Source organism: Eisenbergiella tayi (assembly GCF_001881565.1).
Classification (GTDB): Bacteria; Bacillota; Clostridia; order Lachnospirales; family Lachnospiraceae; genus Eisenbergiella; species Eisenbergiella tayi.
The window spans coordinates 527,615-585,285 of the sequence record NZ_MPDJ01000004.1 but is presented as its reverse complement, the minus strand read 5'-3'; the positions used below and the strand labels follow the sequence as shown (position 1 = coordinate 585,285).

The 57,671-nt window shown below is 47.3% G+C and carries 45 protein-coding genes (2 of these 45 running past the window's edge); 28 read left to right on the top strand and 17 right to left on the bottom strand.

What is annotated here, in order from left to right:
• From BLA28_RS17215 to BLA28_RS17195, 4 genes are all read right to left on the bottom strand, one after another.
• Nucleotides 1–137, bottom strand: the 5' end (the start) of a protein-coding gene (locus BLA28_RS17215) for a hypothetical protein (RefSeq protein WP_069158297.1). It extends 682 nt beyond the left edge of the window; only the first 137 of its 819 coding nucleotides appear in the window; the start codon lies at nucleotides 135–137; its stop codon lies off the left edge, out of view.
• A 6-nt stretch (nucleotides 138–143) separates the two neighbouring features.
• Nucleotides 144–623 carry a hypothetical protein gene (locus BLA28_RS17210; protein ID WP_009252195.1) on the bottom strand — a complete coding sequence of 160 codons (480 nt, stop codon included), beginning with the start codon at nucleotides 621–623 and terminating at the stop codon, nucleotides 144–146.
• A gap of 531 nt (nucleotides 624–1,154) precedes the next feature.
• On the bottom strand, nucleotides 1,155–3,941 hold the full coding sequence (locus tag BLA28_RS17200) for a hypothetical protein (protein WP_069158295.1): 2,787 nt from the start codon (nucleotides 3,939–3,941) through the stop codon (nucleotides 1,155–1,157).
• 63 nt (nucleotides 3,942–4,004) lie between these two features.
• Nucleotides 4,005–4,250: a hypothetical protein gene (locus BLA28_RS17195; protein WP_069158294.1), complete on the bottom strand. Its 246-nt coding sequence runs from the start codon at nucleotides 4,248–4,250 to the stop codon at nucleotides 4,005–4,007.
• 716 nt (nucleotides 4,251–4,966) lie between these two features.
• On the opposite strand from BLA28_RS17195, the gene BLA28_RS17190 reads away from it, so the two are divergent.
• From BLA28_RS17190 to BLA28_RS17155, 8 genes are all read left to right on the top strand, one after another.
• Complete coding sequence (locus BLA28_RS17190; protein ID WP_069158293.1) at nucleotides 4,967–7,174, top strand: sigma-70 family RNA polymerase sigma factor; 2,208 nt, start codon at nucleotides 4,967–4,969, stop codon at nucleotides 7,172–7,174.
• Between the two features lie 104 nt (nucleotides 7,175–7,278).
• The gene (locus BLA28_RS17185; RefSeq protein WP_069158292.1) at nucleotides 7,279–7,950 is read left to right on the top strand and encodes a hypothetical protein; all 672 of its coding nucleotides are present in this window, start codon (nucleotides 7,279–7,281) and stop codon (nucleotides 7,948–7,950) included.
• 31 nt (nucleotides 7,951–7,981) lie between these two features.
• On the top strand, nucleotides 7,982–8,530 hold the full coding sequence (locus BLA28_RS17180; protein WP_069158291.1) for a hypothetical protein: 549 nt from the start codon (nucleotides 7,982–7,984) through the stop codon (nucleotides 8,528–8,530).
• A 19-nt stretch (nucleotides 8,531–8,549) separates the two neighbouring features.
• On the top strand, nucleotides 8,550–9,575 hold the full coding sequence (locus BLA28_RS17175) for a phosphotransferase enzyme family protein (RefSeq protein ID WP_069158290.1): 1,026 nt from the start codon (nucleotides 8,550–8,552) through the stop codon (nucleotides 9,573–9,575).
• 25 nt (nucleotides 9,576–9,600) lie between these two features.
• Nucleotides 9,601–10,188 carry a GNAT family N-acetyltransferase gene (locus BLA28_RS17170; RefSeq protein WP_169897263.1) on the top strand — a complete coding sequence of 196 codons (588 nt, stop codon included), beginning with the start codon at nucleotides 9,601–9,603 and terminating at the stop codon, nucleotides 10,186–10,188.
• Nucleotides 10,189–10,244: 56 nt separating this feature from the next.
• A complete protein-coding gene (locus tag BLA28_RS17165; RefSeq protein ID WP_069158289.1) occupies nucleotides 10,245–10,736 on the top strand; it encodes a DUF3795 domain-containing protein in 492 nt (163 codons plus the stop codon).
• A gap of 48 nt (nucleotides 10,737–10,784) precedes the next feature.
• The gene (locus BLA28_RS17160) at nucleotides 10,785–12,089 is read left to right on the top strand and encodes a type II restriction enzyme (protein ID WP_069158288.1); all 1,305 of its coding nucleotides are present in this window, start codon (nucleotides 10,785–10,787) and stop codon (nucleotides 12,087–12,089) included.
• A 27-nt stretch (nucleotides 12,090–12,116) separates the two neighbouring features.
• Nucleotides 12,117–12,536 (top strand): NUDIX hydrolase, encoded by a 420-nt coding sequence (locus tag BLA28_RS17155; protein ID WP_069158287.1) that lies wholly within the window; start codon nucleotides 12,117–12,119, stop codon nucleotides 12,534–12,536.
• 24 nt (nucleotides 12,537–12,560) lie between these two features.
• Here BLA28_RS17155 and BLA28_RS17150 read toward each other — a convergent pair whose 3' ends face one another.
• Complete coding sequence (locus BLA28_RS17150) at nucleotides 12,561–13,505, bottom strand: multicopper oxidase domain-containing protein (RefSeq protein WP_069158286.1); 945 nt, start codon at nucleotides 13,503–13,505, stop codon at nucleotides 12,561–12,563.
• Between the two features lie 180 nt (nucleotides 13,506–13,685).
• Here BLA28_RS17150 and BLA28_RS17145 point away from each other — a divergent pair, with 180 nt between their 5' ends.
• The 3 genes from BLA28_RS17145 to BLA28_RS17135 are packed head-to-tail and all read left to right on the top strand — an operon-like array spanning nucleotide 13,686 to nucleotide 16,094.
• The gene (locus tag BLA28_RS17145) at nucleotides 13,686–14,306 is read left to right on the top strand and encodes a hypothetical protein (RefSeq protein WP_069158285.1); all 621 of its coding nucleotides are present in this window, start codon (nucleotides 13,686–13,688) and stop codon (nucleotides 14,304–14,306) included.
• Nucleotides 14,307–14,333: 27 nt separating this feature from the next.
• On the top strand, nucleotides 14,334–15,245 hold the full coding sequence (locus BLA28_RS17140) for a phosphotransferase (protein WP_069158284.1): 912 nt from the start codon (nucleotides 14,334–14,336) through the stop codon (nucleotides 15,243–15,245).
• Nucleotides 15,246–15,266: 21 nt separating this feature from the next.
• Entirely contained in the window at nucleotides 15,267–16,094 is an 828-nt protein-coding gene (locus BLA28_RS17135) for a DUF4037 domain-containing protein (RefSeq protein WP_069158283.1), read from the top strand.
• A 110-nt stretch (nucleotides 16,095–16,204) separates the two neighbouring features.
• On the opposite strand, the gene BLA28_RS17130 is transcribed toward BLA28_RS17135, so the two are convergent.
• A complete protein-coding gene (locus tag BLA28_RS17130; RefSeq protein WP_069158282.1) occupies nucleotides 16,205–16,747 on the bottom strand; it encodes a Uma2 family endonuclease in 543 nt (180 codons plus the stop codon).
• Between the two features lie 311 nt (nucleotides 16,748–17,058).
• Between BLA28_RS17130 and BLA28_RS17125 the strand changes: the two genes are divergently transcribed.
• Nucleotides 17,059–22,851, top strand: coding sequence for a DUF3320 domain-containing protein (locus tag BLA28_RS17125; RefSeq protein WP_069158281.1), 5,793 nt, complete (start codon nucleotides 17,059–17,061; stop codon nucleotides 22,849–22,851).
• Between the two features lie 63 nt (nucleotides 22,852–22,914).
• On the opposite strand, the gene BLA28_RS17120 is transcribed toward BLA28_RS17125, so the two are convergent.
• On the bottom strand, nucleotides 22,915–23,814 hold the full coding sequence (locus BLA28_RS17120) for a MerR family transcriptional regulator (protein ID WP_069158280.1): 900 nt from the start codon (nucleotides 23,812–23,814) through the stop codon (nucleotides 22,915–22,917).
• A gap of 167 nt (nucleotides 23,815–23,981) precedes the next feature.
• On the opposite strand from BLA28_RS17120, the gene BLA28_RS17115 reads away from it, so the two are divergent.
• From BLA28_RS17115 to BLA28_RS17105, 3 genes are all read left to right on the top strand, one after another.
• Nucleotides 23,982–24,650 (top strand): TetR/AcrR family transcriptional regulator, encoded by a 669-nt coding sequence (locus BLA28_RS17115; protein WP_069158279.1) that lies wholly within the window; start codon nucleotides 23,982–23,984, stop codon nucleotides 24,648–24,650.
• 120 nt (nucleotides 24,651–24,770) lie between these two features.
• Nucleotides 24,771–25,691 carry a DUF4097 family beta strand repeat-containing protein gene (locus BLA28_RS17110; RefSeq protein WP_169897262.1) on the top strand — a complete coding sequence of 307 codons (921 nt, stop codon included), beginning with the start codon at nucleotides 24,771–24,773 and terminating at the stop codon, nucleotides 25,689–25,691.
• Nucleotides 25,604–26,905, top strand: coding sequence for a hypothetical protein (locus BLA28_RS17105; protein WP_069158277.1), 1,302 nt, complete (start codon nucleotides 25,604–25,606; stop codon nucleotides 26,903–26,905). The genes BLA28_RS17110 and BLA28_RS17105 overlap by 88 nt, the downstream gene beginning before the upstream one ends.
• A gap of 22 nt (nucleotides 26,906–26,927) precedes the next feature.
• Here BLA28_RS17105 and BLA28_RS17100 read toward each other — a convergent pair whose 3' ends face one another.
• Nucleotides 26,928–27,791, bottom strand: a complete 864-nt coding sequence (locus BLA28_RS17100) for an AraC family transcriptional regulator (protein ID WP_069158276.1) — start codon at nucleotides 27,789–27,791, stop codon at nucleotides 26,928–26,930.
• Between the two features lie 310 nt (nucleotides 27,792–28,101).
• On the opposite strand from BLA28_RS17100, the gene BLA28_RS17095 reads away from it, so the two are divergent.
• From BLA28_RS17095 to BLA28_RS17080, 4 genes are all read left to right on the top strand, one after another.
• On the top strand, nucleotides 28,102–28,536 hold the full coding sequence (locus BLA28_RS17095; protein WP_069158275.1) for a YjdF family protein: 435 nt from the start codon (nucleotides 28,102–28,104) through the stop codon (nucleotides 28,534–28,536).
• A 167-nt stretch (nucleotides 28,537–28,703) separates the two neighbouring features.
• Nucleotides 28,704–29,444, top strand: a complete 741-nt coding sequence (locus BLA28_RS17090) for an NUDIX hydrolase (protein WP_069158274.1) — start codon at nucleotides 28,704–28,706, stop codon at nucleotides 29,442–29,444.
• Nucleotides 29,404–30,105, top strand: coding sequence for a nicotinamide riboside transporter PnuC (pnuC, locus tag BLA28_RS17085; RefSeq protein WP_044969372.1), 702 nt, complete (start codon nucleotides 29,404–29,406; stop codon nucleotides 30,103–30,105). Before BLA28_RS17090 ends, pnuC begins: the two co-directional genes overlap by 41 nt.
• Complete coding sequence (locus tag BLA28_RS17080) at nucleotides 30,102–31,139, top strand: AAA family ATPase (RefSeq protein ID WP_069158273.1); 1,038 nt, start codon at nucleotides 30,102–30,104, stop codon at nucleotides 31,137–31,139. The genes pnuC and BLA28_RS17080 overlap by 4 nt, the downstream gene beginning before the upstream one ends.
• Nucleotide 31,140: 1 nt before the next feature.
• Here the strand turns inward: BLA28_RS17080 and BLA28_RS17075 are convergent, their stop codons facing one another.
• From BLA28_RS17075 to BLA28_RS17065, 3 genes are read right to left on the bottom strand one after another with little or no spacing between them, the layout of a single operon-like run.
• Complete coding sequence (locus BLA28_RS17075; protein WP_069158272.1) at nucleotides 31,141–31,827, bottom strand: DUF2461 domain-containing protein; 687 nt, start codon at nucleotides 31,825–31,827, stop codon at nucleotides 31,141–31,143.
• 16 nt (nucleotides 31,828–31,843) lie between these two features.
• On the bottom strand, nucleotides 31,844–32,689 hold the full coding sequence (locus BLA28_RS17070) for an RNA polymerase sigma factor (RefSeq protein ID WP_044969377.1): 846 nt from the start codon (nucleotides 32,687–32,689) through the stop codon (nucleotides 31,844–31,846).
• A gap of 60 nt (nucleotides 32,690–32,749) precedes the next feature.
• Entirely contained in the window at nucleotides 32,750–33,697 is a 948-nt protein-coding gene (locus tag BLA28_RS17065; protein WP_069158271.1) for a GNAT family N-acetyltransferase, read from the bottom strand.
• 400 nt (nucleotides 33,698–34,097) lie between these two features.
• Between BLA28_RS17065 and BLA28_RS17060 the strand changes: the two genes are divergently transcribed.
• Both BLA28_RS17060 and BLA28_RS17055 read left to right on the top strand, forming a co-directional pair.
• Nucleotides 34,098–36,293 carry a glycosyl hydrolase gene (locus BLA28_RS17060; protein WP_069158270.1) on the top strand — a complete coding sequence of 732 codons (2,196 nt, stop codon included), beginning with the start codon at nucleotides 34,098–34,100 and terminating at the stop codon, nucleotides 36,291–36,293.
• A 75-nt stretch (nucleotides 36,294–36,368) separates the two neighbouring features.
• Complete coding sequence (locus tag BLA28_RS17055; protein ID WP_069158269.1) at nucleotides 36,369–36,863, top strand: NUDIX hydrolase; 495 nt, start codon at nucleotides 36,369–36,371, stop codon at nucleotides 36,861–36,863.
• Nucleotides 36,864–37,082: 219 nt separating this feature from the next.
• Here the strand turns inward: BLA28_RS17055 and carB are convergent, their stop codons facing one another.
• The 4 genes from carB to BLA28_RS17035 form a co-directional block, all read right to left on the bottom strand.
• Complete coding sequence (carB, locus tag BLA28_RS17050; RefSeq protein ID WP_069158268.1) at nucleotides 37,083–40,307, bottom strand: carbamoyl-phosphate synthase large subunit; 3,225 nt, start codon at nucleotides 40,305–40,307, stop codon at nucleotides 37,083–37,085.
• Between the two features lie 192 nt (nucleotides 40,308–40,499).
• Nucleotides 40,500–41,318, bottom strand: coding sequence for a phosphorylase family protein (locus BLA28_RS17045; protein WP_009252227.1), 819 nt, complete (start codon nucleotides 41,316–41,318; stop codon nucleotides 40,500–40,502).
• A 76-nt stretch (nucleotides 41,319–41,394) separates the two neighbouring features.
• Nucleotides 41,395–42,750 carry a B12-binding domain-containing radical SAM protein gene (locus BLA28_RS17040; protein WP_069158649.1) on the bottom strand — a complete coding sequence of 452 codons (1,356 nt, stop codon included), beginning with the start codon at nucleotides 42,748–42,750 and terminating at the stop codon, nucleotides 41,395–41,397.
• A 192-nt stretch (nucleotides 42,751–42,942) separates the two neighbouring features.
• Nucleotides 42,943–44,337, bottom strand: a complete 1,395-nt coding sequence (locus BLA28_RS17035; protein ID WP_044967875.1) for an MATE family efflux transporter — start codon at nucleotides 44,335–44,337, stop codon at nucleotides 42,943–42,945.
• A gap of 117 nt (nucleotides 44,338–44,454) precedes the next feature.
• Here BLA28_RS17035 and BLA28_RS17030 point away from each other — a divergent pair, with 117 nt between their 5' ends.
• The 6 genes from BLA28_RS17030 to BLA28_RS17005 all read left to right on the top strand — a co-directional run bounded on the left by BLA28_RS17030 (nucleotide 44,455) and on the right by BLA28_RS17005 (nucleotide 52,963).
• The gene (locus BLA28_RS17030) at nucleotides 44,455–44,991 is read left to right on the top strand and encodes a PadR family transcriptional regulator (RefSeq protein WP_009252230.1); all 537 of its coding nucleotides are present in this window, start codon (nucleotides 44,455–44,457) and stop codon (nucleotides 44,989–44,991) included.
• A 248-nt stretch (nucleotides 44,992–45,239) separates the two neighbouring features.
• Nucleotides 45,240–45,506 carry a DUF3795 domain-containing protein gene (locus BLA28_RS17025; protein WP_044967877.1) on the top strand — a complete coding sequence of 89 codons (267 nt, stop codon included), beginning with the start codon at nucleotides 45,240–45,242 and terminating at the stop codon, nucleotides 45,504–45,506.
• Nucleotides 45,507–45,846: 340 nt separating this feature from the next.
• Nucleotides 45,847–47,232, top strand: a complete 1,386-nt coding sequence (locus tag BLA28_RS17020; protein ID WP_071699263.1) for a glycoside-pentoside-hexuronide (GPH):cation symporter — start codon at nucleotides 45,847–45,849, stop codon at nucleotides 47,230–47,232.
• A 3-nt stretch (nucleotides 47,233–47,235) separates the two neighbouring features.
• Nucleotides 47,236–49,080, top strand: coding sequence for an alpha-glucosidase (locus tag BLA28_RS17015; RefSeq protein ID WP_081330098.1), 1,845 nt, complete (start codon nucleotides 47,236–47,238; stop codon nucleotides 49,078–49,080).
• Between the two features lie 22 nt (nucleotides 49,081–49,102).
• Nucleotides 49,103–49,477: a hypothetical protein gene (locus BLA28_RS17010; protein WP_069158266.1), complete on the top strand. Its 375-nt coding sequence runs from the start codon at nucleotides 49,103–49,105 to the stop codon at nucleotides 49,475–49,477.
• A gap of 414 nt (nucleotides 49,478–49,891) precedes the next feature.
• Entirely contained in the window at nucleotides 49,892–52,963 is a 3,072-nt protein-coding gene (locus BLA28_RS17005) for a glycoside hydrolase family 2 TIM barrel-domain containing protein (RefSeq protein ID WP_069158647.1), read from the top strand.
• Between the two features lie 97 nt (nucleotides 52,964–53,060).
• On the opposite strand, the gene BLA28_RS17000 is transcribed toward BLA28_RS17005, so the two are convergent.
• Entirely contained in the window at nucleotides 53,061–53,948 is an 888-nt protein-coding gene (locus BLA28_RS17000; protein WP_069158646.1) for a fructose bisphosphate aldolase, read from the bottom strand.
• Between the two features lie 818 nt (nucleotides 53,949–54,766).
• On the opposite strand from BLA28_RS17000, the gene BLA28_RS16990 reads away from it, so the two are divergent.
• The gene (locus tag BLA28_RS16990; protein ID WP_069158264.1) at nucleotides 54,767–55,591 is read left to right on the top strand and encodes a hypothetical protein; all 825 of its coding nucleotides are present in this window, start codon (nucleotides 54,767–54,769) and stop codon (nucleotides 55,589–55,591) included.
• A 102-nt stretch (nucleotides 55,592–55,693) separates the two neighbouring features.
• Here BLA28_RS16990 and feoB read toward each other — a convergent pair whose 3' ends face one another.
• Nucleotides 55,694–57,671, bottom strand: partial view of a ferrous iron transport protein B gene (feoB, locus tag BLA28_RS16985; RefSeq protein WP_069158263.1) — the 3' portion only. 167 nt of this gene lie beyond the right edge of the window; the window shows 1,978 of its 2,145 coding nt (coding positions 168–2,145); its start codon lies beyond the right edge, outside the window; its stop codon occupies nucleotides 55,694–55,696.

Genomic DNA, 57,671 nt, shown 5'->3' with positions numbered 1-57,671 from the left:
AGCATGGACAAATACATATTGTAGGTGCTGAATTTATTGGGCAGGGAATCAATTTCCCTGAGAGTGGGAGAGCGTACACTGCACAGATTCAGCTTGAGTGCAGACGGGCTTATCAAAATACTGTAATCAAGGTTCAAGATGCATTACCCCTTCGTTTTAAAATCAGGTACGGTGAAGACCATCTGTCTGCCGTAGAAGCGGCTGTCCAGCACGCTGCTGGTTACGGATTCCAGGCGCAGCTGTCCGATGCCGAACTGGCTGGAAGCATGCAGCTTTCTTTCAATCATATCGGCAAGGATATCGGGCCGTGTGCCGAGAAATCCATCCTTTTCATACGGCATCTGATCAAAAGGGGAGTAGGCCCATGCGGTTATTCTCATATCCTTTATCATGCCGGTGGGTATCTGAGGGACATCGACTTCGAAACAAAGGCAGGTTTTGGTTTCAGCCTGTGTATTTATATAGAGATAAGGGAAAATCTGACTGTACGGGAGGCCGTTTGCTTCGGCTTCCGTAAAATCCTCCTTATTGAGCAAAAGCCCGCAGATATCGGAATCTTCAGTCAGCATGGAAAGTAGTCTGGTTTTGTATAAACCGATATCGTTTACGATAGATTTTTTCATAAGCTTTTATGGTATCCTTTACTGAATTTACTGACAGGAGCAGATGGTGATTGAGCGACGGTACTGCGAGAGCAGGTTTTCCGCGTTTTCGGATTCTGTCATATAATAGGTACGTCTGTGGCGTGCAACCGTGTGGTGGATATCACCTCCGGGACCCTGGCATACGCCGTTTGCCGCCAGATAATCTTTTTCCTTGCGGGAAATTCTTATAATGGTAAGGACCTTCTTTCTTCTGTATTTTCCGGAAAAGGAGGGGCCGGCGGCGATACTGTCAGAACAACAGCACCGCCGCCGGTTAAGATGTGAAGAGGATAGTACGGCTGTATGGGGGAGCTGCAGCCGGAATATATGTAAGCTTAAAAGCCGGCAATAAGTGATGGGCATCGGGGATATTCATTGACATTTCCATTTTTCTGCGCAGTGGGAAATGGTTTGAGAGTCTGTTACTCTCTCATAATAAACACGCTGTGAAAGGCTTGAGAACGCAGAAAAAATGGTAAAAATCGAACACCTGTTCCGTATTTTTGCTTTTTAAATAAAATTTGACAGAAAAGCCTCCTTATTTTGACGGTATAAGGTGTTAAGCATCCGCCTTCCATATTTTATGCTGTATTTCTTTTTGCAGTGGGGGTTATTGTTTTCTTCTGAAACGTCCAGCGCAATTTCTATCAGCCTGTTTATGGTTTTCATGTTGCCGATTTTAATCTTTTTAATAGAAGAGATGAATTCGTTTGTCACTTCGTCAAATTCGGAGATAAAGTCTTCTTCTTCGAAACGGTCATGATTCCGTTTAATAAAGCTGTCATAATCGGAAACAAGCTTCTGGATTTTACTGATCTGCCGGTCATTCGCCTTTCCGTCCAAATGGCGGATGAATTGTTTGGTCGGGATCGTGCTTTCCTGACTGGCACTCTGGATCTTGTCCAGCCAATACTGAAGCCAGTTCATGGGACAGACCAGCTTCGGATTGATCCTGTCGTTGATTTTCGCTTTTTTGTCCCGGCTTTCTTCATAAGGGACATCCTTGCCCTTTTGGGAAACGGAAATATTTTTTACATATTTAATAAAGAAAGGATAGTCTTTTTTCTCGTCATGAAGCGTGGGGTTCATGCAGGGCATTTTTTTAATGCGTTCGATTTCCGACAGGGCGTCCACCTCATATTCTCTTTTGCAGCCGTCAATGATGACCTGGGCGAGGACGGACAGGATCACGAAGTTATCATGTAATTCCCGGTTGGGGGAGGTCCAGTAGTAGGTGAGGGCCAGCTGGGCCAGATTGCTGGATTCCCCGATACCGCGCCGGGACAGGGCGAATTTGTTATCCATCCGGGCGTACTCAAGGGGGGTTTTGCGATAGGTTACCCCGCTTTCCTTCAGGCGGTTAACGATGGTGGGGAATTTTTCGTAGCAGATCCCCGCATATTTGACAAAGGTGGGATGATCGGTCACGAAGAAAAAATCCGAATCGTGATCCAGGCCGTTGCCTCTGTCCTGAATATCGGTGCCGATACAGTTTACGACGATGATATTGCTGCTGAAAGGAAAGTAGGCCTCCATTTCCGGGCTGTAATGATTGTGAAGGTAACAGATATTGTTGGGGGAGTTATGGGGGGAACGGAAAGCGCAAAGGAATTCCCCGTCACCAAAACGGCTTGTATAGCACTGGATGGTGCCATCTTCATGCAGCAGGGTGGGATCCTTTTTCCAGTCGCCGCCGGCCGCATACAGAAGAAGGGCATAGGGATTGCTGCAAATAGTCAGGTTGTCCCCGTTGACCATAATTTTCCCGCTTCTTAATTTATTGACATATGTCCGTATGATCTGCCTTTTTTCATACCGGTACCATTTACTGTCTGCAAAAGCAGGGTTCTTTCGGTATAAATCGGCCATCATTTCATAGTGGTTGACCTCGTTGGCATTTTTTCTGAGAAATTTTTCAAACTCCTGATCGTCGGATTTCAGTAATTCCACATAATTTACACTGTAAGCGGCGATATCCTTCACGTCATCTTTGGTGCAGGGGAGGGTGTTGAGCATCTGGTAGCTCATCTGCTGGACATCTCCCAGCTTGCTTTCATGATCGGTTTTAACGATTCCGAAGCAGGAACCGTCGGCATTAACCTTTCTGCACCAGTAAAGATAAGCTTCTTCCGGAGTATTTCCCATCAGCTCCATGAATTTGATCCATTTGACGGCATTGTGAGTGGTAATAAGCTTGATGTCCTTTGCATTGTGCCATTGGCCGAACATATCCTGTATGCGCCAGGTATTGTAATCAAGGCCGTTATCCCTGCACCAGTCCTGCATAAATTTTTGAATGGAGCATTTAAAGGCACAGGCTTTAAAAAAATGATTCCGAAGCAGCGCCATACCGTTGACCCATTCCGGAAGACAGGAGGCTTCCATAAGCCCCATACCGTCCCACATGGTATTTTTGACATCTGTTTGCTCACAGGCGACGACACATTTCTTTTTGAGGGAAGGGACTTTTTTGAATACCTTATTGTATACAGGATTTCCCTGCAAATCCAGGTTACCTTTATCCAGAGCACGCTGCCTGGCTTTTTCCGTGGCGGCCTCGTCCACGCAGCGTTCGAAGCCCTCATAATCCTCGGCTTTGACAACGTTGGCCATAGTCGTGAAGAAGCTGTCCTGATCCTTCAGAATCAGAATGTCTTCTGCCGGGATGAAAAGAGTATCCAGGATTGTGCTTGTCGTGAGCGGGGCATAGGCGGACAGCTCCACAATTTTGGCATTTTCCACCGGCATTTTTTCGCCGAGGCCCATGGTCAGCCAGTCATATGCGGCGTCATACAATTTTTCATTCAGGAACATGACCTGGCCCAGCTTGGCTTTTGAACTGTTCCGGTAGAGCATTCGATAGTGTATGGTTTCTTCCTTTATAATATTTCCCTGCCGATCCTTAGTGGGATAGGTAACTGAAACCCCTTCCTGGTAAAAAAGCTCCCTTATTTCTTCCTTGCTCTTTTTCACGTATTTATATTTATTCTGTTCCACTTTTTCCATAATGCGGCGGATGTTTTCCCGGGCGGCCTCATCATCGGCCTTATTTAACAGATCGGTCAAATGCTTCCGTTCTTCTTCGTAGGAACGGGAACCGAAGTCAAAATCAAGGCAGATGATATCCTTTGTACTTTGGCCTTTCGTTATTTTCATCCCGTTTTTCTGAAGAAAAATGCGGAACAGACTGTGGTTAAATACGCCGGTTGTGTAGTCGTAACGGTCCCGGATGCCCAGATTGTAACCATACAGAGTACCGGCTTTAATATTCAGAATTTTAATTCCTGTTTCGTTCATTTAAGTTTCTCCCTTCCTTATTAAAAATGGCAGTGCAGGTTAATCATGCGGTGATCCTGAAAATCACTTCTCATTCGTGCAGGGCAGTTCGGTTCGTTTTTCCCGGTACAATTGCAGGGAACGGGCTATCCTGTCGGTGATGTGGGAAGAAGGATATTCGGTGCTGAAATCCGGTGGGCAGATGCTGCCGGCGTATTGCCGGTGGAATTCTTCACGTGTGGGGACGGGGGGATTGTTATTTGCGGGAAGATAAGTGATCATGTTGTTCTTTATATAATTTTGCTTAATTTGTATTTTTATTTGAGTCATTGTTCTGCCTCCTGTTGTGAAATTTGAGTAACATTAGTGGGAATATACTCTATTTCTCCATTCGGGGAAAAAACGGGTGGTTCACAGCCAGGGAGATTATGGCCTCTCGTTTGCATCGGGAGCGGATGTTTTTTCTCATTCCGCCTGTATCTGGTCAGGGAGCGGTTTGAAAAATACCCGGATGGAAGGAGAAAGCTGCATGGAAAAGAAAAGTCGAGTCCGGTTAATGGGACATGGGATATAGTAAGATATGGAATATAAAGGAAGAAAAAGAATTGAAAAAACAGAACGTATGTTCGAATAAATATTGACAAGAACATATGTTCGATATATACTCAAGCTATCAAAGGGAACAAAAAAAGACCAATCCTCAAACGGTGTTGGCGCACCTCGGATTGGTCTTAAGCACATATTACATAAGCCCTTGCCCTAAAGCAGTAGGTTTATGAAGTACAGCAGAAGCTATACATCTGCATTATTACATAACAATTGTTGTATAGTCAAGCACTTCTGCAAAATTCCCTTTTACTATAAATTAACGTTCGGCTGTGAAATGAAAACAGCCAAACGTCAGCTTTACATACCCCTGTTCGGAGGCAGTACTGAAAGGCCGGATTCCGTCATTATCCGAAGCCTTTTCTTAAGTTTACGCTTATCCGGCAACAGGCATTGAAATGGAACAATAGTTTATAAGGATTTATTTCGGAGGTGAATTCATGGATAATACGCCTTTATTAAAGGAGTACTATGCACAAAATGCGAAGAAGATAAGAAACATGGTAGATAAAATCCTGTCCGGCTTCGGCGGAGTGACACAGAAGGATTATGATGATTTTTATTCCCTGGCGAATGAGGTTTTTGTGGACATGCTGCGAAGATATGACAGGAAACAGAGGTTTGATTCCTTTCTCTACAGCTGTCTGTCCAATCGGATAAAAACAGAAGTCACACGCAGAAACAGGGAAAAACGGAAGGCGGATCTCAACTCTGTTTCACTTGATACGCCCATAGGAGAGGGGGATACGGTGCTCGGAGATATCCTGGTATCGGATTTTCATATAGAAAAGGAAGCGGATAAAGAGAAAGCTGTTTTTTCGGAGGAAAGGATGGCTGCCTATTTTAGCGCATTATCAGATACCCAGCGTCAGATTGTTGAACTGAAAATGGACGGATTTACGAAGCCGCAAATTATAGAAAGACTGCGCATTACGGAAAACAGTTATAAGATAAATCTGGAGAAACTGAAGAATTTCGACAAGGTTCAGCTCTTACTTCGGGGGAAAAAGAAGGATAAGAAATGTGTGGAGGAGGAAATTAATATGAGTCAGATATTAACGCAGACAGCAGAAAAAAGTAAACCGAAAAATTACCAGGTATATGCCATCATACAGAGAATGTATGACTATTCCATCCGTTTGGATCATCCGCTGCAGCGAGAATCCGAACAATGGAGCAATGTGATGAGGGGGAACCTCATATCGGATATCCTCCAGGATAACCCGATTCCTCCGCTGGTCTTTGCAGAACAGGTGATAGACGGAGTGGTGATTATCTGGGCCATTGACGGGAAACAGCGCTGTTCCAACGTGGAAAGTTTCCGTAGAAATGGCTTTCGGATCAGCAAAAATGTAGAGAGGTACCTGATCAAATACCAGACGGCGGCAGAAACCGAGGACGGAAAAATTCTTCTGGATGAGAACGGACTTCCCCGATATGAGGTGAAGGAATGCGATATCAGAGGGAAATGCTATTCGGATCTGCCGGAAAAACTGCAGCGGAGCTTCAACGAGTATAATTTTGAAGTGACACAGTACCTCAACTGCAGCAATGAGGATATCGAATACCATATAAGAAGGTACAATGCCTCCAAGCCCATGTCGGTGGCCCAGAAGGGAATTACCCATCTGGGAGAACAGTATGCCCGTATTGCAAAGGCAATTGCGGAGAAGCATTTCTTCAAGGATAAAGGGAATTACAGGGTTTCGGAGTTTGCCAACGGGACAATGGACCGGGTGATTACCGAAAGTGTGATGGCTATCAATTTCCCGGAAGACTGGAAGAAAAAGAATGAGGATATCTGTACATATCTGAAGGAAAACGCAAGAATAATCCACTTTAATACATTTGAAGAATATATAGACAGGCTTGACGAGGTGATAACACCGGATGTATCGGATATGTTCAATTCCAGGGATTCCTTCCTGTGGTTCGGATTATTCCACCGTTTTGCCCGTCTGGGAATGGATGATGAAAGATTTGTCTGCTTTATGCAGGAATTTAAAAACAGTCTGCACAGCAGAAAAGTATCGGGAGTATCCTATGATGATTTAAAGGAAAAATCCACAAAAGATAAAAATATTGTAATCCGTAAGCTTAACCTGCTTGAGACACTGATGGATGAATTTCTGCATGTTAAGAAGAAGGAAACTGTTGAAAAATTCGATATTACCAGTGAAAAACTGCAGCAGTTTGTGGACGAGTTCAATGAAAGCGATATTGTAAAGATGATCCGGGTACGGCCTGAAAAAGAAAAAATAAAGATAGCGGTTCAGTCTCTCATGGTGGTTTCCGGAAAAACACAGCTTTCCGACAAGGCAGTCAGGGAATATATCGAAAGCAATTCTTTTGATGATGATGTTATTTATGATACCCTTTTGTATCTTGGCGCGCTGAACGACTGGACGCTGAATGTGAATAATAATTCCAGGCTTTTTGAACAGGGAAATCTTCCGGCTTTGGTGGGAGTGGTGGCCTATGCTTACAGAAATGATATTGATGACAGTATCTGCGTTGAATGGCTGGAAAGGTATGTGGAAAATTATGATACCGGGCACAAAACCCCGGAAGACGGCAGGAAGAAGCTTACGGAAATAATCACGGATTTAAAACATTTTGTTTCCTATAAAAGGCACAGAACGGCATAGCTGTTTTGTCCTTCTAAAAGGAACTGTCTGCCGTAATTTTGTTTTCATTGCTTTTTTTACCGGGGGATAGTACCATATAACTAATACGTAATGTGGGGGACAGAATGAGTAACAGAATAAAATGGACCGGATATTTGTATATGAGCCTGCTCAGTTTTTCAGCCTTTCTTTTGGAATATGTCTCGATTTTTGTCATTGAAGGCTTCTTTCTGCATGTGGATATATGGAATTATACACCATACCAGAGAAGCATTCACTGCATTATCATGGCAGTTCTATGGGCGGCAGTCATCGGGAGTATCTTACTTTTTTCCCGCAGGCGCTATGATTTTCCTGTAAAGAATCTCGATACGGAAAAAATTTCTTCCCGAGACTGGATTGCTGCTTTTCTCTGTCTCGCCGCCTGTAAGGTTATGACCTTTATAGACTGGCATACATGGAAGATAATCGGAGAGGCGAAGGGAAAAAGTGTATTTTCTTTTCTGACCCAATATCTTTACTATATATTCGAGGTGGGGCTTGTCCTCCTGATTATCATATTCGGGCAAAAAGCCGCGGAAACCGGACTGAAAAGAGAAAGCAGGATTCCTTTTGGAGGTATTATTCTGGCATTAACCTGGGGAGTTTTTCATTTTGTTTCAAGGGGAGTCGGCCTGGAAATATGGAATGGGATTTCCTGCATGCTGTTTTCTGTTTTAGGAGGAATCATGTATCTTAAGATGCGGAAAAGATGTCTTTACAGTTATTTGCTGCTCGCTGTTGGTTACCTGCTTTAGTTAAGGCAGCATTTAATAAGAGGTTAATGAAATGTATTTATATCATTTTTTCGATAAATCTACAGGGCCATTCCAAAATTTATCAGATTTGTCTGTTGATGATGCAAAGGCCGTACTTAACGGAATAAAGCAGACAAAGCCGAATTCCCAATGTGCTCAAAGGCATGATAAATATGTTGAATACAGGCGTAATTGTGAAAATATAATCCGTTCTGAGTTTATAAAAAAGGGCGGAAAGATATCCAGAACCGTGCCGCATTACATGGTGGTTGAATTCAGTCCATGGCTGAGCACATGGTATGAAAACAGTGAATATATAAAAATTCCTGTTGAAGAATTTGATATGAATACACTTTCTTTTACCTATGGCGATTCCATGCCTACATTCAGCCCTACAATTAATGACGGCAGAGAATATCGTCACCAGCTTTATACTTATAAGGAAATCCTGAAAATCATCGATAAATATGGCCTGCCGCAGGATTGGAATGATGATGGGAAATATGGTCCGGAAAGATACATTGAGGTGCATGTGTGGAGCGATGAAACAGTTGGTAAATACAGACACTGCACAGTTTGAAAAAGAGTGAGGGAAAAAAGTGGAAGAAGTAAGAGAGTACGGGAAAAAGTCACAGCCGAAAATCAGATATTCTCAATTTGATGCCGAAGATATCCGTAAGGAACTGCTGGAACGCTACGGGATGGAAATGCCGGTGGAGTGCAGGCTGTTCGATTATGGAATGAACGATATATACAGAATAAAAACAAAGAAAGAGACTTATTTTCTGCGTATATCATTAGCCGGACTTCATACAAAAAAGGATTATGAAGAAGAAATGCACATCCTTAATATACTGATTCAAAATGGGATTAAGGCGGCTGCGCCGGTTAAAATGAAAGGCATGCCGGGACGGCAGGAGGATTATGTCTGGGAGCTGTATGCGCCGGAAGGAATTCGTTATGCCATGCTGTTTACGGAGGCACCTAACAGCCCGTCGGATGATAAAGAGAGCAGCGCCTGTAATTTGGGGAGCATGCTTGCCGGGATACACAATATATCCGACAGGGAGAAGTTTCAGGTATCCAGGCCGCCCATTGATATGTGCCAGCTGGTGGAAAAACCGCTCTCGAATATCAGGCCTTTTCTGGCAGACAGGGAACAGGATTTTTCTTTCCTGAAAGAGAGTGCAGAAAAACTGGCAGGATATATAAAGGGAAAACTGCCGGAAACTGCGCCTGTTTATGGATTCTGCCATGGTGATGTTCACAGCGGCAATGTATTTTTTGCAGGAGATAAGCCTACATTATTCGATTTTGACTGTATGGGTTATGGATGGAGAGCATATGACATCTGCGTCTATGCATGGAATGAAACATTTCTTGATGAAAACTATATAGAAGGCAGTGTCTGGAAAAAATATCTGGAAGGCTATGAATCCGTCAGACCGCTTTCCGCAGAAGAAAAGGAAACCATCCCGGCATTCGCTGCTTTGCGGCAGCTGTGGTTAATGGGGCTTCATGCGGATGTTATGGACAGAAATGCCGGATGCTGCTGGTATCAGGATGATTATTTCGATAGTCAGATAAAAATGTTCCGTCTGTGGCTCGACAGATGCAGCTTATAAAGAAAAATTCTGGGAGATAGGTAAATTGAATACAATAAACCACAAAGGAACGGTAACGATAGAAACCGGGCGTCTTATACTGCGTCAATTTACAGAGGAAGATTTGGAGCCAATCTTTAATAATTGCTGGAGTGATAAAGAGGTCTGGAAATGGACTAACTATAAGCCAATGAACAGCGTGTCAGATGTCATATATTCAGCGGGAATGTTTACTGAGGGATGGTTTGGAGCATATGACAGGCTTAATCGTTACAGCTGGGCGATCCAGGTTAAGGATTCAGGAACAGTAGTGGGCAGGTTATTCGGAATGCATCCGGACGATCATATAAATCAGGTGGAGCTGGCTTATGAACTGGGACGCAGCTGGTGGAATCAGGGAATTATGACCGAGGCTGTGAATGCAGTGATTTCGTTCTTTTTTAGAGAAGTAGGTTTTAATCGGATTTATGCATATCATGCCGATAAAAATCCGGCATCAGGCAGGGTCATGCAGAAATGCGGAATGATTTATGAAGGTACTCTGCGTCAGGCCTGCATTTGCAACAATGGCATATTTGATAAGGTTTGTTATGCAATTCTTTCTGGGGATTATTTTAATGGATCAGAGAAATAGACAGTAAAGGAAATGGAAAAAACTATTATTTCCCAAAGGAAGGAGACGACAAAAAAATGGAACGGAAAGAATTGCTGGAAAATATCGCGCCCTGTTCTCTGATGTGTTATACCTGCGGCGGTTATGAAAAAGGTGCCATATGCAAGCTGGCCGGAGAATTATCAGGCTATCTGGAAGGCATGTATGAATTTTATGAGAAGCATTCCGGCCCGGGGCAAAAAGCGTATTTGGAACGGTTTCAAATATTTCAGGAAGAGCTCACAAGGATGGGTGAAGCGGGATGTGGGGGCTGCCGGAACGGTGAACATAACGGATGCAGTATCCGCGGCTGTTTCCTTTTGGAATGTGTGAAGGAGAATGAAGTGGACTTTTGCGGTGAGTGCCCTGAGTTCCCCTGTGATAAAGTACATAGTATCTTTGAGGAAGAGGTTTATTTACAGTGGCTGGAAGGCGGTAAAAGGATACGCGAAGCAGGCGCAGAACAATTCTGGGAGGAACGCCGGCATGTTCCTCATTATGCAGGATATAAGAAGGGATTAGAGGAATAGCAGAAGCACGAAACAGATAAAAATAATCCGGTGAGGTGTTGAACGGTTATGCCCCAGAACAAGGAAAATCTTTCTGCCAACGATGCATGGAAGGCAATAATTGAAAAATATCATATTTTGGAGCACATCGAGAAAGATGGATGCTTTCCTATTAAGGCCAGCCAAATCAAGGAATTCAGAGAGCCCCGGCTTATGGCAAAGTGGGACAGTACGGATGCGCTTCCCGAGGTGCTCCGCAAAAATAAGATCAACATTCTGCCGGACAGCCGCAGTTCCTATGTATTGGGGGACTTTCTTCTGTATCAGGAGATTCCGCCGCTTGACGAACCGGTTACAAGGATGGAGCATGTGGAGCTTCCCGATTATGAATCCATTGACATAAATAATATCAGTTCGGAAGCCAATGCAATCAATGTGTTGATTATTTCCGGGATATTAAATGATTTTCTGGGAACCGGTGAAAACGTATCCACCTTCAACGGAAGGATGGGAACCGGATGTTTTACCTTTGAAGTGGATACCCACAGAGGAATCAAGCAAAAAATCTGTGTGAATAATGCACAGTGCGAAATTGACGGCGGTTTTGAAAATGAAGCTTCCGTGGTCATTATGGAAGCTAAAAATGTAGTACATGAGGATTTTCATATAAGACAGCTGTATTATCCTTACCGCCTGTGGAAGGATAAAGTGAAGAAGCCGATCCGGCTGATATTTTCCGTATATTCCAACCGGATATACCGTCTGTTTGAGTACCGTTTTAAAATACCGGAGGATTATTCATCCATTGAATTGGTTAAATCCAAAAATTATTCTCTGCAGGATACGAAGATTACCAAAGAAGATCTGTGGGAGGTCAGGAATCATACAACGACCCGCACGGATGATGATATGAATGATACGGATATTCCGTTCATCCAGGCCAATTCCATGGACAGGATTATCTCCCTTTTGGAAAATCTGTATGAAAACCCGATGACAGGGCTTCAAATCGCGGAACTCATGGATTTTGAACCCCGTCAGTCCGATTATTACTTTAATGCGGGAAGATACCTTGGCCTGTTTGAGAAGCACGCGGATGATAAACAAAGGATAGTTTCCCTGACTCCACTGGGTGAGAAGGTTTTCCGATTGAATTATAAGAAACGCCAGCTGAAGCTGGTGGAACTGATTCTGGAACATGAAATATTCGGCGCATTTTTTGATTCTATGATGCTCACAGGGCAGCTGCCTGATAAAAATAAAATTGCAGATGAAATGAGAAGGCTTCATGTCTGCAATGAAAGCCAGATTGTCCGCAGGGCCGGTTCCGTTTCAGGCTGGCTGAAATGGATGAATAATCTTACAAATCTGTAAAGCTCTGTGCGGATGAAAGGGAACAGAATGAAAACAGCAAACCTTGTAGTTGTATTGGATAAAGAGAACAAATTTGTACTGTTATGTAAAAGAAGGAAAAATCCTTATAAAGGCCTGCTTAATTTTGTGGGAGGAAAGCTGGAACCGGATGAAGACAGCGCAGCCGCCGCATACAGGGAATTGAGAGAGGAAACAGGGATAACAGATGCCGATATCTCCCTTACACATTTGATGGATCTTACCTATTTCACATGGGATCTCAAGCTAGAAGTGTTTTTCGGATGGCTAAACAAAAGTGTGAGTTTAAAGGAAGAGGTAAATGAACTGCTTTGGGTGGACAAGGAACAAAACTACTTTGATATGAGCCATTTTGCGGGAGAAGGAAATATGGGGCATATCATGGAACAGATAAAGCAGTATGAGGAGGAGCAGGCTTTTTCCCATTAGAGAAAAAACCTGCCCGTTTTTCATCTATGTAAGCGTGGGAAAATGAGCATGCATTTCCGGAACATTCGGGTTGACATCCGTATAGGTCACTGTGGTAAACATGCCGCCGAGTGTAGGAACTCCATTGTTGGTAACGTGGTGGGGCATATGGCAGTGCATGGGCCAGACACCGGGATTATTGGCTCTGAATTCAATATCCCAGGTCTCACCTGATGCTACAAGTATGGTATTTTTACAGATCTGTGAATGGGATGAGATAGGAAAACCATCCGCACCTGATACCCGGAACTGGTGGCCGTGCAGATGTATGGGATGGTGGTGCATCTGGATATTGCCGAAACGTACCCTAACCAAATCGCCGCAGTCTACATACAGAGGAAGGGTTTGAGGGTATGCTTTTCCGTTTATGGTAAAGAAATTAAACATGGGTTTTACAAAGGTAAGCGGATAGGTCCCCGGTGTGAGATCCCCCCAGGGAAGTTCGTTTACAGCCCATTCCTGCAGAAGACAGAGATAATCCTTATCAGGACCGGGGCATTGCGTACAGGGATTTTCCACAATCAGACCGCCCAAGAGACCGGCATTATCCTGGATAGGAACTTCTACATGGGAATGATACATATAAGTTCCGGGAGGATTGCAGATCGTAAAGGAATAATCAAAATATTCACCGGGATTAATATAGGGAGAAGGCTCCAGAGGCGGTACGCCGTCCATATTGTTAGGAACCTCAAGGCCATGCCAGTGAACACTGGTACGGTGAGGAAGATGATTGATGACACGGATCGTGACCTTGTCTCCGGGATATACATGAATGGTAGGGCCGGGTGTCGAACCGTTATATCCCCAGGCACGTACAATAATACCGTCTACCAGTTCCCACAAAACCTCCTCCGCAGTCAGTTCAAAGAATTTTCTCCCATTTGCCAAAGTACAGGGCAGATCCGGAATACCGGGTGTAATTACCATAAATATTTCATCCTTACAGATTGGTGTTGCTACAATATATTTTAGTTTCCGCAAAATATGATTTTTTTACAGGAGTTATCTTTATATGGCTTATCTCATTTTTATTTCAGAAATAAGTCAGTGGAAGGCACGGGAGTGAACCTGCAGTAAAATAAAGGTGACTCCTGCAGGAGGGAAATAATGCGCAGAAAATACAAGGCCGATGCAAAGAAAAGATTCTCTTATTTGGTAACAGCGCTTTTGATTGGATTTGCCATGGGATTGCTGGCGAAATTGGTGGATAATCCCAGAGTAACCGGTATAGTTCCCGTGTTTGATGATCTGGGAGGAAGGCTCGGAATATGGATATTTACGGCAACTCTGCTGGCAGTCTTCTGTAATTCTCCCGGAATGGCTGCGATCCGCACTTTTATCTATTTTATGTCTTTTCTTTTTACTTATTATGCATACACAGTTCTTTTCCTGGGCTTTTTTCCGAAAAGCCAGATCCTTTTCTGGGGACTATGTGCGCTTGTATCTCCGCTCTGTGCATTCCTGATATGGTTTGCCCGTGGAAAGGGATGGTTTTCCAATTTCCTGATTTCGCTGCCCATAGCCGTGCTTGCTGCAGAGGCTTACATGACGGGGAAGGGGAATTCAGTGCTGCAGATTATTTATTTCTGCATGTGTCTTTGCTTATTATTGGTACTCCCCAAAAAGAGAATACAGTGTGCCCCGGTGCTGCTAATTACATTCCTGGTATTTTTTGTCCTGATAAAGCTCGATATACTGACAATTGTATTTGGAAACTGGATGTTGTAGAAAGAAGAAAGGCAAAAGGAAAAAGCGATGAACGATAAAACGATAAGTAAGGAAGCGCCGGAAAACATATTGCAATGCTGGAATCTGTCAGGAACGGCAGAACAGATTTATTCAACGGCCTGGCAAGTCAATGATAAATATGTCCTGAAACGGTACGAGGATTTGGAAAGCCTGAAAAAGAATGCGGAGATGCTTACTGTCCTGCATGAAATGGGAATTCCCGTGGCAGAGATCATACCGATTCCGTCAGGGGACCCTTATGCATGCTGTGATGAAAGATACTACATGCTTTCAAAGAAGCTACCGGGAAATAACGAGACTGATATAAAACAGGAGGGCATCGCAGAAAAAATGGGAGAGATTCTGGGACGCCTGCATCTGGCATTCCGGAAATGTGAGGAGCGCCTGGAATTATGGGATAACAGCCTGCTGGATGAAATGAATGGTTGGGTTGCCGAAAGCCTGTCCCGGGAAAAATGGCTGGATGAAGAAACCTTCCGCAGTGCTGTTGGCAATCTGCAGGATGGATATGATATGCTTCCGCGCCAGGTGATTCACAGAGATGTCCACTTTGGTAATTTTTTATTCGATCATGGTGAATTTTCGGGCTATATTGATTTCGATCTGAGCCAGAAAAATATTCGTATTTTTGATATCTGCTATTTCCTGACAGGACTTCTTTCCTCACAAATCGGAAGCAGCCTGGATACGGAGGAATGGCTGAGGATTGTGAAGGATGCGGCAGCAGGCTATGAAAAGTGGATTCCTTTACTCCCTGAAGAAAAAAGGGCGTTCCCTTATGTGATGGAGAATATTGAACTGCTATTTGCTGCTTATTTCAATCTGCCTGAGCAGGCTGATTTCCGGAATAATGCGCTTAAGATGTTTTATTTTGTCCGCGGACAGGAAGCTCAGATTCATAAAATGCTGGAAGAATAAAATCGTGCAGGAGGAAGAAAAATGGCGGGAGTGGCAGAAAAAAAGGATATTTTTGTGAAAGAAGTGGCAACGATGGAGGGTGTGGAAGCCATCGGACAGACAGGCGATCCGGATGAAGTTCCCATTCCCGGATTCGGAGATTATGATTTGTTTGTATTATGCAGTAAAATCCCTTCCATGGAAGAAAGAATCAGCTGTTATAACCGGCAGGAGGAGCTTTTTACAGAATTGAATATGGAAGTGTGCAAAGCCGATATTCATTGGAGGACCGGTGATATTCTGCTGATTGACGGTGTGGAAACAATGTTCATGTATTTCCTTGCGGAAGAAATGAGGGACTATATAAATTCGGTGGTGGACGGCAGCAGGATATCACCGGAGGGAGAATTTTATCCTCTCGGAAGGCTTTCCACCATGAGAAATATCAATGTTTTAGTTGATAAAACAGGAGTGCTGGAAGCTATGAAGGAGGAATTGACGGAATATCCTGAGCGGCTGCGTAAAGCAGTTTTGGATGCCAGCTATCCTTATATATGGGATGAGGAGAATGTAGGGCGCGCTGTCCTTCGTAAGGATATTGTGTTTAACCATCATGTGTTCCAACACTCACTGGACTTATTCTTACAGACTCTGTATGCATTGAATAAAGTTTATTTTCCGAGTTGGAAGCGGACGGAGCAGTATATTCATTCCTTTCCCCTCAAACCCAGAGACTGTTACAGCAGAATGCAGAAGGCGATTGCCCTTTCGGTCTGTGCGGAAACAATAGAGGAATCATATGCAATATGGCGGGAACTGGTAGAGGAACTGAAGGAAATTGTGGAGGAAAAGGAGATAAATAATCAGTGAAAAAAGAAAAGGTATACGGATACAAAAATTAGTATTAGTATTACAGAAGTAAATAAATTGGCAGACAATCGAATTCCCGATTGTCCGCCAACGTTATAAACCTTAATTTTTCAGATATTCAGTTTCGAGAGATTGATGGAAAAACCGGGATATATACTGACCGGAATATCATCTGCAAAGGAAAACTCTGCGATATCATCTTTCTCGAAATTGTAAAGGGTTATTCGGTCTTTATCCGGATCTACAATCCAGTATTCACGGACGCCGGCAGTGCGGTATTTGAATAGTTTTATCATATAATCCATACGTTTGCTGCTGGGAGATACTATTTCTATTATCCAGTCCGGCGCACCTACACAACCCTTGTCGTTGAGCTTATTTTGGTCACAGATGATACTGATATCCGGTTCTACATAATTTTTGTCATTCTCATTTAAGAAAACAGAAAATGGAGCAATGTCGACTTCGCAGGCCCCATTGTTTTTGTCTATATAATCAGAAATGACACGAGACAGGGACAATAGTATTTTTTGATGTTTTCTGCTGGGGGGCGCCATGTAGTAAATCTGTCCGTCAATCAGTTCTGCACGCGTTCCGTTCGGGAGCGCGTAAATATCTTCAATGGTATAAATTCTTTCCTGGGACTGTGGCATGTGATCACTCCCTTTCACTAATTTACTTCATTATTAAAAGTATTTGTGTCTGTTGTAATTCCATATACTAATATTAATAGTATAACATAATAATCAGCTTTTAGAAACTATCATACCGAAGTTATCGTGCACATACCGAAGTTATCGTGCAGAAGCTGTCTTGCTTTCCATAGGTCTTTATGATTGCGGGGCATTACATTTTTTAATATAATAAAAGTGTTTGAAATGGGCTCTGTCAATTTGTCGCTTGTAAACTTGTGATGATTATTACCAACAGGTTTCATACATAAAATTATAAAAAGGAATACACCATGTCAGCAGTCACCGTTACCGGCCAGTTTACCGGTATTATCAATTTCGCCATACAGCGCAGCCATATTCCGGTTATCCGCTCTCTTACCATAACGAACTGTTCGTCCGGAACGTTGTATCAGCTGCGTCTGGAAATTGCGATGACGCCTCTTGTCATGGAACACTGGGAGCAGCGGCTGCCTGTTCTGGAATCGGGAAAATCCATTGAAATCAGCCCTGTGCCTCTGGCAGTACAGGAAGAATTCCTGTACAGTATGGAAGACAGGAGCGAAGGGCTGCTGCAGGTAAAGGTTTACGAGGGAGAAGAAACTATCTATGAGTGGCAGGATACCCTTGAGCTGCTTGGGCCGGAGGAATGGAGCGGTATTCTTATGATGCCGGAGCTGGCGGCAGTTTATGTGACGCCATACCATCCGCGCATTGTCGGCCTGGCAGCAAGAGCTACCGGATTTTTATATCAGTGGACAGACTGTCCGTCCTTTACCGGTTATCGGACCAGAAATCCGGAAGCGGTAAGACTGGAGCTTGCGGCCGTTTATACCGCTTTACAGGAGCAGAATCTGGTCTGCCATATTCCTCAAAGCGGACTTGATGAAGTGGGACAGCATATAGCCATGCCTGTCGGTGTGCTGGATGCAAAAGGCGGAACGCCATTAGAATTGGCCTGTCTCTATGCCAGCTGTCTGGAGGCTGTGGGGCTGCATCCGCTGCTGATATTCATGAAAAGTCATGTATTAGCCGGCTGCTGGCTGGAGGATGAAAGTTTTTCGGTCTGTGAAACAGATGAAATAACTGCGCTGACAAAGCGGATGGCGGAGGGGATTACTGATATTACCGTAGTGGAGTGCCTGGATTTTACGGCAGGGAGACTGGTGGATTTTGAACAGGCTCAGAAGCACGGAAAGGACTGGTTCAGTGACCCGGATAATTTCCTGTGTGCAATAGATGTGGCGCAATGCCGCCGAAGCGGGATTCAGCCGCTGCCGGAACGGATCAGGGAAGATGGCAGAATCCGGCTGGCAGAATATGAGCCGCAGCCGGAACAGCTGCTCCTTCAAAAGCCAGTACAGGCCGGTTTTGAGGAAAATATGCCGGAGGAGGCAGCAGGCCCGGTGAGCAGGCAGAAGGTATGGGAACGTCAGCTTCTGGATCTGAGCCTGCGCAATACCCTACTTAATTTCCGTATGACACGCAGTACCCTGCAGTTCCTCACTGCGGATTTGTATGAATGGGAGGATTCGCTGGCGAAAGAGAAGGAATTCCTTATCAGTGAACGTCCGGAAGGGCTTCCAACACGGCTTTTTTCTTCCTGGCTGTCACCTATAGAAACAGAGCAGGATTTAGTAAAAGCTATTGCGTCGGCGGAGTTGGATGCCGGAAGAATACGGACCTTTCTCCCGCTGCAGGAATTGAAAGAAAATCTGAAAATCTTGTATCGGAATGCCAGAAAAAGTATGGAGGAGAACGGCGCCAATACCCTGTATATAGCGCTCGGATTCCTTCGGTGGTATGAGTCGGAGGTAAGTGAGCGGGCCAGGTATGCTCCTCTTATCCTGGTTCCTGTAGAACTGGTTCGGAAGGCGCGTACCGGCGGATATACTGTCCGCATGCGTCAGGAGGAAGCCCGGGTGAATATAACTCTGCTGGAAATGCTCCGGCAGTTTTACGGAATTAGCATACCGGGAATGGCTCCATTGCCGGAGGACGGCAATGGCATTGATCTTGCTTTGATTTTCCGTACCGTGCGCCGCAGTGTTATGGAGAAGAGCCGTTGGGATGTGGAAGAATTCGCCTTTCTGGGTCTGTTTTCTTTCAGCCGGTTTATTATGTGGAACGATATTCACAGCCGTTCCCGGGAACTTATGCGGAATAAGGTGGTAAAAAGCCTTCTCGACGGGCAAATGAAATGGGAGACCCGCGAAGATATTGTTTCTGAGGAAGAACTGGATGAACGGATAGCGCCGGAGGAGGCGGCAGTGCCCTTAAGTGCCGATTCTTCTCAGCTTGCGGCAATTGCGGCTGCGGCCGGGGGAGAAAGCTTTGTTCTGCACGGGCCGCCCGGGACGGGCAAATCCCAGACTATTGCAAATATGATTGCCAATGCCCTCGGCCAGGGAAAAACCGTATTATTTGTCGCGGAGAAAATGGCAGCGCTTACGGTAGTTCAGCGCCGCCTGGAAGCTATCGGCCTGGATCCCTTCTGCCTGGAGCTGCATTCCAACAAGGCAAATAAACGTTCCGTTTTGGAAAAGCTGGAGCGCACTTTGGAGATTGGAAGGATTAAACATCCGGAGGAATATCTGCGGACGGCAAAACAGCTGGGCGATCTTCGCCGAAAATTGAATGAGCCGGTAAAAGCGCTTCATAAAAAACGCTTTCTGGGGATTTCCCTTTATGAGGCGGTCTGCCGGTATGAGGAAAGAAAAAATGCCGACAGGGGGCTTGTTTTCCCTTCTCGCCTGCTTACAGAAGGAAGAGAGGAAGACATACAGGAATGGAGAGAAGCTGTTATACGGTATGCGGCTGCTGCCGGAGAGATCGGGGATATCAGGAAAACTCCCTTTTTAAGTTACCAGGGACGTTCCTATTCACAGGAGTTAAAGGACTTTCTGTGTCAGGATTTGGAGGAAGCAGGCCGGCAGTTGTCCCGGCTGAGAGAGGCATTACATAGATTCGCCGCCGCTTATGGTTTTTCTGATACTCTGAACAGAAAAGAGCTTGAGGCGGCAGCAGTCCTGTCGGAAGTGATTGCGGAGGAAGGAATGCTCCTGGGAAAAATAATAGACTTGGGAGATATAAGCGAAGTTCGTTCACAGACTATCCGGCTGCTGGAGCTGGGAAAAGAATTAAATAAGCTGGAAGGACAGCTTTTTCAACGTTTTAATCCTGCCATACGGGATATTGACGGAAAAGAACTGTTCCGCCAATGGGAAGGCGCGAACAGCAACAGGTTTCTTTCCCGGATATTCCAGTGCGGCAGGCTGAAAAAGCAATTAAAAAAGTATGCCCTGCACCCCGAAGAAATACGAAAGGAAACGATGGAGTCCGACTGTATTCTTTTGAATCAGTTCGGCAGCTGCAGAGAAGCATTGGCGGCTGTACCGGAGAAGCTGTACAGCCTGTTTCCTGAGATATGGGCTGGGGAGATTACGGACTGGGATAAGCTTGAAAGGTCCCTGTCACGAACCTTCCGGCTCCGGGAGGCACTTGACGGACTGGAGAAGAAAGTAGACAGGGATCAGATTCAAAAAATCATCCAGGAAGGCAGGGAAAGCTTTTCCACAGATGCAGAGTCATTTCAACAGGAATGGAAGCGGATTAAGGACATACTGGACAGGCTGCGGAAGGAGTATGGAATCCTGACCGATGGGACAGAACTGCCCGGCTGCTGTGATGGTGGTAAAGATTGGCTGAAACAGCTGGAGAAACAGTTTTCCGGACTTAAGGATGGAATGAACGGCCTGCGTGACTGGGTTTTGTTCCTGCAGGCCGAAGATGGGCTGCTGTCCCGGGGATTATCCTGTGTGCAGGATGCTTTCCGGGAAGGAGGGGTGGCTTCTGAAGAGTTGGAAATGGCCTGGGAATGCAGCATGTACCAGACCTGCATACGGGATGGGATAAATGAGGAGCCGGCGCTGGCCTGTTTTCAGGGGGCCGCACAGGAAGCCCTGATACGGCAGTTCAGGGATATGACTGAAAATTTCAGACAGCTGACAGTACAGGAGCTTGCGGCAAAGCTGTCCTCCTCCATACCGGTACCCGGAATTCAGAGTGCCGACTCTTCAGAACTGGGGATTCTGCAGAAGGTGATCCGCAGTAAGGGAAGAATGCTTTCCATACGGAAGCTGTTTGAACGAGCTCCCACGCTGCTTCGCAGGCTCTGTCCCTGTATGCTGATGAGCCCTATTTCAGTGGCTCAGTATCTGGATCCATCCTGGCCCCGGTTCGATCTTGTGATTTTTGACGAGGCATCCCAGCTTCCCACCAGTGAAGCAGTGGGAGCCATAGCCAGAGGGAAAAATTGTGTGGTGGCGGGAGATCCCAAACAGCTGCCGCCCACCAGCTTTTTTGCCTCAGGCCGGACCGATGAAGAGGAACAGGAGCTTGAGGATGGGGAAAGTCTGCTGGAGGACTGTCTCGCGCTGTCCATGCCGGAGCAATATCTTCAGTGGCATTACCGTTCCGGTCATGAAAGCCTCATCGCATACAGCAACAGGAGGTATTATGAGAACAGGCTGTATACCTTCCCTTCTCCTGATGATAGGATATCCCGGGTGAAATTTGTGCTGACAAAAGGATATTATGATAAAGGAAGGACAAAACAGAACCGGGCCGAGGCGGAAGCCATAGCAGCGGAAATACTGCGCCGTCTGCGGACGAATCCCCAAGATAGCATTGGCGTTGTCACCTTCAGCAGCGCACAGCAGAACCTGATCGAGGATCTAATGGAGGAAGCCTTTAGCCGGGATACAGAGCTGGAGGTACGAAATGCAGCCCTTCCTGAGCCGGTTTTTATAAAAAACCTGGAAAATGTACAGGGAGACGAGCGTGATGTCATTTTATTTTCCGTTGGATATGGGCCGGATAAGAATGGAAAGGTTTCCATGAATTTCGGGCCGCTTAATAAGGAAGGCGGCTGGAGGCGTCTGAATGTGGCAATAACCAGGGCAAGGAAAGAAATGGTGGTATATTCCGCGATCCTGCCGGAACAGATTGATCTGTCCAGAACCCGTTCCGAAGGGGTGGCCGGACTTAAGGGATTTCTGGAATATGCCCGGAAAGGTACGCAGGCCCTGCCCCGGCGGCTGGGAGAAAAGGGGGAGAAAAACCGGATACTGGCCCGTGAGATTGCAGGGGCCCTTGAAGAACGGGGATATAAAGCCTGCTGCGGTGTGGGCTGTTCCTCCTATCAGATTGATGTCGCCGTGTTTTCGGATAAGGAACAGGATTCCTATATCCTGGGAATTCTCCTGGATGGGGAAAACGACAGGGAAACCAAAACAGCCGGAGACAGATATCTTCTGCAGCCCGGAATACTGGAAGGACTGGGATGGAATATTATCCGCGTATGGACTATGGAATGGCTGGAAGCTCCGGAAAAAGAACGGGATCGTATCTGCCGCTGTCTGGAGAAACTCAACATGGGAATCGAAACGGATAATATCAAAGAAAAATCAGACCTGACTCCTGATTGGGAAAGTGTAAAAGAAAGGAAACACCTTCATCCGTATCGCCGTGCATATCGGGAAGCTGCTTTGGAAAAGCAGGGAAGCCCGGATACATTCTATCGTACAGAAAACCGGGAGGCAATCTGCAGGGTGATTCTGAAGCTTCTGAAAGCGGAAGCTCCCATCAGCTGGGGAATGTTAAAAAAGAAGATATTATCCCTCTGGTCTATTTCCCGTTCCGGAAATCAGGTGGAGCAGATTCTGGAGGAGGCCTGCGGCAGTCTTCCGCTTCCTGTGACTTATGGAGGAAAAACGAAATTTTTATGGAACCCCGGACAAGATCCGGAGGCTTATGCTGTCTATCGGACGGGAGAGAGGGAGAAAAGGCCGATAGAAGATATCTGTCCTCAGGAAATTGCCAACGCAGTCCGGGAGGTGCTGGAGGAACAAATCAGTCTTTCCTATTCCGATTTTATAAGAGAAACTGCCGGAAAATTTGGCTATAGCAGAGCCGGTACAGTAATAGAAGCCTCTGTTGCCCGGGGACTTGCCCTGGCAGAGGAGAAAGGCCGGGCAGAAACGGAGGACGGAGAAAAGAAAAAGAGAGTGCGGCTGAAGGCCTGAGTGCGGAGAGAGCTTCTTCCGGAGAAAGTAAGTCCTCCGTAAGAAGCTTTCCTGAGACTGTTGTCAGTCCGCCTTTTCTTTTTTCATAACCAGGTTGTAATCCGAATCATAATACAGTCCGAGATCGTTACAGATCCGTTCATTAATTTGCATCAAAGCGTCATGATATTTTTGGTAAGCAGGGGACAGACGGATCATATTCGGAATAAAAATATCATTGTATCCGCAGTCCTGAAGCCGTTTCATAAAATGACGCTGGGAAATAAAGACGGGGTGGTATTTATAGAAAAGGCTGTTTTTCATTTTTACATTTTGCCTGGTCTTGTCCCGCAGTTTCCGGTATTCCTCCTCGGAAGGGGAAGTATACAGGCGCAGCTGTTCCTCCATCCGCGCGGCGGCCTGTTTTATGTCGGGTTTGGGAAGCCGGTACATCAGATAGCTGCTAAACCTCATAAAAAGCGGGATGCGGATTTTAACATTATCCCAGAAGTCCAGAATATTCTGGTAAGCTTCCTGCTGTTCAGGAGTGGTAATCGTGATCTGCAGGTAAGGTAGAAAATGGTTCATGAAAAAGTAGCCGAAAAATCCGGGGAGCATTTCCTGCATGGCATCGCCGATACAGCGGTAATCCACGGCCTGGCAAAGGGCGTCTACATTTTTATCCGATATGAATCTCTGCAGTGCTTCCAGTTCTTTCTGATTTTCCTGGAAAAGATTTTTTTTCTCTTCATAAATACGATCCAGCAGCGCCTTATTTGTTCCGGCCAGCAGATCCCGGATATCGGAGATGCTGATTCCCAGCTTCCGATATGCAGATATTTCTTTTAAGGTCTGTACATCCTCCGGCGTATAATTTCTGTACCCGTTGGGGTCTTTTTTTATATGGAGAAGTCCCTGCTCCTCATAATATTTGACGGCCCGCTTACTCAATCCGGCCTGTTCTGCCGCTTCATTGATTTTCATAGAAGAACCTCCCTTCTGATAGAATTGTAAACCGGTACGCCGCGTTCAGGTCAAGAAAAATTTTCCGAAAGGGAAGAAAAATATTTATTTTTGCAGAAAGGATTGACGAAACATGGCAGCAGGCGGTAATATATAATAAATGAATGGTTCATTCACAAGGAGGCGCTATGGAAAACGAAAGAATCAAGGCAATACATGATGCGGCGGTCCACCTGTTCTTGCAGCAGGGCTATGCCAGGACGCAGATCAGTCATATTGCAAGAGAAGTAGGGGTTTCCGTGGGAACAATTTACCATGACTTTGCGGGAAAACAGGAAATCATGCATTTTGTTTTGAAATGCACCATTTCTCCCGGTTATCTGGAAAAGGATTTTGAGCGGCCTGTGACGGATGATTTATTCCGGGGGCTGGAGGAAGAGATCATGCAGGTATTCCGGAAATCTGCGGAGAACTTTTCCGGACGGCTTAAACAGGGGAAGGAGGCGTATGATTTTCCCTCCCTCATATCTGATGCTTTCGATATGCTGGCGCAATATGCTGTGGGATGTCTGTTTATTGAGAAGAATCAGTTCGATTTCCCTGTGCTGGCCCGGAATTATCGTGAGTACCGGGAACATTTTTTCGCGGCAATGACCGGCTACCTGTCTTTATTTATGGAGAAGGGGATGATAAGGCCTTTGAAAAACAAGGAACTTACCACAGCGCTGATCGTGGAGCAGCTGGCCTGGTGGGCCATGGATATGCGGTACAATTCTTTCGAGGAGCATCACATATCCCTGGAGGATGCCAAAGAGGTATGCATGGATAACCTGGTTCACGCTTATATGCAGGTTTAAGAAAATTATCAGGGCAGATTCCGCCCTTTTAACTTTGTCTGACAAGTGAATGAATCATTCATTCATGAGAAACATATGACTTTATTTTTCAGGAGCGCTGCGGCGCAGACAGGAGCGGTAATGAATAAAAAACTGAAAAAAATAGCAGGCGGATGTATTTTATGGTTCACCGGATTTACCCTTGCAGGCTGTTTTAGCCCGGGTGGGGAACGGATAGTCAATGAAATGGTGTTTGATCTCAATAATATCTCTGATTTGGAAATAGCGTATGACGAAGAAAATGTCACCTTCTGCGACGGCCGCAGCGAAAAATTGGTAATCAGGGAGTACATGACCGACGACAATCGCCGTTATTATGCGAATACTGAAATACAGGGGAAACGGCTGCACATCAGTGAAGGGGGAAGGCCTCTTTTTAAGGATGGCTTTTCCTGTCGGGTAGAGGTATTCCTGCCTGCTTCCTATAATCGGGATCTGACAGTGATTACCACCAGCGGAGTGATTGATATGACACAGGCGGATCTGATGCTGGATTCCTTACGGGCGGAGACTACTTCCGGTGAAATCCGTCTGGAACAGGTAAAGGCAGCCAGCCTGGAGCTGGAAACCACCAGAGGGATCCTGGATTTAGGAACCCTTCTGGCCGATCAAATCACGATACACAGCACGGAAGGAAGAGTGAATATATCCCGCATGGAAGGGAATGTAAACTATACCTCCACACATGGAAGCCTGGTGGTGGATGCTGCTGTGGGAGCCGGTATTTATCAGACTTCGAATGACGGCCTGCTTCAGCTTAGATATGAAAAAGCGGATGGTGATCTGCAGTTTTATAACAAAAATGGAGATATCATGCTCACACTTCCCTCATCGCTCGCTTTTGAGCTGGAGGCGGTGAGCAGGAACGGTTCGGTATCTGCAGATTTCGGAAAGGATGAAAAGGAGGAGAAGGGATGGGTAAAAGGGAAGAATGGAAGTGCTCCCTATGTGAAGATCAGTCTGGAATCCAGAAACGGGAAGCTGGAAATAAAAAAAGAGTGAGGGGACAGGGGCTGGACAGACTGCAGTCGCTGCGGGATGGAAAAGTAATCTGCCCTGTTATAAACTGCCATCTGCAGCTGGAGGGCAGCTTCGATCGGAAAAGGCTGGCCCGGGCGGTAGAACAGACACGAAACTATGTGCCGGAGCTTTTTTATTCCTATGACAAAAGAAGAGGCTGCTTTACAGAGAATCATTCGGAAAAAATCCGTGTCCTGTACCCCATAGAAAATAATCTGCCGCGAATCGCCGGAAGAGGATGGGATCCCACGACGGGCCCGCAGCTTCGGATAGGGTACAGACAGGAGGGAAAAATGATATCTCTTGTAATCGGCATGACACATTTCATCAGTGATGCAAAAGGGCTTCTTACATATATTTCTCTTCTTACCGCCCTTTATAATGGGGATACACCGCTCTTTAAACCGGGAAATACACGTTCCATAGCCTCCATGGTATATAAAACACGGGTTGGCCCAAGTACCTGTCAGGAAAAACAGGTGGTAAGACAGAATAAAACCTCCGGCCTGCCCGGAAAGGATGGCGGCGGCCTGTTCTGCCTGAATATGGAGCTGTCCTCACCGCAGATGGAACAATTATCCCATAAGGCACATGAATACGGAGCGACTATGAACGAAGTATTCCTGGCGGCATACGCCCGGGTAATCACCCGCCTACATGGCATGGAAACGGTTCTCATACCATGTCCCGCTGATCTGAGACGCTTCGGAAATTTTGCTCATGTTCTTACCGTGGCCAATATGACGGGATTATACCGGGTTGCGGTTGAAGTCAGGAAGGAGCACCGCTTCACAGATACCCTGCAGCAGCTCCATTTGGAAATGCTCACGCAGAAAAAAAGAAGGCGCTGCTTCGCCGGCCTTTCCCTGCTGCAGCGGCTGGGAGGCCGGATTCCGCCGGCCCTTTTGAAATATCCGGTAAGGACAGGATACCCGTCGGTACCTTTTTCCTACAGCAATATAGGTGTGATAGACAGTGAAGGGGTACATTTCTGCGGATGCCGTACCAGAAAATGTTTTCTTACCGGCGCATACCGCAAAGCGCCCGATTTTCAGCTTACGGTAAGTACCTATCAGAATACGGCCACCCTGAACACTGTCCTATGCGGAAATGACGTAAGACGCCGCAATGCGGCATGCGTCCTCTCTCTGGTGAGAAGGGAATTATTGGATTGGATCCGGGAGGCAGAGAAATAAAAGGAATACATATATTTAACCGTTATTTTACGTTTACAGGAATCCAAATCTCACTGTAATAATCAGGAGAAGAGGTATCACACGGAGTATACATTTCAATATTCAGCCCAAGGGCGATTTCATACCGGGTATTACCGGGAAGCCATTCATTGAAAATGCGCGTATTCGTGGCCTGGAATGCGCCGGGAAGGGGACCCGTACAGCTGAACTTCACCCAGGTACAGGCAGGGATTTCCATTACCTTCATGCCCTCCGGAACCACATCCCCCTCATAATCGCCTGCGATGAGATACCGGAAGCTTATCGGATCCTCTTCCTCTGTAACACAGATGCCGTATTTACCTAAATTTCTGCTCCCACCCAGTTGAGAACAGCACATCCCCCTTTCCTTTTGACAGAACCATGCCCAGTAGGGAGGAATTTCATCATAGGCGGTGTCATAAAGAAAGGTACGCTCCAACCCGATAACTGGAAAGGAATCCATCTGTTCCAGGGTAAAATGCAATTGGCTCCCGCCTTCAACCGAAATCTTAATCAGAAGGGGAAGAAAAACATGAAGTCTGTGAGGCTGTTTCTTCAGCTGGACCGGCGCCAGCCCATGAAAACGGCTGAAGGCTTTGGTAAAGCTTTCAGGAGTTTCGTATCTGTATTTATAAGCAAGGTCAATCACCTTATCGTTTCCTGTCAGGATATCCAGGGCTGCGAGATACAGGCGTCTGTTACGCAGATAAGTTCCAACTGTCATTCCGGTAATGATTTTAAAGCCCTTCTGAAAATAAAAAGAGGAGATACTCACCTGCCGCGCAACATCATCCGGAGTGATATCCTCCAGCAGATGATCTTCCATATAATTGATGGACTCCTTCATTGCTTCCAGCCATTCCATTTTCCATTCTCCCTGCAGTATATGTCTTATTTTCCGCCAAATGTTATATAAATCGCGCTGATGCGGAGGACCTCTTATAAGATATAATAACATAAATGAACGCGGAAGGGAGAACATAAATGGAAAGCTGTTTTAGTGGAGAATTCAGAAAATTTGTATTATAATAAAGCTGCAAAGATAAAAACACAGAGCATGTCTGAGACATGCGGAGCCGGTTGGTAGTCCGGCCGGAAGCAGCAAGCCTGCTTCTAAGTAGCCCTCCTCCTTGGTCGTCCGTTCTTTGTTCATAAAATTAAAGGAGGATTCTTTTATGGACAGATCGACGGAGTTGGTGAGGCAGACGGCAGTGTTTCGGGTATTTTTCGAGGAACCCTTCTGGGTAGGCGTTTTTGAGCGCATCCGGGAGGGAAGGGTATCGGTTTCCAAGGTGACGTTTGGCGCGGAACCGAAGGATTATGAGGTGCTTGCATTCCTTCTGGAAAATTATGATAAGCTGCGGTTTGGCCCGTCAGTGGAGACTGTGGTAAAGGAAACGGGATCCAATCCCAAACGGATGCAGCGAATGGCCCAAAGGGAGCTTCGGGAGCCGGGCATCGGGACAAAATCCCAGCAGGCATTAAAACTGCAGCAGGAGCTTATGAAAACGGAGCGCCGCATCTACAGCCGGGAACAAAAGGAGGCTGAGAAGGAACGGCGGTTTGAGCAGAAGCAGCAGAAAAGAAAAGAGAAACACAGGGGCCGTTAAGGTCTCTGTGTTTTTTTGGAATAAGGTTTGTTCAGAAAATACGGCTGAGCTGTAACTCAATTGCTGTGGGGAAAGAAAAATTACTTGACTTAGTAGTAAAAATATACTAATATACAGTTAGTAGTAAATAGATACTAACAATCCAATTCCGACAAAGGAGGAAAACCATGACTTCATCTGAGCAGGTATTCCTGAACAATTACCATCCGGAGGATTATGAAAAACCATCGGTTGCCGTAGATTTACTGGTATTTACCATAGAAGAAGCCGCACTGAAGCTGGTCATGATAAGGAGAGAAGAGATGCCCTTTCAAAACAAGCTGGCTCTGCCGGGTGTGTTTGTTAATATCCGGGAGTCTCTGGAGGAAGCGGCATACAGGGGAATCGAAGAGGAAACAGGACTGACAGATATTTATCTGGAGCAGCTGTATACCTGGGGGGATCCGGAGCGTGACCCGAGAATGCGGATCATATCGGTTTCCTACATGGCGCTTGTGCCCATACATAAAATTCATCTGAGTAAGGGAAAAAGGACAACGCAGGTGAGTCTGTATCCTGTGGAAGAGCTGCTTGCGGAAGAGACGGAAATAGCCTTCGACCATAAAAAGATGATCGCCTGTGCAAGGGAACGGATAAAAAATAAAACGGAATATACGGATGTGGCCTTCGCCTTTCTGCCGGAAGAATTCACCCTTCCCCAGCTTCAGCGGATTTATGAAATCCTGCTGGGAAAAGAATTATATAAGGCCAATTTCCGCAAAAAGATAAAGGATCTGGTGGAGGAGACGGAACATTATACAACCGGGGTTTCCCACAGGCCCAGCCAGTATTACAGACGGAAGGGGAACGGAGAGGAGGCAGGGAAAAATGAGCAGATGGAAAGCATTTCTGAAAGCGGAAACCGCTGACTGGAAAAAATGGGAGGTTATCTGGCTGGCTCTGGCAGCAGGAATCATTGTCCTTCTTTCTCTGTACTGGGGAGATGATGCAAGAGGAATCACAGCAGCCGTAACGGGAGTGATCTGTGTTATCCTTACCGGAAAGGGAAAGATGAGCTGTTACCTGTTCGGGCTGGTGAATACGATTCTGTATGCCTGGATAGCATGGGATGCCCGATATTTGGGAGAGGTCATGCTGAATGTGGTTTATTATGTCCCCATGCAGTTCGCCGGCTGGTTTATGTGGAAAAAGCACAGGAACCAGGAAACCGGGGAGGTAGTCAAAACAAGGCTTTCCCTGAAGGGAGATCTGGCGGCCGCCGGAATCGCCGCTGCCTGCGTTTACGGCTATGGCCTGCTTCTGAAAGCGTTGGGAGGGAGCCTGCCCTTCACGGACAGTCTGTCCACCTGTCTGAGTGTGCTGGCTATGCTGTTCAGCGTAAAGCGTCTGATGGAGCAGTGGATACTCTGGATTGTGGTAGATGTGGTAACCGTATATATGTGGGCGGTGGATTATGCGAACGGGGGAACGGATATCGCTACGCTCCTTATGTGGTCCGTTTATCTGTTGAATGCCGTAATTATGCTTCATAAATGGTATGTGGAAAGCAGGAGGGCGGAACAGAAATGAAATATAAAACAGGGATGTTCGGGGGTTCCTTTGATCCCCTTCATACAGGTCATATACACGATATCATAAGGGCGGCTTCCATGTGTGAGGAGCTTTATGTGATGATCAGCTGGTGTGAGGGGCGGGAGTCCACCTCAAAGGAGCTTCGCCATCGCTGGCTTCATAACAGCTGCCGCCATCTGCCTAATGTGAAGCTGCGGCTTGTAGAAGATAAAGCCGTGGATAAGGAAGCCTATAATACAGATTATTTCTGGGAAAAAGGGGCGGCAGATATCAAAGGCATCATAGGAAAGCCCATAGATGCCGTATTCTGCGGTACTGATTATCTGGGTACCAACCGGTTTGAAAGCCTGTACTGCCCGGAAAGTGAAATTATTTATTTTGACAGGCAGGAGGTCCCTGTCAGCTCCACGGATATCCGGAAATGGGCATTTGATAACTGGGACTATATTCCCGCAGTCTGCAGGCCCTATTATGCAGGAAAGGTCCTGGTAGTGGGAGGGGAGAGCACCGGAAAATCAACCCTTGTAAAAAATCTGGCTCTTGCCTATAACACCTGCTGTGTGGAAGAAGTGGGACGGGATGTCACTGATTTTGCAGGAGGAGAGGAATGGATGATTGCGGAGGACTTTCACCAGATCCTGCTCCGCCATAAGGTGAAGGAGCTGGATGCCCTGAAAGCCTGCAGCAGAGTATTGTTTGTGGACACGGATGCCCTTACCACCAGGTTTTATTCCCGGTTCCTGTTATGCGGGGAAGAGGAAATCCGCCAATGCGAGGCACTGGCGGATGCGATAACAGCTTTAAACAGCTATGACCTGATTCTGTTTCTGGAGCCCACCGTCGAGTTTGTCCAGGACGGCACCAGAAATGAGAGGATCGCCGCTGACAGAGAGAAATACAGCAGACAGATAAAAGAACTTTTTGAACAGAAAGGCCTTTCTTATGTTTCTCTGGCGGGAGATTATCTGGAGCGCTTTAACCGGGCAAAACTTCTGATTAAGGAAAAGCTGGGGCTTGACACCAGATGGTGATTCACCCCCGCTCCGGCATATGAAAGCCCTCCAGGGCCTGATTCAGGAAATCGTTGAAGGGTTTCATCAGCAGAAAAACGGCAGCCGCGTTTTGGGCAAAGAGTTCCGCATGCTCCAGCTCTTCATCGGAAACCGGATATTCGATTGCCCAGCTTTTATGCTTCAGGTATTCACTGACGGAAAGCGCCGCATCATATTCCCTGGGGACATTCTTCAACTTTTCCCCGACCAGAACAAACTTTTCTGCAAAGGCTGGTTCCCGGAGGATCGCTTCCCATTGCTCTCCATGGGAAACGATGTGATTTCGTATCATGGAGGTGGCATCCTTAAACTGGGATGCAAAAAGCCCTCCTCCGAGAAAACTGTTTCCCGGTTCAAGGTGGATATAGAAGCCTACCGGAATGGGGAGCCGTCCTGCCGGGGACAGATGCGCTCTCAGAGAGGCATGGTAAGGGGATTTGTCATGACTGAAACGGGTATCCCGGGCATACCGCATGATAAAATCTTTCACATCATGTCCCCCCGACATGGGGCAGCCGGCGGCGGAAAGTTCAGAAAGAATCCGGCATAAAAGCTTTTCAAAGTCTGCATTGGCTTCCTTCTGCCAGCTCTTGTTGGCGCTCATCCATTCCTTTGTATTATTTTCCTTCATAGCGTTCAGAAAGGCCAGCATACAATTATCATTCATATCACATTTTTTCTCCTTATGCGTTCATAATATAGCTGCATCTGTCGGAACTCAGAAAATCAGAAAGGAATTTTCTGGCCTCGGCAGTGGCGCGGAAGGTGGGGAGGGAAGAAAAAAGCAGGGAAAGGTCATCGATTTCTTCCATGTGCTTAACAAATTCATCCGCGTCCGGATTGGGAACCGCCAGCGGCGAATATTCCACAGCTTCCGGATGGATGCGGTGTGTGGCGGCTGCGTAGGGGATTCTTCTTTTGCAGGCGCATTTTCCGCCGGTCAGTCCGCAGTATTCTTTCAGGAAAGCGGACATTTTCTTCCTGGCCCTGGACAGCTTCTGCCGGTAATTTTCAGGCGTCATATCCAGAATGTCGCCGGCAATCCGGCTGTCGGCCTGAAACATGGTTCCCAGAATAAAGATGCAGCGGCTTTCCGGATCCAGACATTGAAGCATGACATTGGTACAGGAGAGCTTCAGCTCCTGTTCCAGAAGGTCATGATCCAGTTCCGGGGAAAGGGCGGGTATTTCCTTTTCCTTTCCGCTGTCAATATCCGCTCCATAATATTCGAAGCTTAAAGGATGGTTGGCAAACATATGCTTTTTGTAATCCTTCAGATGATTGACGGCAATGCGGAAAACCCAGGTGGTAAAGGCGCTTTCCCCACGGAATGAGGAAAGATGTGTCATAACCTTTAAAAGGATTTCCTGTGTGGCGTCCTCTGCATCGGGTATGCTTCCCAGCATACGCAGGGAAAGATGGAATACGGGATCCTGTATGCCCGTAAGCAGTTCCTCCAGGGCCTTACGATCCCCGGAAACTGCCTTTTCCACAGCATCGGGGGTTATTTCAGTGCGATTGTTATTCATAGAATTCTTCCTCCTTTATACAGTTAGACTGCGGAAAACATACTTTGTGACAAAAAATATTTATATATCCTTATTAATTGTTCTTCTGACGGAGTGGATCGCCGGTTTAAAATATTTCGGCCAGAAATGTACTGCATCCGGATTAGCCGTTTCAAAACTCACATGAAGATAGGATTTACGCTTTTCCCTGCAGATGGCGAATACTTTTTCCAGCAAAGCGGTACCGATGCCTCTTCCGCGATAGTCGCAATGTATGAACGCACCTATAAATTTAATGGAAGAACTGTCAGCAGCAGTTAAATGTTCAAAATGATACCCCGGATCCAGGGAAAAACTCATTACTCCGATAATTCTGCCTTTATCACGGGCGGTCAGAATATAACCTTCCTTCAGAAATTCCGTGATTTCGGCTGCTGAATATTCATTCCTCTTTAAGAAGACAGGGCTTGCCGTATAATATTCGTTTGAAAGGTTAGCGAATGCAAGCAGTTCATCAACATCCTTTATTCCGGAGGAGGATATCTCATAATCGCATGTAACGGATAAGTTCAGCGCACCGGTCGATTGACATGCATCGATGACATAGGAGCCGAAGCCAATATCATATAATTTTTCTCTGAGGGGGTGATTATCAGAATAAGTCATCCATAAATGGTTAAATCGCTTATCATCCACCCATTTCTGAGCGGCATGGTAATACATTTCCTCATATATTCTGATATCATCATGTGGCGAAGCAGCGTGGGCAGCAGTGGGTAGGAATGCAGTCCTTTCCTTATGAAAATCAAAATACATCCATGCCATATACCCGATGATATCGCTGTCACGTTTTATTATTATGGCATTCTCTTTTTCTGTTTGCTCTTTGAGATATGCATTTATAACCGGCAGACCTCCGGCAGTAAAATCCGGGAATGAATTACTGTAACAATACCTGACAAACTGCTCTTTCCATAAATTAACGGCATCCGGAATATGTTCTGCTTTCATAGGAACTATTCTTATCATTTTTTCTCCTGTCTGCACACTTTTGTGTGCTCGTTATTAAAATGACATCCAATTCAGGAATGCTGAAAGCGCTTTCTTTTCTATTACTCTTCCTGTCTGTTTTTTGTCTGAAGATTTCATGTAGTTAATCAATAAAAACCATACCATACATGTGATTTTATTACAATGCTGTTTCAATGACCTTGTAAGTCCATTTATATTTACGACAGGCGGGGATGTAGGAAATGCGGATGAATAGGAGAGTAGGAAAGGAATATGGATAGGATAGAAGCTGGATTCCGGCAAGATACGATATGGGAATACTAATGTAAAAAAGAAAATTAAGGATCATTCCAGTATTTAATTTTAGAAAATTTTATGCTATACTGTGTGTAAACGCTTACATTAAAAGGGGAATGATATGGGACTGATAACATTAACAGAAAAACTGAGGAAACCGGATCGGGAATATACAGCCTTTCCCTTCTGGTTCTTCAACGGCGATTTTACAGATGAGGAGATCATACGTCAAATCCGGGATTTCAGGGATAAGGGGATTTATGGATTTGTCCTGCATCCCAGAATGGGAATCCCGGAAAGCATTCCTTACCTGTCCGATGCTTTTATGCATTATGTGAAGACTGCGGTGGAAACAGCCCACGAAGAAAGGATGCAGGTTGTGCTGTATGATGAAGGCATGTATCCTTCCGGCTCCGCTCATGGTATGATTGCGGCTGCCGATCCGGCCCTAGCATCCGTCGGCCTTACACTGGAAGATGACTGGGACGAGAACGATCACGTCGGTGAGGAGAGGGTGGTTGCCCGGCTGGCAAATGGAAAATTTCTGGTATGCAGGCATAACCAGGGTACGATACGGGGCATTCATTTCGGGGAGGACGACGGGGAGCCGGGAGCGCCTTTAAGCGCAGATATTCTGAATCCGAAGGCGGTGGATTTGTTCCTGAAGTTCACCCATGAACGCTATTATGAGGTTCTGAAGGAATATTTCGGTTCTACAATAATCGGCTTTTTTACCGATGAACCCAGTATTCTTGGCAGAAACGGGTTGGGTACTGCGGAAAAGCCTTTCTTTCCCTGGACGCCGGGGCTGGAAGAGGAAATCTGCAGCCGGGGCGGAAAAACAGAGGAGCTGGAAGCTCTTTTTGAAGGAAAAGAAAATAGAACAACCGCTGTTTATCATCAGGTGATTACGGACAGGGAAGGCCGGGTATATTACGGGAAGCTGTCTTCCTGGTGTGAAGCCCATGGCATCGCCCTTATGGGACATCCTCATCAAAGCGATGATATTGATGTGCAGCAGTATTTCCATATACCCGGGCAGGATTTGGCCCTGCGCTGGGTGGCGCCGGAAAAAGGCGGCCTGGAAGGGATGGACAGTGTCATGGGAAAATGCTCTTCAGATGCCGCAAGGCTGATGGGAAGACGGCGCAATTCCAATGAATGCTTTGGCGCATGCAACAGAACAGCGGATGGTGTCACGATTCCCTGGTATTTTACGGGCAGCGATATGAAATGGTATCTGGACTGGCTGGCGGTCCGGGGTGTGAATCTGTTTATACCTCATGCATTTTATTACAGTATTGAAGGCGCGAGAAAGGAAGAACGTCCGCCGGATGTGGGGGCAAACAGTATCTGGTGGAACCATTATGAACAGATTTCCGGCTATATGAGCCGACTGTCCTATATGGGAACGGATGGGAAGAACTGTGCCGATGTGGCGGTTTTGTGTGATAATCGAAACCTGCACTGGAAGGAAGTAAAGGAATTTTATGAAAAACAGGTGGTATTCAATTATCTTCCCCTGCGTTGCCTGGAAGGCTGTAGGGAAGAAAATGGGAAACTGGTTTGCGCCGGACAGGCGTACAGCTGTGTTTTTGGAGATGAAGTTCACAGCTTACTGCCCGGCGGGATGCCGTCGGTGAAAAGAATCCGTTCGGCCAAAGAAGCGGGGGAGCAGGAACTGAGGCTTAAGAATGCCTGCCCCACTTTGCGGCTTACTCATTTTATCAAGGAGGGGAAGGAATGCTTCTTTATCGTGAATGAGGGGGAAACGGCTGTCTCGGAGGAGACGGAAATAGAAGCAGGAAATAAGGTCGACAGCTGTCTGGCAGCCTATGACCTGTGGAAGAATGAATGCTATGGAATCCCGGTACGGCAGCAGGAGGGCCGCATGGCCTTTCATCTGGAGCTGGCAAGGAGGGAAAGCCTACTTTTGATTCTATGTACGCCGGAGGAGTACGAACAGGCTGGCCTCAGGTACCGTCCGGGAAAAGAAGAAATAAAAATCCAAAACTGGAAGCTGGTCGGAGAAAATACGGACGCTCTTCAAAAGGAATACGAAGGAAGCTTTTATTGGGAAAAGGGGAAAAAGGAAACCACTGGAAAGGATGATACCGAATGGGTGCTTCCTGTTTCGGCGGAAGAGATGGTGGAATATTACATAAACGGCAGCTTTGCGGGTGTTACCTTCTGGAATCCTCATGAGGTGAAGCTTACTGACTGGCTGAAAGAAGGAGAAAATCATATCCGTATTGTGGTGACGGGCAATCTGGCAAACCGGTACGGGAATGCGGAAGTCTATTATGGATTATTATGAAAATTTAAAAAGAAGAAGGTATTATAGTATATTGCTCAAGATACATATTTCTGATATGAAAGAAGAGTAATTGATATGGAAATGGTAGAAGTGATTAATAAAGAACGAGTACCAGTTGGCCGAATTGTTGAACGGGATACACAATTAAATAATGGAGAATACCATTTGATTGTACATGCTTGGATTAAAGATTATAAATCCAATTATCTGATTTCCAGGCGGGCTGAGAATAAAAGTTTTGGGGGAATGTGGGAGTGTACAGGTGGAGGTGTAATCTTTGGCGAGACGAGTATTGAAGCTGCAGTTAGAGAGACTAAGGAGGAAGTGGGGCTGTTACTTAAACCTGAAAATGGAAGATTTTTGACATCATATTTTTTTGAAGATATTCATGCTATATGTGATGTATGGTTATTTCATCAAGAAGTAGAATTAAATAACTTGGTTTTGCAGGAGAATGAAACTAGTTCTGTAAAATTAGTAAGCTTGGATGTTTTAATTGATATGTATAATAATGGAGAATTTTTATCATTTTATGATTTTGCTAAATTACTTAGATTAACTGATTTTTAGGTTTTCTGGAAAATGAGGTAATTTGCACTCCAAGATCTGGTTACATTATAGTAGTATACAATGTTAGTCAGTAAGTATGCAGGTAAGTATTTTCATAAAATAAATGGCAAAAAGAGTTTCTGAAATGAAAAGATAAAAAAGCCTTGTACTCCTTCCGGGAGTGTATCATAACACTTTCCGGAAATCAAGTACAAGGCTTTTTTAATGCAGCATGCCGAATTATTTAGCTTTAATTTCGCTGTGAAGCTCCTGCAGGGATTTCACATCTCCGTTGCCATGGTCTTTCACATATTTAATACCATGGGCGGTTGCCAGAGCGGCAGCAATGGTGGTCATATAGGGAATCTTCGCTTTGATGGCTGCTTTGCGAAGATAGCTGTCGTCATGTACGCTTTCCTTACCGACGGGGCTGTTGACCACAAGCTGGATTTTGCCGTTGGTAATGAGATCCAGGATGTTGGGCCTGCCTTCATACAGCTTATTGACTTTTTCCGCCTCGATTCCGGCTTCCCGGATCAGGCTGCAGGTATTTCCGGTCGCTACGATATGGAAACCGGCATCTGCAAAGGCCTGTGCAACCTCAACCACTTCCGCTTTATCCTTGCGGTTCACGGAAATCAGCACGGTGCCTTCCAGAGGAAGACGGGACTGTGTTGCCTCCTGGGCCTTATAGAAGGCTTCGCCATAGGAATAGGAAAGTCCGAGCACTTCACCGGTAGAACGCATTTCCGGCCCGAGGACAGGATCTACTTCCGGGAACATATTGAAGGGGAATACCGCTTCCTTTACTCCGTAATAAGGAATATACTGCTCATGCAGAGTGGGTACGGGAGAGGGTTTCCCGGTCAGCTCGGAGGTTATGATATCGATGGCCAGCGGCACCATACGGATATTGCAGACCTTGGATACCAGCGGAACCGTACGGGATGCGCGGGGATTGGCCTCCAGCACATAAACCCTGCCGTTTTCAATGGCATACTGCATGTTCATCAGGCCTTTGACATGCATTTCCTCCGCTATTTTTCTGGTATATTCCTTTATGGTTTCCACATTTTCCGCAGAAATATGGACGGAAGGAATGATGCAGGCAGAATCTCCGGAATGAACGCCTGCAAGCTCGATATGCTCCATAACGGCAGGAACAAAAGCATGGGTACCGTCACTGATGGCGTCGGCTTCACATTCCATGGCATGGTTCAGGAAACGGTCAATGAGGATGGGGCGGTCGGGAGTTACGCCTACCGCGGCTTTCATATAGCCTGCCATGCTTTCCTCATCATATACAACTTCCATACCTCTGCCGCCTAATACGTAGGAAGGGCGAACCATGACAGGATAGCCGATCCGTCCGGCAATCTCCAGCGCTTCTTCCACAGTGGTGGCCATTCCTGATTCCGGCATGGGGATTTCCAGTTTTTCCATCATGGCGCGGAACAGATCTCTGTCTTCCGCCAGATCGATGACGGAAGGGGCGGTACCGAGAATTTTAACTCCGTTCTTTTCCAGTTCATTCGCCAGATTCAGCGGGGTCTGGCCGCCGAACTGTGCAATAACACCCACGGGCTTTTCTTTTTTGTAGATGCTCAGAACGTCCTCCAGGGTCAGAGGTTCAAAGTACAGTTTATCGGAGGTATCGTAATCCGTGGACACGGTTTCCGGGTTGCAGTTGACAATGATGGTTTCAAAGCCCAGCTTTTTCAGGGCGAGTGAAGCATGGACGCAGCAGTAGTCAAATTCAATGCCCTGGCCGATGCGGTTGGGGCCTCCGCCCAGAATCATTACTTTGGGCTTATCGGTGCTTATCGGGTTTTTGTCTTCTCCGTTGTAGGTGGAGAAGTAGTAAGCACTGTCCGGCGTGCCGCTGACATGGACGCCTTCCCAGGTTTCCTCCACACCCAGCTGAATGCGGCGGCTGCGGATGTCATCTTCAGGGACAGCCAGAATCTGGCTTAAGTATTTATCGGAAAAGCCGTCTTTTTTAGCCTTGATAAGGCTTTCGTCGGAAGGAAGGCTTCCTCTGCATGCTGCAAGGGCTTCTTCTTCCTCCACCAGTTCCTGCATCTGTGTGATAAAATAGGTTTTCACCTTTGTGATTTCATGGATTTCTTCTACTGTGGCACCCTTGCGGAGAGCTTCGTACATGATGAAATGACGTTCGCTGGAAGGGGTGATCAGAAGAGCGAGAAGCTGTTCTTTTGTTTTGCTTCCCAGGTTCCCGGCATTCCCCAGGCCATAGCGGCCTGTTTCCAGACTGCGGATCGCTTTCTGGAAGGCTTCCTTATAATTTTTGCCGATGCTCATCACTTCGCCTACCGCGCGCATCTGGGTGCCCAGCTTATCCTCAACACCCTTGAATTTTTCGAAGGCCCAGCGGGCAAATTTGATAACCACATAATCTCCGTCGGGCACATATTTATCCAGGGTTCCGTACTTGCCGCAGGGGATATCCTTCAGGGTAAGGCCGCATGCCAGCATGGCGGAAACCAGTGCGATGGGGAACCCGGTAGCCTTGGAGGCCAGTGCGGAGGAACGGGAGGTTCTGGGGTTGATTTCAATAACAACAATACGATCGGTTTCCGGGTCGTGGGCGAACTGTACATTGGTGCCGCCGATGACCTGAACGCTTTCCACGATCCGGTAGGCCTGCTCCTGCAGACGCTTCTGGCAGTCCTGGGATATGGTGAGCATGGGAGCGGAGCAGAAAGAATCACCGGTATGTACGCCGAGGGGATCGATGTTTTCAATGAAGCAGACGGTGATCATGTTGTTTTCACAGTCTCTTACAATTTCCAGCTCCAGTTCTTCCCAGCCGAGAATGGATTCTTCCACGAGAACCTGACCTACCATACTGGCCTGAAGGCCTCTTGCACAGACGGTTTTGAGCTCGTCCACATTGTAAACAAGTCCGCCGCCTGCGCCGCCCATGGTATAGGCGGGACGGAGAACGACAGGATAACCCAGGCGGTCGGCGATTGCAAGCGCTTCTTCCACACTGTAGGCAACTTCACTGCGGGCCATTTCAATGCCAAGCTCGTTCATGGCTTTTTTGAATTCAATACGATCTTCGCCGCGTTCGATGGCATCTACCTGGACGCCGATTACTTTAACGTCGTATTTTTCCAGAATGCCGGCTTTATTCAGCTCTGAACACAGATTCAGCCCGGACTGTCCTCCCAGATTGGGAAGAAGCGCATCGGGCCTCTCTTTGGCAATAATCTGCTCCAGCCGCTCTACATTAAGCGGCTCAATATAGGTTACATCTGCTGTTTCCGGATCCGTCATGATCGTTGCCGGATTGGAATTGACAAGAACGATCTCATATCCAAGCTTACGCAGTGCCTTACAGGCCTGAGTGCCGGAATAATCGAATTCGCAGGCCTGGCCGATGATGATCGGGCCGGAGCCGATGATTAGTACTTTGTGAATGTCTGTTCTTTGTGACATAATTCCTCCATTCTGCTGCCAGAATAGCAGCGCTGATTAAGGGGGAAAACAGGTACGTGCGCTTCCACCGCAGCCGTACGCAAGCCAAGGCGGAAAGAACCGTTTGATCCCTCCCGCACAATCTTTTGTAATTTCCCTTTGGAGATTATTATATAGGATATTGAGGAAAAGGGGAAGGGGGTGTTTGATTATTTAGCTTGGGTCTTTGAAGGTGTTTAGGAGGATTTGGGGGATGAGGGTGTTTCGGGTGAATTTGCGGTGTTGGATTTCTTCTTTTGTTCTTCCGCTGATTAGGGATTTGTTTGTGATGGTGTTGTCTGAGACGCTGAAAAGGGCGGTTAGGGGGATTGCGGCTGTTTTGGCGGCTCTGAAGGCGGCGGCTGTTTCCATTTCTATGATGTTGCAGCCCATGGCTGTTATTTCTTCGATGTGGGCGAATTGGGCGAAGATGGTGTCGATGCTGAAGGTTCTGCCTTTGTGTAGGGGGACGTTGTTGGTTTGGCAGATGTGGCGTGCGTGTTTGCAGAGGGTGTTTTGCAGTTGGGGGTCGGGGTATTGTTTTTCGCCGAAGGGGTCGGTGTGGGTGAGGGTATCGGCGGTTATGTAGCGGCTGGCTCCGTCGCCGCAGATGCTGTATTCGGGGATGACGATGTCGCCGATGTTTATTTGGGGGTCAAGGGAGCCGACGGAGCCGATGAAGATGGCTCTGCGGCATTTGGTGACGCCGAGTGAGAGGAGGGTGTCCATGAGGACGGGGGCGCCTATGCCGGTTTTTATGTAGGTGATGTTGAGGCTGTTGTTTTTTATGTTCCAGACTTTTATGGAGGCGGAGGGGGATTCGCTTAGGTATTCGGTGTCGCCAAGGTCTTGCAGGATATCGGGTTCCCACCAGGGGGCAAGGATGACGTTTTCGTTAATTTGATCAGGGCGGACGCCTGTGCCGTGAAGGCATATGTCTTCTTCTGTGGAACCGTATTTTTTTATTGCGTCGATCAGGTGTTTGTAGTTCATATGTGTTTACCTCTCAGTGTGTTGGGTTGTTGTTACAGGTGCGGTTTTCGGCTTCCCATTGTCAGGGGTATTGTTTTCAGCGGCTGAGGAGAAAACGGGATATCAGGCTGGGGGCGTTGATAAAGTCGTAGGAGCCGTAGCGGCGGGCGAGGAAAAACAGGCGGAGGACGAGAAGCTGGTAGCGGATGTAAAAAGCGGGGGTGCTCATGTGGGCAGGGGGGAGGAGGACATGGGTGTAATCCCATTTGCGCCAGTCTGTGGTGAGGAGCTTTTCTTTGCAGTCGTCGTACATCTGTGTCCCGGGGAGGGGAGTGATGATGGAGGGGATGACGTATTCGAGCTGCTGTTCTTTTACCCAGCGGTACATGGAGATGAAATCGGCGGGGGTAAAGTCTGTGTCGATTATCATCATGGCGTAGAGGCCTGCGTGGATGCTTTTCATAAAGCGGATGCAGGAGAGGCTGTCATCTACTTCGATTTTTTTGTCGTATTTTTGGAGGTAGTTATCACGGACTGCTTCAAAGCCTACGATGAAATAGCGGAAGCCGATCTGTGTGAGTTCTTTTATGAGGTCTTTGTTTTTCAGAATGAAATCGCATCTTCCATAGCAGATGAAATTTTTGTTTATTTTGAGTTCTCGGATCGCGGCAGTAAATTGTGAGAGGGTGGTGGGATCCACGAGAAAATTGTCGTCTATAATGTAGATGTTGTCGCATTGGATGTTTCGGATTTCTTCCGCGAAGTTCCGGACATCTTTATGTACGTAGCGGCCGCAGTTCATCATGGTGCGGTAGCAGAAGGTGCATTTGTGGGAGCAGGAATAGGCAAAACGGACACAGGCCAGGGGATTGTGCTTGAGGAGCCGGAAGCGGGACTGGTATTGGTAGAAATGGGAGCGGTCTATATCCCGGGGGAGGAGGTTGATATCAAAGGGGTGTATCGTGTTTTCCGTCCAGCTGCCGTCTTCGCTGCGGTAACACAGGCCGTTCAGGTTTTCCAGCAGGGAGGAGGGAAAATCCTGTTCTGACAGGAGGGCGGCAAGGGCTGAGATGACAAAGGGATCGTAGGAACGGGAGATATAATCCACGGTGTCCTTATACAGGGAGCGGTAATTGTGTTCGGCGAAAACACCTCCGAGAATCGTGGCGGTTTTTGGGGAGAAGGCTTTGGTACGCTGCATGTAGTCAAGCATGTAGGGGACTTGCTTAACTACGCCGTCAGCATAGACCAGGTCGGGGGCAAAAGAGGATAAAAGTTCTTCAAAACAGGCCGGCTCCCGGTCCGGATCATAGATGCGGACCTGGTAGCCGGCTTGTTTGAGGACCGTGTATAAAATTTCTGTTTCAAGCGGTTCGTTTTCCACAATACCGAGGGCGTTGAAATGAGTTCGTGTTTCTTCTGTATGGATTAACAGGATGCGGGTCGGTTTCATGATTGTTCCTTTCAGCCTTTCGTTAAAAAAATGAGTTGCAATTATTTTATCATAGAAAAGGCTGTTGTGCATGAAATATTGTTTTCTCTTTCCGGTAAGGGAGGGGTGTTGTTAATGGCCGGGCCGCGCCGGGCACTTGCCGTATGGCGACCGGGTATTTATGGTGCGCGCCGCAGCGTGCGGCCGGGAGGCTTAGGCTTCTCCTTTTAGAGCGGTATGGCTATCGTCCGGAAGAACCGGAGCAGCAGCGGAAAGCTCTTTGTGAAGCCGCAGGGCCATAAATACGGTGATGGCGGCGGAGAGTACATCCGCGATCGGCTGGGCACAGATAATACCGGTTATTCCGCTGAAGAAAGGAAGAATCAGTATGACGGGAACAAAGCAGATCCCCTGTCTGCAGGCACCGAGGAAGCAGCCTTCCTTTGCCTTGCCCATTGCCAGGAAAAGAGAGGAATAAACGGTATAGAAACCGAAAGGCAGGAAGGAAAGGCCGTTTATCCGTAAGGCAGCCTGGCCTACGCGTATCATTTCTGTGTCTCCCTTTGTAAATTGAGATATGATGGATGTTGAAAATAAGGCGGCGGCTAATCCGAAGGCGATACAGAATATCGTAGACCATAAAATGGAGGTTTTGATTGCCTCACGCAGGCGGCTATAGTTTCGTGAGCCGTAGCTGTATCCGGCAATGGGCTGGAATCCTTTGATAAAACCAAATACCATAAGGCTTCCTACGGACATAATTCTTGTTACAGGGCCCATGGCGGCCAGTACGGAATCGCCGTATCCTTTCGCTGCGCTGTTGATGAGGGTTATGGAAAGGCTTGTCAGCAGCTGGAATACCAGGGTGGGAATTCCTATTTTCAATATTTCAGACATGATTTCTCTGGAAAAACAGCATTTCTTTATGTGAAAGCTGAAAACACTTTTCCCACTGAATATATAACATAAATATACCAGAGTGGAAACAAGCTGGGATATGGCGGTGGCGATGGCGGCTCCGGCTACGCCGAGATTCAGGGTATAAATGAAAATGGGATCCAGGATCACGTTCAGGACGGCGCCGGTTATGAGTACGCACATGGTGGTTTTGGCGGCGCCTTCGCTTGATATGATATTGTTCATTGTCACATTAAATACATTGAAAATAGAAGAGGCTATATAAATGCCCGTATAGGTTATGGCGTACGGCATGATGCTTTCCGTGGCTCCCAGCTGTCTGAGGAGCGGGTGAAGGAAAAGCAGGGAACATAGGATGACTGCGGCTCCGACAGAGATGCTGCTGTATAAAGCGGTACTGGCAGCCTGGTCGGCTGTTTTTTTGTCTCCGCGTCCCAATAAGCGGGATAGGTAGGAGGCTGCGCCGTTTCCGAACAGAAGCCCCAGCCCCACAACAACCTGCCCCAGAGGATAGGCGATGGTAATCGCCCCCATTTGGCTGGTTCCCAGTCCTCCGACAAAATAGGCATCCACCAGATTATATAATGCATTAATCATCATTCCGATCATGGTAGGGAGTCCGAGAGCCAGAAGCGCTTTGGGAACAGGAGTACTTCCCAGCAGCTCCATTTTTTTGTTTTTTTCGTTCATGAGTAAATCTCCTTTCTTATAATGTAAAATATAATACTATAAATTATAGCACTTGATCCGCAGAGCATATAGTACTATAATTTATAGTACTTGTCAAGAACAAAAAAGGAGGACGTCATGGCTACCATTGATTTGATAGTGCTGGGAATATTGAAAAAAGAGGCATTAAGCGCCTATGATATTCAGAAAACAGTGGAGTACCGTAATATATCCAGGTGGGTGAAAATAAGCACTCCATCCATATATAAGAAGGTTCTCCAGCTCGAGGAAAAAGGCTATATCAGCAGTACGATTGTAAAAGAGGGGAAAATGGCTGAAAAAGCGGTCTATTCCTTAACGGAAACAGGAAATGAAGAATTTGAAAAGCTTATGCTGGATATTGCATCCAAGCCTATCTATATTTTTCTTGATTTTAATGCGGTAATAGTCAATCTGGACAGTCTGTCTCCGGAACGGCAGAGACAGTGTCTGGACAGTATAGAAAAGAATGTTAAAATCATCAAGTCATATCTGGAGGATAATATTGAACGGAAAAAAGACATGCCCGAAATCCCTGAAACAGGAAAGGCGGTTATGCAGCAGCAGTATATTTTATTTCAGGCAATTGAAACATGGATTGCATCGGTAAAGGAAGGCTTTGGAAAGCAGTCTTGATTTTTCCGAAGCCTTGCCTTTTGAGAGAAAGAAAGAGACTGCTGCGGATATATCTGGCCGGAAGGATATGTCCGGAAGCGATCGGTTTATGTTGACATATACTATATATTATAGTAGTATAATTTATAGAAGGCTACAAGCGGCATGGCAGCAGCTGTATAGTGTCTGAAACAGGCAGGAACAGCTGATGGTCAGGCCGGATGGCGTAGAGTAACGCCGGTATCAGGAAATTTACAAAGGAGGAAATTATGTACGAATCGAGATGCGGCGTATGCTGCGACAGCTGCGAAAGAAAAGAGGCTGTTCACTGCAGCGGATGTCTGAACATGGAAAAGCCTTTCTGGGGAGGCTTATGCGGTGTAAAAGCCTGCTGTGAGGAGAAAAAACTCAATCACTGCGGGGAATGCGCAGAGTTTCCCTGTGAGATGTTAAGCTTAATGGGAGTGGATCAGGGCTTCGATCCCACTATTAAGATTGAACAGTGCAGAAAGTGGGCGGAAGAAGGGAAAAGCTGACCGGATGCAGCAGTTCAGATGCCTGAATTGTCAGGGGCAGTTATAAAGGCAGATGAAATATGGAAAGATGGTCTGAAGGCCGCAGGATTTAGGCATTGCCAAATAATCCTGCGGCCTTAATCCTGCGCTGCATTAATGTCACAGTAATGGAATGCTGTACTAGTGCTCCCGGCTGGATGAAGCACTGGCTGTTTTGCACAAATTTTGGTTGCAACCGGGACTGCGGTGAGGCATAATGAATATATGGATGTAACTGTGAAGGCATTGAACAGTTATATATGGATAAAGGATTACATATGGCATAAGGGGACGGTCCGGCAGGACAGCAAAGGGGGCTTACGTGAAACAAAACAGGAATCGCAACAAGTATACCTTTGGTTTAGGCACGATAGGCAGGGATATGGTCTATTCCATGGTGAGTATGTATCTGATTTATTATCTTACGGACATTATTGAACTGCCTACGTCCACCTTGTGGTGGATTACGGTTATTGTTCTTTGTGCCCGTATTTTTGATGCGCTCAACGATCCGATCATGGGGGTGATCGTTGATAATACCAAAACCCGGTTCGGGAAATTTAAACCCTGGATCGCGCTGGGAGCCTTGGTATCGGGTATGCTTACCGTCTTGCTTTTCACGGATTTCGGTCTTCAGGGGGCGGGATATATTGCAGTATTTGCCCTGATCTATATCGCCTGGGGACTGGCCTATACCGCGAATGATATTTCCTACTGGTCCATGCTGCCGTCGCTGAGCCTGGAGCAGAAGGAAAGGGAGCAAATCGGTGCGGTGGCGCGAATCTGTGCCAATGTGGGCCTGTTTTTCGTGGTAGCGGGCATTGTGCCTATCACCTCGGCTTTCGGAAACGCACTTGGCAGTATGCAGAAGGGATATTTTGCATTTTCTCTTCTGGTAGTCGGAATTATGTGGGCGGGACAGTGTATTACCCTTGTCGGCGTAAAGGAGCCCAGGAATCTTGTGGCGCAGAATAAGCATACGAGCCTGAAAGAACTGCTTAGGGTGATATTCGGAAATGATCAGCTGCTGTATACGGCGGTTTCCATGGCTCTGTTTATGATCGGCTATACGACAACCACAAGCTTCGGACTTTATTTTTTCAAATATGCTTATGGGGATGAAGGGATGTATTCCATTTTTGCCTTGATTCTGGGAGTTTCCCAGATTGCGGCCCTGGTGGTGTTCCCTCTTATCAGCCGGCATTTCGAACGCAGGACACTGTATGCTTTTTCCACGGGACTGGTGGTGGCCGGTTATGTGATATTTTTCTTTGCACCGCTTGATACCATGCTGTTTATCGGTATTGCGGGCGTGCTGCTTTTTATCGGGCAGGCGTTTATCCAGCTGATGATGCTGATGTTTCTTGCGGATACGGTGGAATACGGCTTCTGGAAATCAGGCAGGCGTAATGACAGCGTTACCTTTTCCATCCAGCCGTTCATCAATAAGATGGGAGGGGCCGTGGCAAGCGGTGTTGTGAGCGCCACCGTTATTGTTTCCGGGATAAAGGATGCACAGAGTGCGGAGCAGGTTACTGCAGGGGGGCTTCTCATGATGAAAATGGCCATGATGATTTTTCCTCTGCTGTGTATTCTGGCCGGGTTCCTGCTTTATCTGAAAAAGTATAAAATCGACAGCAGTTTATATGCCCGGATCCTGAAGGAACTGAGGGAACGGGGCGATATACGTACCGGGGAAGGAGAGTAAGGCATGAATGAAAAACTGACGATGAAAAGCAGCCTGAGGGAGGTTTATGCACACCCGGTCGGCCATGATATCCTGAAAAAAATCATGCTTCAGACAGGCATGCAGGAGCGGCTTCTGGACAACCGGATAACAGGCGCCATGTCTCTGCAGGCGGTGGCGGCTTTGACGAAAAAAATACTGGATGACAGCTTCTGGCAGACCTTTCTGCACCTGCTGAACAGTGAACCGGATTATCCGGATGAAACCGATTCGGAAATTGTGAAAAAATGGTGGAAGGAGGCTGTTTTCTATCAGATTTACCCCCGGAGCTTCTGCGATGGGAACGGGGACGGAATCGGTGATATTAAGGGAATTATCGGAAAGCTGGATTACCTTTCCAGACTTGGGGTGGACGCGGTATGGCTTTCTCCCGTGTATGATTCCCCCAATGACGATAACGGCTATGACATAAGGGATTATTTTAAAATAATGCAGGAATTCGGCACCATGGAAGAATTCGACGCCCTCCTGTCAGGCCTGCATAGCCGCGGCATGCGCCTGATTATGGATCTGGTGGTAAACCATACCTCCGATGAACATGCCTGGTTTCAGGAGGCGGTACGGGATCCTTACGGCCCGTACCATGACTATTATCTGTTCCGGGAAAACGAAGACGGGCGGGAACCCAATAACTGGACCTCTTTTTTTGGTCAGGGAAAATACGGGGATGCCTGGAGGTATATCCCGGAAAATGACGAGTGGGCGCTCCATCTTTTTTCCAAAAAACAGATGGACCTTAACTGGGACAATCCCCGGATGCGCCGGGAAATTTACACTATGGTCAAGTGGTGGCTGGAAAAGGGCGTGGACGGGTTCCGGCTGGATGTCATTAACTATATTTCCAAAGAAGAGGGACTGCCCTATGGAAATGAGTCCGTGGGAAATATGCTGGGCTATGTGGGAATTGAGCATTATTTTTATGGCCCGCACCTTCATGATTATCTGCGTGAACTGCGGTGCATGGCTTTTGACCCCTATGAAGCTTTTTCCGTGGGAGAGACTCCGGGCATCGGTATGCAGATGGGCAAGCTTCTCACCGGGGAGGACAGGCATGAGCTGGATATGATTTTTTCCTTCGATCATCTGGAGACGCCGGGGCATATGCGGTTCGATGAGTACCGCTATGATCTGAATTATCTGAAGCAGTATTATACGGAGTGGATGGAAGGGTATGGAAACCGCTGCTGGATGTCTCTTTTTTATGATAACCATGACAACCCGCGGATGATTTCCAAAGTCAGCGACGATCCCCACTATCGTTTTGCCATAGGAAAGCTGCTGGGGATGATACAGTTCACATTGAAGGGAACGCCTTTTTTATACCAGGGACAGGAGCTGGGAGCCGTCAATGTGCCTTTTACGGATATGTCCCAGATCCGGGATGTGGAAAGCATCAATCTGTACGAAGAGCTCTGCCGGAGTATGAGCGAGGAAGAGGCCTTCCGCAGGATTCTGGCGGGGACAAGGGATCATGCCAGAGCCATGATGAAGTGGCAGGAGGCAGAAGAACAGAAAGAGGACAGGGATTCCATCTATTATTTTTACAAAAAGCTGATTGCCCTCCGGAAAAAATATCCGGCCCTCATTTACGGAGAAATCAGAATTACCAACCATTCCAGGAAAAATCTGTTCACCTGGTTCCGGGAGCTTGACGGAGAGGAGTTTTACATAGAATGCAACCTCAGTGAAAAGCCGCTGACAAGGCCGGCAAGGCCGGAGGGCTTCCGCGGCCTGCTGTCCAGCTGTAAAGAGCCGGGAAGGCTGATGCAGCCCTATGAAGCATGCCTGTACCGGAAAGAAATGAGATAGTATTGCAGAAGAGGTAAGCCTGATGGAAAAGAAAAGCAATGCATCAAGTCCTGTCATATTACTGCTCTCTGTTTTCTTTATATTCACGGAAAGCATTCGTATTTTTACAGGAGAAAAAGAACCCTATTATACGGAGGATATGCAGCTGATCTGGCTGACCGGAGCCTGGTTTTTAGTGATCGCAGCCCTGCTTCTGGCCTGTTTTATACTGTGTATCCGGGGAAAAAGGCTGCGGTGGCACAGGCTCCTGCGGATTCCCCTGACCATGTATTTCCTTTACTGCGGGGCGGTTGCCGTACTGCTGCTGGCGGGAGGCTATGGTCTTTTATTCCTGTTGCCCGCGCTGATAGGAGGTATTGTGGTAGCTGTGGCAGTTATTAATGAAAAGAGCGTGTAACTCAAATTTCGCCCATGCCCCTGTCCCCTGCGGCCAGCGATTTCGTGACTGCCGTCCGGTTTGGATTCCCTTCCTTCCCTCTGTCGGCTATGCAGGGATCCTTGCAGGGGACGCTTTCGCTCGGATAAACACGCAGCGGTACTAAGGCCGCAAAGTACGCGGCCTAAGGACCGGCGAGTTTATACGCCCCTTACAGGAAACCCTGCATAGCCGACAGAGGGAAGGAAGGGAATCCAAACCGGACGGCAGTCACGAAATCGCTGGCCGCAGGGGACAGGGGCATGGGTGAAGTTTGAGCATATAGAAATAAGTCAGAAAAATACAAATAGTCTGCAAGATTTTACATTTTCAAATGACGGCAAAAATCATATGATTAAGATTGATTATTCAAAACCAAAGGGAGGTACATTTACCATGAACAGCAAGCTCTTACAACCGAACGGATTTATGCCCTGGGAAAAGAACCCGGAGTGCTTCCGTATCAATAAGGCAAAGCCTCACAGCGATATTATTCCTTTCCCCACAGTGGAGGATGCCCTTTCCTGGAATAAAGAAGCACGGGATATTACGGATCTGAACGGAACCTGGAAATTCCGTTTTTTTGAAAACCCGGATCAATGCGACGAAGCTTATCCCCAGGGTCTGGAGTGCCTTATGGATACACATAACTGGGGACATATCCAGGTGCCTGCCAACTGGCAGATGCAGGGGTATGATTATCCTCAGTACGTGAATGTGAAATATCCATGGGAGATGACAGAGGACATTATGCCGCCTGAGATTCCCAGAGTCTATAATCCGGTAGGAATTTATTCCCGTACCTTTACCGCGGATAAGGCGGATGGCGGACGGCTGTTCCTGCGGTTTGAAGGAATTGAATCCTGCGGGGAGGTCTATGTGAACGGAAGCTTTGTGGGTTACAGCGAAGGCTCCTTCACTCCTGCGGAATATGATATAACCGAATTCGTAAAGGCCGGAGAAAATCAGCTGGTTGTCAAGGTGCTGCGCTGGTGCGACGGAAGCTGGCTGGAGGATCAGGATTTCTGGAGGCTTTCCGGTATTTTCAGGGATGTTTACCTGTATTCCCTGCCGGAGGTTTATGTCAGTGACTGGAGGGTGGATGCCCTTCTGGACGAGGATTACCAGGACGGCCTTCTTACGGTAGAGGCAGAGGTGGAAGGAAATACGGACGGCTGTCTGGTACAGATGGAGTTGTACAGCTCTAAAGGACGGCAGATAGGGGAAACGGAAGCTGAAAATGTGACTGACGGAAAAGCCGTATTTCATGTGGAAGTGGATACTCCCTGGCAGTGGAGTGCGGAAGCGCCTGTTCTGTATACGGTAGTGCTGCGCCTGATAAGGAAAGGACAGGAGACGATCCTGGCTTCCCGCTGCGGATTCCGTACCTTCGAAATGAAGGACGGCTTGATGATGCTGAATAATAAACGCATTATTTTCAAGGGGACAAACCGTCATGAGTTCGGCGCCGAATTCGGCAGGGCGATTACCAAAGAAGCGATGCTTGCAGATGTACTCGCGATGAAACGGAATAATATCAACGCGGTACGTACCTCCCATTATCCCAACCATCCTTACTGGTATGAGCTGTGTGACGAATACGGACTCTACGTTATCGATGAAACCAATCTGGAAACCCATGGAACATGGACATACGGCGTTCCTGAGGATCAGCAGCCGGATGTGCTTCCGGGAAGCAATCCCCTCTGGACAGGAGCGGTACTGGACCGTGTGGCGGATATGTATTACCGGGACAGAAACCATCCCTGTGTGTTGATCTGGTCCCTGGGAAATGAATCCTACTGCGGAACCAACTTCCGGGAAATGGCAGATTTCCTCCGGGCACATGATAAAACCAGGCTGGTTCATTATGAAGGACAGCACCATTGCCCGGGCTATGGGGATGTTACGGATATCATTTCCACCATGTATACCCCGGTATCGGAATGGGTGAAATACGCGGAAGGCAATCCGGAAAAACCGGCAATCCTTTGTGAATTTGCTCATGCCATGGGTAATTCCTGCGGCAGCCTGGATAAATACGCAGAGGCTTTTGATAAATACCCCAAGCTGCAGGGCGGCTTTATCTGGGATTTCGTCGATCAGGCTATCTTGAAAAAAGATGAGGACGGCAGGGAATACCTGGGGTACGGCGGTGATTTCGGGGACGACTATACGGATGGCATTTTCTGCGGAAACGGCCTGATGTTTGCCGATAGAACGGAAACGCCCAAAATAAAGGAAACCCGGATCTGCTATCAGAATATTGCCTTTGAGGATATAGATTGGGAAAACGGGGAAGTGACTGTACACAATAAATGTCTGTTTACGGATTTGAATGCCTACCGTCTGGTATGGAGCCTGTATCTGGATGAGGAGAAGACGGCGGAAGGAGAGCTGGAAACCGCCTGTGAACCGGGCGAAACAGTGAAGCTTAAGCTGCCGTTAGGCAGACTGCCGGAGGGCAGCTTCATGGAAGCCTTCCTGAATATGGAGGTACAGCTGAAGGAAGACACCTGCTGGGCGAAGGCCGGCTATGCGGTAGCAAAGGGACAGTTCATTACAGGAAGCCGTGAGAAGCTTCAGGACGGGAAAAAGACCGGCGGCAGCCTGAAGGTTACGGAAAACTTCAGCACTCTGATCGTAACCGGTTCTGATTTTGAATACCGTTTCTCCAAACGTTCCGGAGATTTTTACAGCATCCGCAGGAACGGCAGGGAATATCTGAAGGCGCCTGTGGAATGCAATTTCTGGAGAGCGAGTACGGATAACGACAGAGGAAGCAAGCAGACCTACCGCTCCATGATCTGGAGATATGCGGGAGCCAATGCCGCCAAATGGACGAACAAAGGGGAGATAAGCCCCGAAGCGGTGGAAATAGATATGAAATTTATCCTTCCCACCACATCCCAGGCGGTGATGGATACCAAAATAACAATACGCCGGGATGGAAGCATCCTGTTTGATAATACCTATAACGGCGGGGAAAATCTCTCGGATATGCCGGAAGCAGGTCTTATGTTCATTCTGCCGGAAAGCTTTGACCGTTTCCAGTGGCATGGCAGGGGCGAGCATGAAAATTATATTGACAGAAAAGCTTCCGCATTTGTGGGAACCTATCAGGCGAAGGTGTCAGAGAGGATGGTTCCATACCTTATGCCTCAGGAATGCGGAAATATGACAGGTGTCAGAAGACTTACCATTGCCGGAAGGAACGGGGGAAGCCTTACCTTTACAGGATTCCCGGAGGTGGAAGCCAACGTGCTTCCCTATACGCCGGAGGAAATGGAGCTTGCCGCACATCAGAAGGATTTAAAGCCCTCTGAGAAAACGGTGGTTCGTATCAATTACCGGCAGACCGGCGTGGGCGGAGATGATACCTGGAGCCTGAATGCCAGGGCTCACGAAGAGTTCAGGATCAAAGGCGACGGGACATATCATTTTGCCTTTGAAGTAAAGCCGGAATAGAGTGGATTATACGCAGCTAAAAAGACAGCCATCCGGGTTGGAAATCCCGAATGGCTGTCTTTGTCCTTTGCAGATAAAGAAACGGAACCGCTGCAAATCAAGTCATGGACGCTTTATATATTTCATCAATGGAACGCTTTAATACGGCGTTGAATTCCTCGTCCGTCTGCTGTTTCTGCAGCCCTGCGGTAAGGGCGCGCGAGAAGCTGGCTATCAGGCCATGGTTCCTTGCCAGCCGCTGATTGGCTTCTATCTGGCTGTAACCGCCGGAAAGGGCCACCACACGGACAACATGGGAATCGTTTATGAGCTCCAGATAGAAATCATCAATGGAAGGAATGGTGAGCTTGAACATCAGCCGGACATCCGGATCCAGGCTGCTCAGATGTGCAAGCAGTTCTTTTTTTAAAAGCTTCTCACTGTTTTCCTTATCCGGTATAAAGATATCCACCTCAGGCTCCAGAATCGGCACAAGCCCTGCCTCTGCGATACGGCATCCAATTTCAAACTGCTGATCCACGATCTTTTTAATACCATAGGGATCGGCGGCCTTGATAACCGACCTCATTTTGGTGCCGAAAATATGTCTGTCATTCGCCCTCTTCAACAACTCATCCAGGTTGAGGATGGGCTTCATGACACAGACGCCGTTTTCCTGCTCCGCAAGGCCTTTATCTACCTTCAGGATAGGCAGGATGCCTTTTTCTTCCCACAGATAATCGGCGGTATATTTCCCTTCGATCTGACGATCCATCGTGTTTTCGAAAAGAATGGCCCCCAGGATATGTTCGGAGGTAAAAGCCGGGCTGGTTATAATTCTCGTCCGCATCTCATGGATGAGATCGAACATTTCTTCGTCGCCGTGATAGGACCCGTCCGGAATTCCATAGAGCCGGAGAGCCTTCGGCGTACTTCCGCCGCTCTGATCCAGTGCGGCAATAAATCCGTTACCTTTTTGCATCCGACAGAATTGTTTCTGATCCATATATGCTCCCCCTTTTCTTTGGTGTGCCGGCAATTTTTTAAGAAGCGGCATGCCTGCCAGGCAAGTGGCTTCCGGGCATGATTGCCGATGGTTTTCTGTAGTTATATTATACTACGATATGAGGGAAAATGCTATAAAACCGATAATTATTACAACAGTGGAGGTTACCGTTCAGCCATACCCAGTGCCCTATGTCTTCCACCGATCGGGCGGCCCTTCTGCTGCGGATTTCCTTCCCGGGGAGCCTGTGTACCCTGCAAAGGCCTTCTAAAAACGCCGGTCCTTAGATTGCGTCCTGTGCAATCTTAGTACCGCTGCGTTTTTAGCAGAGTGAAAGCGAGTGCAAGCACTCGCTATGTGCCTGCGCAGGGTACACAGGCTCCCCGGGAAGGAAATCCGCAGCAGAAGGGCCGCCCGGCCAGCGGAAGACATAGGGCATAGGGTATGGCTGAACGGTAACATAGCGGAAGGCCCCGCAAGTACGGGACCTTCACTTTTTTTCCATATTTTAATTGAGCAACAGAACCGCATTACAATGCCTGACTAACACGATGCTGTGTTCCCTTCAATTTGTTATTATCATATCCTAAAAATGTGACAAAACTATGTACACTTTCATAAGAAAAAATAAAAAAATACCGAAAGAATTTAGAAATATTTTGGAATGTGATAATATATGTTAAGGTTCCGGTCCTTACGGCAGCACTGCCTTGTGGTTTTGCCTGCCGGAACAGCCTGCCGGGGCGAAGATTGACAATGGGCGGGGATGGGGCTATACTTTTTAAAATTACATGTGTAGGAAATGAAAGGAGCAGAGGATGAAGGTTATTCGTGTTTTTGGAAATATAATATTTATGGCAGCAGCCATATTTTTCTGTTTATGCATGTCCATTCGGCCCTTATGCGCTTCCACAGTCAGCGGGGCAGTGCTGGGGAGGGCGGTATCTTCCAGGGTACTGGATGAAGTTTATAAGGTATACCCGGAGGTTACCTCGGAGCAGATGGAAGAGGTGGAAAATTTTCTGGAGGAAAACCAGGCCGTGAAAGAACTGGCGGGCGCTTATCTGGATGTGATGGCCGGTTCCGTAAAGGACGGGACTCCGGTTTCTCCGGAAGACTACGAAGCGCTGATCGGGGAATTGAAACAGGATGTTTTTCCTCAGCTGATGGATGAAATGGGCGATTTGCTTACAGAAGAGGAAAAAAATGCGCTGTATGAAGGAATTGACAGCCAGAGCGAAAAAATAGGACAGATTATGGCGCAGGGGGTGGCTGAGATTACGGAGCAGTCCTATCCTCCTGTGGAGACGGCGCTTGAACTGTATGGCTTTCTGGATTCTTTTTCTGTGAAGGCGCTATCTTTGGGTGTGGTTATCTTAAGCGGGATCATTGTACTTGCGTCGGGAAGACGCCGTTACAGAGGGCTTTTGTCCCTGGCAAGGGATGGGATTGTTTCCGGTATCATGGTGGGAGCGGTTATTCCTTTTCTGGCAAATACGGCGGCTCATGTTCTGACAAACCGCATTTTGGGAAGAACGGCAGAGCTTACGCTGACGCCATTGTTCTTCTATGGAGGGATTTTCTTTGCGGGAGGATTCGTTTTGCTGATTATGTATTATGTGGTCCGTGGCCGGAGAAGATAGGGACATGGGCAATAAAGAAGAGTGAAAAAGGACGGGCGGCGATATGCTGTTCCGTTCTTTTTTCACTCTGTCAGTTAAAGATTTCATTAGTATCACCGGCCCCTACGAAAAAAGCAGACGGGCAGCAGTGGTAAACAAAAAGCAGATGAGAATTCCGCAAACAGTGGGTATCAAAAAAGAAAGAAGGGTCCATTTCAGGCTTCCTGTTTCCTTTTTGATAGTGAGGCAGGTAGTGGCACAGGGCCAATGCATCAGGGAGAACAAAATCGTGCTCACAGCGGTTATCCAGGTCCAGCCGTTTGCAGTAAAAAGCTGCAGCAGCTGCGCGCCTTCTATTTCTATCAGACTTCCTCCCGCCATATAGGTCATGATGATGATGGGAACGACAATTTCATTGGCCGGAAGTCCCAGAAGAAAGCCGGTCAGGATGCATCCATCCATCCCCAGGGCTCTGGCAAAGGGATCCAGAAAGCCGGTGAGGGAGGTGAGAAGAGTGGCCTGGTTATCCAGATGCACGTTGGCCAGGATCCAGATGATCAGGCCGGCAGGAGCAGCAGATACCATGGCGCGCCCGAGGACCTTTATAGTACGATCTACAATGCTTCTTATAATTACCTTTAGTATCTGCGGTTTCCGGTAAGGAGGCATCTCCAGGGTGAAGGAGGATGGGACTCCCTTCAACAGAGTGGCTGACAGCAGCCTGGAAACCAGAAGAGTCATAAAAACGCCCAGGATGATTATGCCTACCAGAATGCAGGCTCCCAGGAAAGAACCGTAAAAGCCTCCTGCTCCTCCGATCAGGAACAGGGTGATGATGGAAATGATGGTAGGAAATCTTCCGTTGCAGGGGACAAAATTATTGGTAATGATGGCAATGAGCCGTTCTCTCGGAGAATCTATAATCCGGCATCCGGTAACTCCGGCGGCATTGCATCCGAAACCCATACACATAGTAAGGGCCTGTTTCCCGCAGGCAGAGCATTTCTTAAAACACCGGTCAAGATTAAACGCTACTCTCGGCAGATAACCAAAATCCTCCAGCAAGGTAAATAACGGGAAGAAAATAGCCATCGGCGGCAGCATGACGGAAACCACCCATGCGATAACCCGGTAAATGCCATGCAGCAGTACATCGGTCAGAAGCCCGGGAATACCCGCCGCAGCGGCCAGAGAGGCGAGGCGGTCTTCCAGCCCGAAAAGAAGATCCGCCAGCAGGGCGGAAGGATAATTGGCGCCCGTTATGGTAATCCAGAAAATCCCGAGAAGGAGCAGCAGCATAATGGGAAAGCCGGTCAGCCTGCTAGTAAAAATACGGTCCAGCCTTCGATCTGTTTTATCGCAGCCTTCTTCCGGATAGAAAACAATCCCCCGGCATAACCGTTCGGCGGTACGAACAAAAGCGGCTGCCAGATCGTCATGAAGCTGTTCCCTGCTGATTCCCCGGTTTCTGAGAACCGCATGAATCTCCTCCAGAACCCCGGTAATTTCCGGTTCGGATGCGGGATCAAAACCCAGGTACGCCTTTATGGCGGACAAAAGGTTTTCGTTGGCATCCAGAAGCCGTGCGGCAAGCCATCGGGGAGAGGGAAGGGAGGCCGTCTCATTTCCGTGTGCGGCATACAGCCTTTTTATGCAGGGAATGAGGTGGGAGAGGGCTTCTTCCACATATTCCGGATAGACAACAAGAGGAAAGCTCTGTTTGGCAGGTGTTGTGGCAACCGTTTCAGTGTCGGGAGCGGCAGGCGGGAAAAGCATGGCTTCCAGGGCCCCCAGCAGTTCATCCAGCCCCTTCCTGCTTCGTGCTGTAGTTCCTGTTACCGGTATATGCAAACGGGATGACAGCTGCGGAAGATCAAGTCGGATTTTTTTCCTGGCGGCCTCATCCAGCAGGTTCACACATAAAAGGACCGGCCTGCCGGATTCTATGATCTGCAGCACCAGGTTCAGGTTCCGTTCCAGACAGGTGGCGTCACATACCACGATAACGGCATCCGGTTCCTGGAAACAGATAAAATCCCTGGCAACTTCCTCTTCTGCGGAGTGTGCCATGAGGGAATAACAGCCCGGTATATCCACAAAT

Coding starts and splice junctions, on each gene's coding strand:
- BLA28_RS17210 (WP_009252195.1), bottom strand. CDS start 623: ATGAAAAAATCTATCGTAAACGATATCGGTTTATACAAAACCAGACTA.
- pnuC (WP_044969372.1), top strand. CDS start 29,404: ATGAGCAGATGGAAAGCATTTCTGAAAGCGGAAACCGCTGACTGGAAA.
- BLA28_RS17035 (WP_044967875.1), bottom strand. CDS start 44,337: ATGAACGAAAAAAACAAAAAAATGGAGCTGCTGGGAAGTACTCCTGTT.
- BLA28_RS17140 (WP_069158284.1), top strand. CDS start 14,334: ATGAACGATAAAACGATAAGTAAGGAAGCGCCGGAAAACATATTGCAA.
- BLA28_RS17030 (WP_009252230.1), top strand. CDS start 44,455: ATGGCTACCATTGATTTGATAGTGCTGGGAATATTGAAAAAAGAGGCA.
- BLA28_RS17150 (WP_069158286.1), bottom strand. CDS start 13,505: ATGGTAATTACACCCGGTATTCCGGATCTGCCCTGTACTTTGGCAAAT.
- BLA28_RS16990 (WP_069158264.1), top strand. CDS start 54,767: ATGAAGGTTATTCGTGTTTTTGGAAATATAATATTTATGGCAGCAGCC.
- BLA28_RS17070 (WP_044969377.1), bottom strand. CDS start 32,689: ATGAATAACAATCGCACTGAAATAACCCCCGATGCTGTGGAAAAGGCA.
- BLA28_RS17040 (WP_069158649.1), bottom strand. CDS start 42,750: ATGAAACCGACCCGCATCCTGTTAATCCATACAGAAGAAACACGAACT.
- BLA28_RS17200 (WP_069158295.1), bottom strand. CDS start 3,941: ATGAACGAAACAGGAATTAAAATTCTGAATATTAAAGCCGGTACTCTG.
- BLA28_RS17120 (WP_069158280.1), bottom strand. CDS start 23,814: ATGAAAATCAATGAAGCGGCAGAACAGGCCGGATTGAGTAAGCGGGCC.
- BLA28_RS17015 (WP_081330098.1), top strand. CDS start 47,236: ATGAATGAAAAACTGACGATGAAAAGCAGCCTGAGGGAGGTTTATGCA.
- BLA28_RS17095 (WP_069158275.1), top strand. CDS start 28,102: ATGGACAGATCGACGGAGTTGGTGAGGCAGACGGCAGTGTTTCGGGTA.
- BLA28_RS17025 (WP_044967877.1), top strand. CDS start 45,240: ATGTACGAATCGAGATGCGGCGTATGCTGCGACAGCTGCGAAAGAAAA.
- BLA28_RS17190 (WP_069158293.1), top strand. CDS start 4,967: ATGGATAATACGCCTTTATTAAAGGAGTACTATGCACAAAATGCGAAG.
- BLA28_RS17080 (WP_069158273.1), top strand. CDS start 30,102: ATGAAATATAAAACAGGGATGTTCGGGGGTTCCTTTGATCCCCTTCAT.
- BLA28_RS17145 (WP_069158285.1), top strand. CDS start 13,686: ATGCGCAGAAAATACAAGGCCGATGCAAAGAAAAGATTCTCTTATTTG.
- BLA28_RS17055 (WP_069158269.1), top strand. CDS start 36,369: ATGGAAATGGTAGAAGTGATTAATAAAGAACGAGTACCAGTTGGCCGA.
- BLA28_RS17130 (WP_069158282.1), bottom strand. CDS start 16,747: ATGCCACAGTCCCAGGAAAGAATTTATACCATTGAAGATATTTACGCG.
- BLA28_RS17045 (WP_009252227.1), bottom strand. CDS start 41,318: ATGAACTACAAACACCTGATCGACGCAATAAAAAAATACGGTTCCACA.
- BLA28_RS17135 (WP_069158283.1), top strand. CDS start 15,267: ATGGCGGGAGTGGCAGAAAAAAAGGATATTTTTGTGAAAGAAGTGGCA.
- BLA28_RS17155 (WP_069158287.1), top strand. CDS start 12,117: ATGAAAACAGCAAACCTTGTAGTTGTATTGGATAAAGAGAACAAATTT.
- BLA28_RS17010 (WP_069158266.1), top strand. CDS start 49,103: ATGGAAAAGAAAAGCAATGCATCAAGTCCTGTCATATTACTGCTCTCT.
- carB (WP_069158268.1), bottom strand. CDS start 40,307: ATGTCACAAAGAACAGACATTCACAAAGTACTAATCATCGGCTCCGGC.
- BLA28_RS17110 (WP_169897262.1), top strand. CDS start 24,771: ATGAATAAAAAACTGAAAAAAATAGCAGGCGGATGTATTTTATGGTTC.
- BLA28_RS17000 (WP_069158646.1), bottom strand. CDS start 53,948: ATGGATCAGAAACAATTCTGTCGGATGCAAAAAGGTAACGGATTTATT.
- BLA28_RS17125 (WP_069158281.1), top strand. CDS start 17,059: ATGTCAGCAGTCACCGTTACCGGCCAGTTTACCGGTATTATCAATTTC.
- BLA28_RS17195 (WP_069158294.1), bottom strand. CDS start 4,250: ATGACTCAAATAAAAATACAAATTAAGCAAAATTATATAAAGAACAAC.
- BLA28_RS17165 (WP_069158289.1), top strand. CDS start 10,245: ATGGAACGGAAAGAATTGCTGGAAAATATCGCGCCCTGTTCTCTGATG.
- BLA28_RS17065 (WP_069158271.1), bottom strand. CDS start 33,697: ATGATAAGAATAGTTCCTATGAAAGCAGAACATATTCCGGATGCCGTT.
- BLA28_RS17075 (WP_069158272.1), bottom strand. CDS start 31,827: ATGAATGATAATTGTATGCTGGCCTTTCTGAACGCTATGAAGGAAAAT.
- BLA28_RS17060 (WP_069158270.1), top strand. CDS start 34,098: ATGGGACTGATAACATTAACAGAAAAACTGAGGAAACCGGATCGGGAA.
- BLA28_RS17180 (WP_069158291.1), top strand. CDS start 7,982: ATGTATTTATATCATTTTTTCGATAAATCTACAGGGCCATTCCAAAAT.
- BLA28_RS17005 (WP_069158647.1), top strand. CDS start 49,892: ATGAACAGCAAGCTCTTACAACCGAACGGATTTATGCCCTGGGAAAAG.
- BLA28_RS17100 (WP_069158276.1), bottom strand. CDS start 27,791: ATGGAATGGCTGGAAGCAATGAAGGAGTCCATCAATTATATGGAAGAT.
- BLA28_RS17090 (WP_069158274.1), top strand. CDS start 28,704: ATGACTTCATCTGAGCAGGTATTCCTGAACAATTACCATCCGGAGGAT.
- BLA28_RS17115 (WP_069158279.1), top strand. CDS start 23,982: ATGGAAAACGAAAGAATCAAGGCAATACATGATGCGGCGGTCCACCTG.
- BLA28_RS17185 (WP_069158292.1), top strand. CDS start 7,279: ATGAGTAACAGAATAAAATGGACCGGATATTTGTATATGAGCCTGCTC.
- BLA28_RS17160 (WP_069158288.1), top strand. CDS start 10,785: ATGCCCCAGAACAAGGAAAATCTTTCTGCCAACGATGCATGGAAGGCA.
- BLA28_RS17105 (WP_069158277.1), top strand. CDS start 25,604: ATGGGTAAAAGGGAAGAATGGAAGTGCTCCCTATGTGAAGATCAGTCT.